The sequence below is a fragment of the Ruminococcus sp. SR1/5 genome, assembly GCF_000209835.1.
Taxonomy (GTDB): domain Bacteria; phylum Bacillota; class Clostridia; order Lachnospirales; family Lachnospiraceae; genus Blautia_A; species Blautia_A fusiformis.
This window is the reverse complement of the sequence record NC_021014.1, coordinates 3,337,911-3,395,581: the sequence shown is the minus strand read 5'-3', so window position 1 is coordinate 3,395,581 and position 57,671 is coordinate 3,337,911. Positions and strand designations below refer to the sequence as shown.

The 57,671-nt window shown below is 42.9% G+C and carries 53 protein-coding genes and 7 pseudogenes (1 of these 60 only partly in view); 56 read left to right on the top strand and 4 right to left on the bottom strand.

Features of this window, described 5'->3' with window-relative positions; all coding sequences use genetic code 11:
* From tig to galE, 30 genes and pseudogenes are all read left to right on the top strand, one after another.
* A protein-coding gene (gene tig / locus CK1_RS16980; RefSeq protein ID WP_015527366.1) for a trigger factor crosses the window boundary here: on the top strand, positions 1 to 820 show its 3' portion. The gene continues 467 nt to the left of window position 1, outside the view; only the last 820 of its 1,287 coding nucleotides appear in the window; its start codon lies beyond the left edge, outside the window; it ends in the stop codon at positions 818 to 820.
* Between the two features lie 24 nt (positions 821 to 844).
* Complete coding sequence (clpP, locus tag CK1_RS16975) at positions 845 to 1,426, top strand: ATP-dependent Clp endopeptidase proteolytic subunit ClpP (RefSeq protein WP_015527365.1); 582 nt, start codon at positions 845 to 847, stop codon at positions 1,424 to 1,426.
* Positions 1,427 to 1,537: 111 nt separating this feature from the next.
* Positions 1,538 to 2,851, top strand: coding sequence for an ATP-dependent Clp protease ATP-binding subunit ClpX (clpX, locus tag CK1_RS16970; RefSeq protein WP_015527364.1), 1,314 nt, complete (start codon positions 1,538 to 1,540; stop codon positions 2,849 to 2,851).
* Positions 2,852 to 2,868: 17 nt separating this feature from the next.
* Positions 2,869 to 5,181: an endopeptidase La gene (gene lon / locus CK1_RS16965; protein WP_015527363.1), complete on the top strand. Its 2,313-nt coding sequence runs from the start codon at positions 2,869 to 2,871 to the stop codon at positions 5,179 to 5,181.
* A gap of 69 nt (positions 5,182 to 5,250) precedes the next feature.
* Positions 5,251 to 5,862 carry a ribosome biogenesis GTP-binding protein YihA/YsxC gene (gene yihA, locus CK1_RS16960; RefSeq protein WP_015527362.1) on the top strand — a complete coding sequence of 204 codons (612 nt, stop codon included), beginning with the start codon at positions 5,251 to 5,253 and terminating at the stop codon, positions 5,860 to 5,862.
* Between the two features lie 14 nt (positions 5,863 to 5,876).
* On the top strand, positions 5,877 to 6,728 hold the full coding sequence (locus CK1_RS16955; RefSeq protein ID WP_015527361.1) for an energy-coupling factor transporter ATPase: 852 nt from the start codon (positions 5,877 to 5,879) through the stop codon (positions 6,726 to 6,728).
* The gene (locus CK1_RS16950) at positions 6,713 to 7,600 is read left to right on the top strand and encodes an energy-coupling factor transporter ATPase (protein WP_015527360.1); all 888 of its coding nucleotides are present in this window, start codon (positions 6,713 to 6,715) and stop codon (positions 7,598 to 7,600) included. The genes CK1_RS16955 and CK1_RS16950 overlap by 16 nt, the downstream gene beginning before the upstream one ends.
* On the top strand, positions 7,597 to 8,400 hold the full coding sequence (locus tag CK1_RS16945) for an energy-coupling factor transporter transmembrane component T family protein (RefSeq protein WP_015527359.1): 804 nt from the start codon (positions 7,597 to 7,599) through the stop codon (positions 8,398 to 8,400). The genes CK1_RS16950 and CK1_RS16945 overlap by 4 nt, the downstream gene beginning before the upstream one ends.
* A 157-nt stretch (positions 8,401 to 8,557) precedes the next feature.
* Positions 8,558 to 9,295, top strand: a complete 738-nt coding sequence (truA, locus tag CK1_RS16940) for a tRNA pseudouridine(38-40) synthase TruA (RefSeq protein WP_015527358.1) — start codon at positions 8,558 to 8,560, stop codon at positions 9,293 to 9,295.
* A 242-nt stretch (positions 9,296 to 9,537) separates the two neighbouring features.
* On the top strand, positions 9,538 to 9,966 hold the full coding sequence (gene rplM, locus CK1_RS16935; protein ID WP_015527357.1) for a 50S ribosomal protein L13: 429 nt from the start codon (positions 9,538 to 9,540) through the stop codon (positions 9,964 to 9,966).
* Positions 9,967 to 9,982: 16 nt separating this feature from the next.
* Positions 9,983 to 10,375 (top strand): 30S ribosomal protein S9, encoded by a 393-nt coding sequence (gene rpsI / locus CK1_RS16930; protein ID WP_110104046.1) that lies wholly within the window; start codon positions 9,983 to 9,985, stop codon positions 10,373 to 10,375.
* A gap of 610 nt (positions 10,376 to 10,985) precedes the next feature.
* Positions 10,986 to 12,002 (top strand): O-acetyl-ADP-ribose deacetylase, encoded by a 1,017-nt coding sequence (locus tag CK1_RS16925; protein WP_015527355.1) that lies wholly within the window; start codon positions 10,986 to 10,988, stop codon positions 12,000 to 12,002.
* A gap of 109 nt (positions 12,003 to 12,111) precedes the next feature.
* Positions 12,112 to 12,771, top strand: coding sequence for a vWA domain-containing protein (locus CK1_RS16920; protein ID WP_015527354.1), 660 nt, complete (start codon positions 12,112 to 12,114; stop codon positions 12,769 to 12,771).
* A 140-nt stretch (positions 12,772 to 12,911) separates the two neighbouring features.
* On the top strand, positions 12,912 to 13,457 hold the full coding sequence (locus CK1_RS16915) for a Zn-binding domain-containing protein (RefSeq protein ID WP_015527353.1): 546 nt from the start codon (positions 12,912 to 12,914) through the stop codon (positions 13,455 to 13,457).
* A 471-nt stretch (positions 13,458 to 13,928) separates the two neighbouring features.
* Positions 13,929 to 14,306: a helix-turn-helix domain-containing protein gene (locus CK1_RS16910; protein ID WP_015527351.1), complete on the top strand. Its 378-nt coding sequence runs from the start codon at positions 13,929 to 13,931 to the stop codon at positions 14,304 to 14,306.
* The gene (locus CK1_RS16905; RefSeq protein ID WP_015527350.1) at positions 14,306 to 15,124 is read left to right on the top strand and encodes an ImmA/IrrE family metallo-endopeptidase; all 819 of its coding nucleotides are present in this window, start codon (positions 14,306 to 14,308) and stop codon (positions 15,122 to 15,124) included. The genes CK1_RS16910 and CK1_RS16905 overlap by 1 nt, the downstream gene beginning before the upstream one ends.
* A gap of 16 nt (positions 15,125 to 15,140) precedes the next feature.
* On the top strand, positions 15,141 to 15,944 hold the full coding sequence (locus tag CK1_RS16900; protein ID WP_161208906.1) for a hypothetical protein: 804 nt from the start codon (positions 15,141 to 15,143) through the stop codon (positions 15,942 to 15,944).
* 397 nt (positions 15,945 to 16,341) lie between these two features.
* Positions 16,342 to 17,897 (top strand): annotated as a pseudogene (cls, locus tag CK1_RS16895) (cardiolipin synthase).
* Between the two features lie 17 nt (positions 17,898 to 17,914).
* Positions 17,915 to 18,904, top strand: a complete 990-nt coding sequence (gene bsh, locus CK1_RS16890; RefSeq protein WP_015527347.1) for a choloylglycine hydrolase — start codon at positions 17,915 to 17,917, stop codon at positions 18,902 to 18,904.
* A 222-nt stretch (positions 18,905 to 19,126) separates the two neighbouring features.
* Positions 19,127 to 20,683, top strand: coding sequence for an ABC-F family ATP-binding cassette domain-containing protein (locus tag CK1_RS16885; RefSeq protein ID WP_015527346.1), 1,557 nt, complete (start codon positions 19,127 to 19,129; stop codon positions 20,681 to 20,683).
* A gap of 121 nt (positions 20,684 to 20,804) precedes the next feature.
* On the top strand, positions 20,805 to 21,674 hold the full coding sequence (locus tag CK1_RS16880; RefSeq protein WP_015527344.1) for a patatin-like phospholipase family protein: 870 nt from the start codon (positions 20,805 to 20,807) through the stop codon (positions 21,672 to 21,674).
* Positions 21,675 to 21,758: 84 nt separating this feature from the next.
* Positions 21,759 to 24,773, top strand: coding sequence for a translation factor GTPase family protein (locus tag CK1_RS16875; protein WP_015527343.1), 3,015 nt, complete (start codon positions 21,759 to 21,761; stop codon positions 24,771 to 24,773).
* A 214-nt stretch (positions 24,774 to 24,987) separates the two neighbouring features.
* A complete protein-coding gene (locus CK1_RS16870; protein ID WP_110102861.1) occupies positions 24,988 to 25,521 on the top strand; it encodes a CarD family transcriptional regulator in 534 nt (177 codons plus the stop codon).
* A complete protein-coding gene (locus tag CK1_RS16865) occupies positions 25,509 to 25,661 on the top strand; it encodes a hypothetical protein (RefSeq protein WP_015527341.1) in 153 nt (50 codons plus the stop codon). Before CK1_RS16870 ends, CK1_RS16865 begins: the two co-directional genes overlap by 13 nt.
* Positions 25,658 to 26,158, top strand: a complete 501-nt coding sequence (gene greA / locus CK1_RS16860; RefSeq protein WP_015527340.1) for a transcription elongation factor GreA — start codon at positions 25,658 to 25,660, stop codon at positions 26,156 to 26,158. Before CK1_RS16865 ends, greA begins: the two co-directional genes overlap by 4 nt.
* Positions 26,159 to 26,442: 284 nt before the next feature.
* Positions 26,443 to 28,263, top strand: a complete 1,821-nt coding sequence (locus tag CK1_RS16855) for a Na/Pi cotransporter family protein (protein ID WP_015527339.1) — start codon at positions 26,443 to 26,445, stop codon at positions 28,261 to 28,263.
* Between the two features lie 157 nt (positions 28,264 to 28,420).
* Positions 28,421 to 29,095 (top strand): winged helix-turn-helix domain-containing protein, encoded by a 675-nt coding sequence (locus tag CK1_RS16850; protein ID WP_044961949.1) that lies wholly within the window; start codon positions 28,421 to 28,423, stop codon positions 29,093 to 29,095.
* Positions 29,092 to 30,447, top strand: a complete 1,356-nt coding sequence (locus tag CK1_RS16845; protein WP_015527337.1) for a sensor histidine kinase — start codon at positions 29,092 to 29,094, stop codon at positions 30,445 to 30,447. Before CK1_RS16850 ends, CK1_RS16845 begins: the two co-directional genes overlap by 4 nt.
* 143 nt (positions 30,448 to 30,590) lie before the next feature.
* A pseudogene (locus CK1_RS16840) lies at positions 30,591 to 31,512 on the top strand (sugar phosphate nucleotidyltransferase).
* A gap of 92 nt (positions 31,513 to 31,604) precedes the next feature.
* Positions 31,605 to 32,621 (top strand): UDP-glucose 4-epimerase GalE, encoded by a 1,017-nt coding sequence (gene galE / locus CK1_RS16835; RefSeq protein ID WP_015527335.1) that lies wholly within the window; start codon positions 31,605 to 31,607, stop codon positions 32,619 to 32,621.
* A gap of 187 nt (positions 32,622 to 32,808) precedes the next feature.
* Here galE and CK1_RS18675 read toward each other — a convergent pair whose 3' ends face one another.
* Genes CK1_RS18675 through CK1_RS16825 form a run of 3 tightly spaced genes read right to left on the bottom strand, consistent with a single transcriptional unit; the run spans position 32,809 to position 33,916 of the window.
* On the bottom strand, positions 32,809 to 33,045 hold the full coding sequence (locus CK1_RS18675; RefSeq protein ID WP_353611197.1) for a tyrosine-type recombinase/integrase: 237 nt from the start codon (positions 33,043 to 33,045) through the stop codon (positions 32,809 to 32,811).
* A gap of 56 nt (positions 33,046 to 33,101) precedes the next feature.
* Positions 33,102 to 33,776 carry a tyrosine-type recombinase/integrase gene (locus CK1_RS16830; RefSeq protein WP_306289129.1) on the bottom strand — a complete coding sequence of 225 codons (675 nt, stop codon included), beginning with the start codon at positions 33,774 to 33,776 and terminating at the stop codon, positions 33,102 to 33,104.
* 11 nt (positions 33,777 to 33,787) lie between these two features.
* On the bottom strand, positions 33,788 to 33,916 hold the full coding sequence (locus CK1_RS16825) for a hypothetical protein (protein WP_015527332.1): 129 nt from the start codon (positions 33,914 to 33,916) through the stop codon (positions 33,788 to 33,790).
* 310 nt (positions 33,917 to 34,226) lie between these two features.
* Between CK1_RS16825 and CK1_RS16820 the strand changes: the two genes are divergently transcribed.
* The 22 genes and pseudogenes from CK1_RS16820 (at position 34,227) to CK1_RS16730 (ending at position 51,378) form a co-directional block, all read left to right on the top strand.
* Positions 34,227 to 35,462: a zinc ribbon domain-containing protein gene (locus tag CK1_RS16820; protein WP_015527331.1), complete on the top strand. Its 1,236-nt coding sequence runs from the start codon at positions 34,227 to 34,229 to the stop codon at positions 35,460 to 35,462.
* Positions 35,463 to 35,854: 392 nt separating this feature from the next.
* Positions 35,855 to 36,148: pseudogene (locus tag CK1_RS16815) on the top strand (UDP-glucose 6-dehydrogenase); the annotation flags it as partial.
* A 750-nt stretch (positions 36,149 to 36,898) separates the two neighbouring features.
* Positions 36,899 to 38,026: a UDP-galactopyranose mutase gene (glf, locus tag CK1_RS16810; RefSeq protein ID WP_015527326.1), complete on the top strand. Its 1,128-nt coding sequence runs from the start codon at positions 36,899 to 36,901 to the stop codon at positions 38,024 to 38,026.
* On the top strand, positions 38,023 to 38,148 hold the full coding sequence (locus CK1_RS16805) for a DUF4422 domain-containing protein (RefSeq protein ID WP_015527325.1): 126 nt from the start codon (positions 38,023 to 38,025) through the stop codon (positions 38,146 to 38,148). The genes glf (CK1_RS16810) and CK1_RS16805 overlap by 4 nt, the downstream gene beginning before the upstream one ends.
* Positions 38,145 to 38,786, top strand: a complete 642-nt coding sequence (locus tag CK1_RS16800) for a DUF4422 domain-containing protein (protein ID WP_353611269.1) — start codon at positions 38,145 to 38,147, stop codon at positions 38,784 to 38,786. The genes CK1_RS16805 and CK1_RS16800 overlap by 4 nt, the downstream gene beginning before the upstream one ends.
* Before the next feature lie 162 nt (positions 38,787 to 38,948).
* A complete protein-coding gene (locus CK1_RS16795) occupies positions 38,949 to 39,374 on the top strand; it encodes a glycosyltransferase family 2 protein (RefSeq protein WP_306289021.1) in 426 nt (141 codons plus the stop codon).
* Positions 39,299 to 39,823, top strand: a complete 525-nt coding sequence (locus CK1_RS16790) for a hypothetical protein (protein WP_306289020.1) — start codon at positions 39,299 to 39,301, stop codon at positions 39,821 to 39,823. Before CK1_RS16795 ends, CK1_RS16790 begins: the two co-directional genes overlap by 76 nt.
* Positions 39,824 to 39,954: 131 nt before the next feature.
* Positions 39,955 to 40,334: pseudogene (locus CK1_RS18670) on the top strand (CDP-glycerol glycerophosphotransferase family protein).
* A 47-nt stretch (positions 40,335 to 40,381) separates the two neighbouring features.
* Positions 40,382 to 41,088 (top strand): annotated as a pseudogene (locus CK1_RS16785) (CDP-glycerol glycerophosphotransferase family protein).
* A gap of 351 nt (positions 41,089 to 41,439) precedes the next feature.
* A complete protein-coding gene (locus tag CK1_RS16780) occupies positions 41,440 to 41,622 on the top strand; it encodes a hypothetical protein (protein ID WP_015527323.1) in 183 nt (60 codons plus the stop codon).
* 4 nt (positions 41,623 to 41,626) lie between these two features.
* Positions 41,627 to 42,055: a hypothetical protein gene (locus CK1_RS18665; protein ID WP_353611196.1), complete on the top strand. Its 429-nt coding sequence runs from the start codon at positions 41,627 to 41,629 to the stop codon at positions 42,053 to 42,055.
* 856 nt (positions 42,056 to 42,911) lie between these two features.
* Positions 42,912 to 43,573 (top strand): annotated as a pseudogene (locus tag CK1_RS18660) (capsular polysaccharide synthesis protein).
* On the top strand, positions 43,570 to 44,526 hold the full coding sequence (locus CK1_RS16765; protein WP_015527320.1) for a glycosyltransferase: 957 nt from the start codon (positions 43,570 to 43,572) through the stop codon (positions 44,524 to 44,526). The pseudogene CK1_RS18660 and the gene CK1_RS16765 overlap by 4 nt, the downstream one beginning before the upstream one ends.
* A gap of 61 nt (positions 44,527 to 44,587) precedes the next feature.
* Positions 44,588 to 45,688 (top strand): O-antigen polymerase, encoded by a 1,101-nt coding sequence (locus tag CK1_RS16760; RefSeq protein WP_306289017.1) that lies wholly within the window; start codon positions 44,588 to 44,590, stop codon positions 45,686 to 45,688.
* Positions 45,689 to 45,868: 180 nt separating this feature from the next.
* Positions 45,869 to 46,198 carry an IspD/TarI family cytidylyltransferase gene (locus CK1_RS16755; RefSeq protein WP_015527319.1) on the top strand — a complete coding sequence of 110 codons (330 nt, stop codon included), beginning with the start codon at positions 45,869 to 45,871 and terminating at the stop codon, positions 46,196 to 46,198.
* Positions 46,102 to 46,605 carry an IspD/TarI family cytidylyltransferase gene (locus CK1_RS16750; protein WP_353611268.1) on the top strand — a complete coding sequence of 168 codons (504 nt, stop codon included), beginning with the start codon at positions 46,102 to 46,104 and terminating at the stop codon, positions 46,603 to 46,605. Before CK1_RS16755 ends, CK1_RS16750 begins: the two co-directional genes overlap by 97 nt.
* Before the next feature lie 18 nt (positions 46,606 to 46,623).
* Positions 46,624 to 47,700 carry a flippase gene (locus tag CK1_RS16745; RefSeq protein WP_015527318.1) on the top strand — a complete coding sequence of 359 codons (1,077 nt, stop codon included), beginning with the start codon at positions 46,624 to 46,626 and terminating at the stop codon, positions 47,698 to 47,700.
* A gap of 14 nt (positions 47,701 to 47,714) precedes the next feature.
* Positions 47,715 to 48,092: a polysaccharide biosynthesis C-terminal domain-containing protein gene (locus tag CK1_RS18655; protein WP_353611195.1), complete on the top strand. Its 378-nt coding sequence runs from the start codon at positions 47,715 to 47,717 to the stop codon at positions 48,090 to 48,092.
* A gap of 30 nt (positions 48,093 to 48,122) precedes the next feature.
* Entirely contained in the window at positions 48,123 to 48,602 is a 480-nt protein-coding gene (locus tag CK1_RS18650) for an acyltransferase family protein (protein ID WP_353611194.1), read from the top strand.
* Positions 48,603 to 49,206: 604 nt separating this feature from the next.
* Entirely contained in the window at positions 49,207 to 50,169 is a 963-nt protein-coding gene (locus CK1_RS16740; RefSeq protein ID WP_015527316.1) for an NAD-dependent epimerase/dehydratase family protein, read from the top strand.
* Between the two features lie 177 nt (positions 50,170 to 50,346).
* Positions 50,347 to 50,460, top strand: coding sequence for a 4Fe-4S binding protein (locus CK1_RS16735; protein ID WP_306289016.1), 114 nt, complete (start codon positions 50,347 to 50,349; stop codon positions 50,458 to 50,460).
* A gap of 12 nt (positions 50,461 to 50,472) precedes the next feature.
* Entirely contained in the window at positions 50,473 to 51,378 is a 906-nt protein-coding gene (locus CK1_RS16730; RefSeq protein WP_015527315.1) for a sugar phosphate nucleotidyltransferase, read from the top strand.
* Between the two features lie 67 nt (positions 51,379 to 51,445).
* On the opposite strand, the gene CK1_RS16725 is transcribed toward CK1_RS16730, so the two are convergent.
* Entirely contained in the window at positions 51,446 to 52,312 is an 867-nt protein-coding gene (locus tag CK1_RS16725) for an Rpn family recombination-promoting nuclease/putative transposase (RefSeq protein WP_306289015.1), read from the bottom strand.
* Positions 52,313 to 52,633: 321 nt separating this feature from the next.
* Between CK1_RS16725 and glf (CK1_RS16720) the strand changes: the two genes are divergently transcribed.
* The 4 genes and pseudogenes from glf (CK1_RS16720) to CK1_RS16705 form a co-directional block, all read left to right on the top strand.
* Complete coding sequence (gene glf / locus CK1_RS16720) at positions 52,634 to 53,749, top strand: UDP-galactopyranose mutase (RefSeq protein WP_015527313.1); 1,116 nt, start codon at positions 52,634 to 52,636, stop codon at positions 53,747 to 53,749.
* Positions 53,750 to 53,871: 122 nt separating this feature from the next.
* Positions 53,872 to 54,684: an ICP22 family protein gene (locus CK1_RS16715; protein WP_015527312.1), complete on the top strand. Its 813-nt coding sequence runs from the start codon at positions 53,872 to 53,874 to the stop codon at positions 54,682 to 54,684.
* A gap of 39 nt (positions 54,685 to 54,723) precedes the next feature.
* The gene (locus tag CK1_RS16710; RefSeq protein ID WP_306289014.1) at positions 54,724 to 56,952 is read left to right on the top strand and encodes a C1 family peptidase; all 2,229 of its coding nucleotides are present in this window, start codon (positions 54,724 to 54,726) and stop codon (positions 56,950 to 56,952) included.
* Positions 56,940 to 57,671: pseudogene (locus CK1_RS16705) on the top strand (hypothetical protein); the annotation flags it as partial. The gene CK1_RS16710 and the pseudogene CK1_RS16705, both read left to right, overlap by 13 nt.

The window sequence follows — 57,671 nt, the reverse complement described above, 5'->3', positions numbered from 1 at the left end:
GGATCGTGCAGCACAGAACGGCGATACAGCAACTATCGATTTCGAGGGCTTCGTAGACGGTGAGGCATTCGAGGGCGGTAAAGGAACAGACTATCCGCTGACACTTGGTTCCAACACCTTCATCCCGGGATTCGAGGAGCAGCTTGTTGGTGCTAACACAGGTGATCACGTAGAAGTTAAGGTTACATTCCCGGAGGAGTATCAGGCAAAAGAGCTGGCTGGCAAAGAAGCTGTATTCCAGTGCGACGTTAAGAAGATCGAAGCAAAAGAGCTTCCGGAGCTTGACGATGACTTCGCTAAGGATGTATCTGAGTTTGATACACTTGCTGAGTACAAGGAAGACGTTAAGAAGAACCTGACAGAGAAGAAAGCAGAAGATGCACGTCGTGCAAAAGAAGATGCAGCAGTAGATAAAGTGATCGAGAATGCACAGATGGATATTCCGGAGGCAATGATCGAGACACAGACACGTCAGATGCTTGACGATTTCGCAAGAAGAATGCAGTCCCAGGGTCTTTCCATGGAGCAGTACTTCCAGTTCACAGGCCAGAGCGTTGACAAGATGATGGAAGACATGAAGCCACAGGCTCTTAAGAGAATCCAGACAAGACTTGTTCTTGAGAAGATCGCTGAGGTAGAGAACATCCAGCCAACAGAGGAAGAGGTTAACGAAGAGATCTCCAAGATGGCAGAGATGTACAAGATGGAAGCAGACAAATTAAAAGATCTCATCGGTGAGAACGAGATGGAGCAGATGAAGAAAGATATGGCTGTTCAGAAAGCTGTTACATTAGTTGCCGATGCAGCTGTAGAGGCGTAATAAACCTCGGAAATGGAGGGCAAAATGAGTTTAGTACCTTACGTCATTGAGCAGACCAGCAGAGGAGAAAGAAGTTATGATATCTATTCAAGACTTCTTAAGGACCGAATCATTTTCCTTGGAGAAGAGGTAAACGATGTCAGTGCGAACCTGATCGTTGCGCAGCTTCTCTTCCTGGAAGCAGAAGATCCTTCCAAGGATATCCAGCTTTATATTAACAGCCCGGGTGGTTCTGTAACTGCCGGAATGGCAATTTATGATACAATGCAGTATATTAAGTGCGATGTATCTACGATCTGTCTTGGAATGGCAGCCAGCATGGGAGCTTTCCTCCTGTCCTCCGGTGCCAAAGGCAAGAGATATGCACTGCCGAATTCGACGATCATGATCCATCAGCCATCAGGCGGTGCACAGGGGCAGGCTACAGAGATCCAGATCGTAGCTGACCAGATCGCAAAAACCAAAAAGAAGCTGAACGAGATTCTTTCTGCGAATACCGGACAGCCTCTTGAGATTGTGGAAAAAGATACTGACCGTGACAACTATATGACAGCGGAAGAAGCTAAGGCATACGGCCTGATCGACGGTGTTGTGATCCACAAATAATGCGTAAGAAAAGACTCCTGTAAAGACACAGGAGTCTTATCTTGCTTTAAAAAGGAATTTTAAATGTCTGCGAGAGACGGACATTTACGCTTAGAAAGGAAACAAAAAGATATGGCAGATAAAGTAAAAGAAGGAAAGGTAAGATGCTCCTTTTGCCATAAGACTGAAGATCAGGTACGCAAGCTGATCGCAGGTCCGGATGGAGCATATATTTGTGATGAATGTATCGGGATTTGCTCCGAGATCATGGAAGAAGAATTCAGTATGTATGATCATGAGGCAGATTATGAAACAGGGATCAACCTTCTGAAACCGGAAGAGATCCACAGTATCCTGGATGAGTATGTGATCGGACAGGATGATGCCAAGAAGGCACTTTCCGTAGCTGTTTACAATCATTACAAGAGGATTCTTGCTTCAAGAAACCTGGACGTGGAGCTGCAGAAGAGTAATATCCTGATGCTTGGTCCGACCGGTTCCGGTAAGACACTTCTTGCACAGACACTGGCAAGACTGCTGAATGTTCCTTTTGCCATCGCAGATGCCACTACTCTCACAGAGGCAGGTTATGTTGGCGAGGATGTTGAGAACATTCTTCTGAAGATCATTCAGGCAGCCGATTACGATATTGAGCGTGCCCAGTACGGAATCATCTATATCGATGAGATCGATAAGATTACAAGAAAATCCGAGAATACCTCCATCACCAGAGATGTGTCCGGTGAGGGCGTACAGCAGGCACTTCTGAAAATTCTGGAAGGAACCGTTGCAAGCGTACCTCCTCAGGGAGGAAGAAAGCATCCTCATCAGGAATTTATCCAGATCGATACTACAAACATCCTGTTCATTTGCGGTGGTGCTTTTGACGGACTGGAGAAGATCATCGAGGCAAGACAGGATACCAAATCCATTGGTTTCGGAGCAGAGGTTTCCGAGAAGGAAGACCGCAATGTGGGCGAAGTTCTGAAGGAGGTTATGCCGGAGGACTTTATTAAATTCGGTCTGATCCCGGAGTTTATCGGACGAGTTCCGGTCGTGGTAACCTTGGATTCTCTGGATGAGGAAGCACTGATCCGTATTCTGAAGGAGCCTAAGAATTCCCTCACAAAACAGTACGACAAGCTTTTTGAGCTGGATGGCGTGCAGCTTGAGTTCCAGGATGAAGCACTTGAGACAGTTGCCCGGAAATCTCTTGAGAGAAAAACAGGTGCCAGAGGACTTCGTGCCATCATGGAGCATACCCTGATGGATCTGATGTACAAGACACCATCGGACGACACCATCCGTAAGTGTATCGTCACAAAAGAGGCAGTGGAGGGAACCGGAGAGCCGGAGATCATCCACGGGGAGGCCAAGGCTCCTGCAAAAAAAGCAGGACACAAAACATCCCGTTCGAGAAAGAAAGGCAAGCCGGAAACAGCTTGATGAAGGGAATGACATAAATGACAAATCAGGTCAATATATTGCCAATGATCGCTCTCCGTGGGACTACAGTCCTTCCGGATATGATCGTACACTTTGATGTGAGCAGGGAGAAATCCATCCGTGCCGTGGAAGCAGCCATGCTCCATGACCAGAAGATCTTTCTGCTGACACAGAAGGATCCTGAGGTGGAAATACCGGAACTTACGGATCTGTATCAGGTAGGAACCGTCGCTTATATCAAGCAGGTGGTGAAGCTTCCGCAGGATCTTTACCGGGTTCTGGTAGAGGGACTGGACAGGGCAGAGGTTCTGGGCCTGGAGCAGGAGGAACCATATCTGAAGGCGGAATGCGAGATCGTTACGGCACAGGAAGAGGATTACCCGGAACCGGTAAAGGACGCCATGCTTCGCAGCATCCGGGAGCTTTTTCAGAGATATTGCAGAGAAAGCGGAAAAGTAAGCAAGGATCTGGTAACCCAGATCATGAACATCGAAGATGTGCAGGAAACCATCGACCAGATCGCAGTAAATCTTCCGATGGCGTATCAGAACAAGCAGAAGCTTCTGGAAGCAGTGTCTTTGAATGACCGTTATGAGATCCTTGGAGCGCTTCTTGGCAGCGAGATCGAGGTGATCCATATCACTAAAGATCTTCAGCGCAAGGTGAAATCCCATATCGACAAGAATCAGAGAGAGTATATCCTCCGGGAACAGCTGAAAACCATCCGTGAGGAGCTGGGTGAGGAGAATACTGCTGATGATATCGATGAATTTAAAAAACAGCTGAAGGAGCTGGATGCATCTGATGAAGTAAAAGAGAAGATTTCCAAGGAGATCAGCCGTTTTAAAGGAATGGCAGCCAGTGCTGCAGAGGCAACGGTGCAGAGAGGCTATCTGGAAACCGTTCTTGCACTTCCGTGGAATAAGAAATCCGAGGATTCCGAGGATCTTGAGAACGCATGGAAGGTTTTGGAAGAGGGTCATTACGGACTGAAAGAGGTCAAAGAGCGTATCATGGAATTCCTTGCTGTACGTAAGCTGACCCACAAGGGAAAGAGTCCGATCCTCTGTCTGGTGGGACCTCCGGGAACCGGAAAAACTTCCATTGCACGTTCTGTGGCAGAGGCCATGAACAAGAAATACGTCCGTATCTGTCTTGGAGGTGTCCGTGATGAGGCAGAGATCCGTGGCCACAGAAAGACTTACGTCGGTGCCATGCCAGGAAGGATCACAGTCGCACTGAAGGAAGCCGGAGTCAGCAACCCGCTGATGCTTCTTGATGAGATCGACAAGACCAGCAGCGATTATAAAGGAGATACCTCCGCAGCACTTCTGGAGGTTCTGGATCCGGAGCAGAACAGTAAGTTCAATGATCACTATGTGGAGATTCCCCAGGATCTTTCCGAGGTACTGTTTATTGCCACTGCAAATGATGTTCAGGGAATCCCGAGACCTCTTCTTGACCGTATGGAGCTGATGGAAATTCCGGGATATACGGAAAATGAGAAGGAACATATCGCAAGGGAACATCTGATCCCGAAGCAGATGGAGATCAACGGTATTCCGGAAGGCAAGCTGGTAATCCAGCCGGCAGCTCTTGGCAAGCTGATCAACAACTATACCAAGGAAGCAGGAGTCCGTTCTCTGGAGAGAAGCATCGGACGTATCTGCAGAAAAACTGCACGTGCTATCATGGAAGAGGGTAAGGATAAGGTAGTTGTCACATCCAGAAATATTTCCAGATTCCTTGGCAAAGAACGATATAACTATCTGATGGCCAATGAGAAGGATGAGATCGGGATCGCCCGCGGTCTTGCATGGACACAGGTAGGCGGTGATACCCTGCAGATCGAAGTCAATATCATGCCCGGAAAAGGCGAGCTGCTTCTTACCGGACAGCTTGGAGATGTGATGAAGGAATCTGCACAGGCAGGTATCAGTTATATCCGTTCGGTTTCTGACCAATATGAGATCGATCCGGAATTTTTCCAGAAGCATGATATGCATGTACATATTCCGGAGGGTGCTGTTCCGAAGGATGGCCCGTCTGCCGGTATTACAATGGCAACTGCCATGCTGTCTGCAATTATCGAAAAACCGGTACGTGCGGATCTTGCCATGACCGGTGAGATCACCTTAAGAGGCCGTGTGCTTCCGATCGGCGGACTGAAAGAGAAGCTGCTTGCAGCTAAATATGCCAGGATCAAGGAAGTCCTTGTTCCGGAAAAAAATCGTCCGGACATCGAGGAGATGGACAGAGAGATCATCCAGGGACTGGATATCCGGTTTGTGGATAACATGAAAGAAGTTCTCGGTGAAGCTCTTGTATAAACAAAAAACAGAAAAACCCTGCCCTGACCTTCAGGACAGGGCTTTTAAAAGAAAAGGGAGGAATAACGAATGGTAATCAAAAACGTATCGCTGGATATCGTCTGCGGCATCACAAGCAAGATCCCGGACACAGGAAGGCCGGAGGTAGCTTTTGCGGGAAAATCAAATGTAGGGAAATCCTCCCTGATCAATGGTCTGATGAACCGCAAGGCCCTGGCAAGAACCAGCGCACAGCCGGGAAAAACACAGACGATCAATTTTTATAACATTAATGAGGCAATGTATCTCGTAGACCTGCCGGGCTACGGCTACGCCAAGGTTTCTGCAGCAGAGAAGGAAAAATGGGGAAAAATGATCGAGGGCTATCTTCATAATTCCAAAGAGCTCCGTGCGGTTTTTCTCCTGGTGGATATCCGCCACAAGCCTTCCGCCAATGACAAGCAGATGTATGACTGGATCTGTCACAACGGATATGAGCCGGTGATCATCGCGACCAAGCTTGACAAGCTGAAACGCAGCCAGGTGGCAAAAAGCTTGAAGGAGATCCGCATCGGACTGGGCCTTCCGAAAGAGGGAAAGATCCTTCCGTTTTCTGCGGAGACGAAGCAGGGAAGAGACGAGATATGGGCACTGATCGATGAGTTGACCGGCCTTGGTGAACCGGCAGCTACAGAGGATTAAGGAGAGCAGAAAAGATGGGAATTATCAAGGCGCTTAAGCTGGGATTTGACTATCAGAGATACGATGATGACGGCAATGTGGTAGACATGCAGCGTGCAGTCAATGATGTGAACCTGGACATTAAAGCAGGAGAATTTGTGGCAGTTCTGGGACATAACGGATCTGGAAAATCCACACTGGCGAAGCATATGAATGCGCTTCTGATCCCAACAGAGGGAACGATGCTGGTGGACGGGATCGATACCGCCAGAGAGACCAAACTCTGGAAGGTACGCCAGAAGGCAGGAATGGTATTTCAGAATCCGGATAACCAGATCATAGGAACCGTTGTGGAAGAGGATGTAGGCTTTGGTCCGGAAAATATGGGAGTTCCTACAGATGATATCTGGAAACGGGTGAATGACAGCCTGGAAAAAGTCGGTATGACAGCCTATCGTTATCAGTCCCCAAACAAGCTTTCCGGAGGGCAGAAGCAGAGAGTGGCTATTGCAGGCGTGATGGCTATGCGCCCGCGGTGCATCATTCTGGATGAGCCTACCGCCATGCTGGATCCTAACGGAAGAAAGGAAGTCCTGGAGGCAGTGCGGGAGCTGAACCGTAAGGAAAAGGTAACAGTCATTCTGATCACCCATTACATGGAGGAAGTGATCCATGCTGACCGTGTTTATGTCATGGACAGCGGAAATGTTGTGATGCAGGGAAATCCCAAAGAGATTTTTTCCCAGGTGGATACCCTTAAGGCGTATGGACTGGATGTACCACAGGTAACACTTCTTGCATATGAACTGAAGAAATCCGGCGTGGATGTTCCGGATGGAATACTGACTACAGAGGAGCTGGTGAGCGCATTATGTCAATCGAATTAAAAAATGTAACCTATACCTACAGCCCCGGGACAGCCTATGAGAGCCATGCGCTGAAGGATGTCAGCCTTGTGATCCCGGACGGCCAGTTTATCGGGATCATCGGACACACAGGAAGCGGAAAATCCACGCTGATCCAGCATCTGAATGCGCTGGTACAGCCAACATCCGGCCAGGTTCTGTATAACGGAGAAGATGTGTGGGCTGAGAAATATGACCGGAAACAGCTCCGCAGCGAGGTTGGTCTGGTGTTCCAGTACCCGGAGCATCAGCTGTTTGAAAATGATGTGATCTCGGATGTATGCTTCGGACCTATGAATCAGGGACTTTCCAGGGAAGAAGCAGAGAAAGAAGCGAAGCAGGCTCTGACTCAGGTTGGAGTAAAAGAGTCCAATTTCAAGAAATCACCCTTTGAGCTTTCCGGAGGCCAGAAAAAAAGGGTAGCTATTGCAGGGGTTCTTGCCATGAACCCGAAGATCCTGATCCTGGACGAGCCCACAGCAGGGCTTGACCCGAAGGGCAGGGATGATATCCTGGATCAGATCGCAGAGCTTCATAAGGTGCGAGGGATAACCATTGTTCTGGTTTCCCACAGCATGGAGGATATTGCGAAATATGTGGAGCGCCTCATTGTTATGAATCACGGAGAAGCTGTATTTGATGATGAGCCAAAGAAGGTTTTTTCCCATTATAAGGAACTGGAAACCATGGGACTTGCCGCACCGCAGATTACTTATATCATGCATGCGCTGAAGGAACATGGGCTGCATGTGGATGCAGATGCCACAACGGTGGAGGAAGCCAGAGATAGTATCCTTGCCGCACTTGCGCAGGCGAACTCTCCATTACTGAACAAAGGAGGGGCGGAAAAATGATCAGAGATATTACCATTGGCCAGTATTATCCGGCCAAATCCGTTCTTCACAGACTGGACCCACGGACCAAATTTCTGGGAACTCTGGGATTTCTGATCTCTGTGTTCCTGTTCCATACATTTCTCGGATATGCGGTGGCAACAGCATTTCTGGTAGCCATGATCGCAATATCCAAGGTTCCGGTGAAATTCATGTTCAAGGGTCTGAAAGCCATCGTTATGATCCTTCTGATCACGGTTGTGTTCAATATCATCCTGACGCCTGGCGAAGTGCTGTGGCGTTTCGGGATCATCAAGGTCACAAGGGAAGGCCTTGTTCTTGCAGGAAGAATGGCGATCCGTCTTGTTTACCTTGTGATCGGATCTTCCATCATGACATTGACTACCACGCCGAATCAGCTGACAGATGGTCTGGAGAGACTGCTCCGTCCGCTGAACAAGATCCGGGTGCCGGTACATGAGATCGCCATGATGATGTCCATTGCCCTTCGTTTTATCCCGATCCTTCTGGAGGAGACGGATAAGATCATGAAGGCACAGATCGCCAGAGGTGCAGATTTCGAAAACGGAAACCTGATCCAGAAGGCAAAAAATATGGTACCCCTTCTTGTGCCGCTGTTTATTTCGGCGTTCCGCCGCGCCAATGATCTGGCAATGGCCATGGAAGCAAGGTGTTACCATGGTGGAGAGCACAGAACTCAAATGAAGCCGCTGCATTATGAAAAAAGAGATTATGCGGCCTATGGGATCCTTGTGGCATATCTTGCGGTGGGTGTTGCATTCCGTGTGGCGGGACTGTAGCCAAATCCTGCCGGTACTCAGACATGGAACGGTCCGAAGCGTTGCATTTTGCACAGCGGAACTGTAACCGGATCAGGCAGGCATTTTGCAGGACGGTATGTCTGTTTTGGGATAGAAAGTACTGCAGGGATGTCTGTATCAGGAGGGAATATATTTTATGAAACGAGTAGGACTTGTTGTAGCTTATGATGGAACCAAGTACTCAGGCTGGCAGACACAGCCAAATGGAATCACCATTCAGGGCGTTTTAAACGATACCTTAAGTGAGCTGCTTGGGGAAAAAATCGAGACCATCGGTGCCAGCCGTACAGATGCAGGAGTGCACGCTCTTGGAAATGTGGCGGTGTTTGATACCGAATCCAGGATCCCCGGGGAAAAATTTTCCTATGCACTGAACCAGAGACTTCCGGAGGATATCCGTATCCAGCTTTCTGAAGAGGTGGAGCCGGATTTTCATCCCCGTTATTGTGACAGTGAAAAAACATATGAATATCGTATCCTGAACCGGAAGTTTCCGGTGCCAACGGAGCGTTTGTACTCTTATTTTTACCATTATAAACTGGATGTGGATAAGATGAAGGAAGCAACATCTTATCTGATCGGACGCCATGATTTTGCCAGCTTCTGCGGCTCCGGCGCACAGGTGAAGACCACCATCCGTACCGTGACCTCTATGGACGTGTGGAGAGATGGTGACATGGTGACCATTCGCATTTCAGGAACAGGTTTCCTTTACAATATGGTGCGTATCATTTCCGGAACCCTGATCGAGATCGGAAACGGGCAGTATCCGCCGGAACGCATGGACAAGATCCTGAAAGCCTGTGACCGCGGGGCAGCAGGCCCCACAGCTCCGGCTCAGGGGTTGACGCTGATGGGAATCGAGTTTTTCTGAAAACAGGAATTTTGTTGAAAATTACAAGAAAAAACAGTTGACAGGCAAGGTGCCTTATAATATAATAACTCAATGTGACGTAGTGCGAAGATGCTTGAGCCAATAGCCCCGGCGACGGCATTTTATCAGCGGTTTCGGACATTTCCGCGATTTATTTTGCACCCGCGTTTCCATTTACTTTTTTCGCGGAAGTACCGCGGTTTGAGAAACATTATCGTTGATAAATAACAGGAGGTAGGACCATGCAGACTTATATGGCTAATCCGGATAAAATCGAAAGAAAATGGTATGTAGTTGACGCAGAGGGTTGCACTCTGGGACGTCTGGCATCCGGTGTTGCAAGTGTTTTAAGAGGAAAGAACAAACCTCAGTTTACACCGCACGTTGACACAGGAGATTATGTAATCGTTGTAAACGCTGATAAGATCAAAGTTACAGGCAAGAAGCTTGAGCAGAAGATTTATTATAACCACTCCGACTATGTTGGTGGAATGAAAGAAACCACATTAAAAGAAATGTTAGTAAAGAAACCTGAGAAGGTTATCGAGCTCGCAGTTAAGGGAATGCTTCCGAAAGGACCTCTTGGAAGAGCTATGAACAAGAAACTTTTCGTATACGCAGGACCAGAGCACAAACATGAGGCTCAGAAGCCTGAAGTTTTAACATTTTAATAGGAGGTAGAAAACATTGGCTAGCGCAAAATTCTACGGAACAGGAAGAAGAAAGAAATCAATCGCAAGAGTTTACCTGGTACCTGGAACAGGTAAAGTCACTATCAATAAAAGAGACATCGATGAGTACTTCGGACTTGAGACTCTGAAGGTTATCGTTCGTCAGCCACTGGCTTTAACAGAGACAGAGGGTAAATTCGACGTGATCGTTAATGTTCACGGCGGTGGATACACAGGACAGGCTGGAGCAATCCGTCATGGTCTTTCCAGAGCACTCCTTGAGGCAGACAAAGACTACAGACCAGCTCTTAAAGCTGCTGGATTCCTTACACGTGATCCACGTATGAAAGAGCGTAAGAAATACGGTCTCAAAGCAGCTCGTCGCGCTCCGCAGTTCAGCAAGCGATAATTCCAATCGAATACAGAAAACTATTAAAACCTCGGAAAGCCTTGATTTTCCGGGGTTTTTATATCTGAAATTTCTAAAATTTTCTAAAAAAGGGGTCGTTTTTGAAGTGTAGCACACGTAGCGCACAAAACACCTTAAAAAATATATTGAGTATATTGCAAAGAAAAATTGCGTATGATATAATGCCAGTAGGCAAAAGAAATAATAAGTCCATGAGGACAAAAAGAATGAAGCCCCCAGTACCGCGAATACTGAGGGCTTCTTCTTATTTTTTATAGTGGACAAGAAACCACTAGGTCAGTGCTGTCCTTACTTGTCGCCGTCTAACCATTTGATGATGTAGTGGCAGGCTACACCAGCCATGCAGGAGACAAAGAAAGAAATAATAAATTCCATGAGGTTCACCTCCTCCCGTTGCCGGGTTTCGGTTGGACAACAATAGTATTATAGCATAGAACAATACGGACGGGAAGCAAATATATTTGCCCTTTATGGCAGTGTATTTGCAGGAACGGTGTAGCGCCGAAAAAATTGAAAGCAATGTATGAGACACTTTAATAGATATTTGATCAGACAAGGACTCTGATCGGACGAATGGGAGGTATGCTTCATGCCGTTACAGATTATCAGAAACGATATTACAAAAATGCGCGTTGACGCAATCGTCAATGCTGCCAACACTTCTCTTTTGGGCGGCGGTGGTGTGGACGGCTGCATTCATCGTGCCGCCGGACCGGAACTGCTTGCAGAATGCAGTACGCTGCATGGCTGCGAGACTGGCAGCGCAAAAATCACAAAGGGATATCGCCTGCCCTGCAAATATGTGATTCATGCAGTCGGCCCGCGCTGGCGAGATGGCAAGCATCAGGAACAACAGCTTCTGGAATCCTGTTATCGGACATCTTTGAACCTGGCAAAAGAAAATGGCTGTCAGTCGGTGGCCTTTCCGCTGATTTCCTCCGGCATCTACGGCTATCCAAAAGACCAGGCTCTGAAGGTTGCAGTCGATACCATCAGTGCATTCTTGCTGGAAAATGAGATGATGGTCTACATCGTTATCTTTGATAAGAAGGCATATCAGATTAGCGGAAAACTGTTTGTTGATATCGCGGCGTACATAGATGACCGATATGTGGAGGAACATACCGACAGTCGAGTAGAACAGAGACGGCGGCTTGAAGCGTTGTCAGAGGAATCCTGCTTTGAAGTTGCATCTGCCCCGCTGCCGTCCGAAGCAATCTGTAAATCTTGCAGCAGTCAATCTCTGGAGGAGGCACTGGGGCAGATTGATGAGAGTTTTTCAGAAATGCTGCTGCGGAAGATTGACGAAAGCGGCATGACGGATGTCCAGTGTTACAAGAAGGCAAACATTGACCGGAAGCTCTTTTCCAAAATTCGCTCTGATAAATTCTATAGGCCATCCAAACCAACAGTGCTGGCATTTGCTCTTGCTTTGGAACTGCCGCTTGCCCAGATGCAGGAGATGCTCGGTAAGGCAGGGTTTACCCTTTCCCATTCGAGCAAATTCGATATCATTGTAGAATATTTTGTCGAACGGGGAAACTACAATGTGTATGAAATTAACGAGGCATTGTTTGCTTTTGACCAGAGCCTGATCGGGGCATAAGGACAAAGAAATGTCGTTTTCTATGCGACCACTTCACAAAAGAAAATCGCTATATTATGGCTGTAAGGTACGAAACCGAGTAGCCATAATCTTTTGGGAGGACAAGCATATGAGAAAAAATTTAACAGAGATCGTTTTTATCTTAGACCGCAGCGGTTCCATGAGCGGATTGGAACGGGATACCATCGGCGGATTCAATTCCATGATTGAGCAGCAGAAAAAAGCAGAGGGCGAAGCACTGATCTCAACGGTTCTGTTTGACAATGTGAGCGAAGTCCTGCACGACCGTGTAAATGTAAAGGATATCCGACCGATGACTGACCGTGACTACATGGTTCGCGGATGCACAGCACTCTTAGATGCCATCGGCGGTGCGATTCATCACATTGGAAATGTTCATAAGTACGCACGACCGGAAGATGTCCCAGAGCACACCATGTTCGTAATCACTACGGACGGAATGGAAAATGCCAGCCGCCGGTACAACAGCGAAAAAGTGAAGCAGATGATCGAGCGGCAGAAAGCGAAATACGGTTGGGAGTTTTTGTTCCTTGGTGCCAATATTGACGCAGTAGAGACTGCAAGCCAGTTCGGAATCGGTGCAGATCGTGCAGTCAACTATCAGTGCGATAGTGAAGGAACCGCGTTGAATTATGAGGTGGTCAGCGAAGCAATCAGCTCTGTCCGGTGCAGTGCCCCGCTGAGCGCAGACTGGAAAAAGCGTATAGACGAGGACTACAAAAAGCGTGAAGGCCGCAAGCACAAGTAAATACTTTTTGAAGCCGGGGTGATGATTCACTCCGGCGTTTTCTTTGGCAGGAATGCCGTTAAAGCATCCGAAACGGCACAAGACGTCCGGTGGACGTCTGCTTTGCGCGGACCGGAGTGGAACGGAGACGCAGTAGCCCGATGCCGCAGACAGCGTTCACCCGTGTAGATGCTCCGGATCCGGATGCCGATGAGCAGACAAATATCGTTTATCTAAATAAGGGTAAGACTGAAAAATGGCTTCCTGCTGCAGAAGTGCACGGTGAAGGTGTCTTTATTGAGTTTAATAGGGATAGTATTGATGCGTGGTTGAGAGATCCAGAACTGGGAGCACTTTCTCAGAAATATGCGCAGTGTTATAAGGAATTCTGTGAATCTAAAGAATGGATTGTTACCACATTACGAGATGCAAGGTATGTTTTGATGCATACATTTGCACATTTGTTGATTAAGCAGATGTCAATGTCCTCGGGGTATTCTTCATCTGCTATTCGTGAGCGTATTTATTTTGGGGATGATATGTCTGGTGTGTTGCTCTATACCGGAAGTGCCGATAAAGAAGGCTCACTTGGTGGACTTATAGAATTGGGAAATATTGATCAGCTTATTGTTTTAATGAAAGACGCTTTCCAAGAAGCACTGGTTTGCACAAATGATCCGGAATGCTGTTCAGTAAAGATTCTCTGATTGCATCCTCTGGATAATCTCTTCTGTCAGTTCGATCCAGATTTGAAAAGGTTGCATTTCCTTTCTTTTTCTTTCTTTCTTTCTCATTATAAACAAGAAAGAAAGGTCAAGGGGTGTAGAAACAAGCATTTTGTCGACCTGCAACAATTACAAGCCTCGTTGGAAAAGCAATGGGGTGTTTTTAACCGGTTTTTGGTGGATTCGTTTTGAGAGCAACCTTGAAATCAAATTTTGTTGCTTCGGCAATGAGCTGTTCTATCATAGAAATCTCTCTGTTGAGGTTGTAGAAGGTCTTTTGAATGAGGAAAATACAGGTTTATAGCGTTAGTGTAAACCATTCTTCTGAAGGTTAGCGATGACTTGTAACTAAAATAGCGACAAAATAAATTAAAAACTAAGATCAGTCTCTAAATAATTGATATTCTATGTGAAAGAGCGTATAATATAAGTACAAGAACAGGAGGCGATTATATGCTGGATGTAAATATGATAATTGCAAACAACATTCAGGCTGAACTGAAAAAAGAAAACAAAAAGCAGGTTGATCTGGCAGAAGGAATTGGAGTCTCCAAACAGACAATGAGCAAAATTATGAATGGTGCAAGAGCAATCAATGCGATTGAACTTCATAAGATTTCTGAATATCTGCATGTGTCGATGGATTCTCTGATGAAGATGCCAGAAAAGCCGATGGATACGAATGTGATTCATGCGTTTATGGGGCGTGTTAAAACAGAAGAAGCAAGAAAGGGAATCCGGCTTGCGGATGAACTGTCCGACATGATTCTGTTCCACACTAGGGCATGCGAGAATGGCAAAAAGATGGAGCAGCTCTGGGAGGATAAGTGATGAACAATGTTCTGAAAGATAGCCTTTTTGTAAGCCAAAACAGGAAATTTGATGAAATTCAATCTGTTGTCAGGCAGTTTTCGGCAGAGTATGTCGGTAATTCTATTATCAAAGATAATATTTTTGCTGTTATACAGAACTATGCAAGAAAGAAAGAAATTGCACTGGAACTGCTTCGTTTTCCAATTCATGATGATGAATTATGGGCATTGACTTTTTTGAAGCAGGATACGATTTTTGTGTGCGTAAATACGGCACTTCCACTATGTAAGCAGTTTTTCGCTGCGTCGCATGAATTGTATCATATCTACTGTTATGTAGAAAATGCAGACCAGAGCTATATAAAAAATGGTTCTATGCTGGATTCGGCAACAGGTGATGAAACAGGAAGAACACAGGAGGACTTGGAAGCTAATGCCTTCGCAGGTCTGCTTTTGATGCCGGATCAACTTCTCCATGAGCAAATTCTACTGTATGGAATTGATAAAGATTTGGTTTCGGTAGATTCCGTTTTGATACTTATGGATATGTTTGCTATGCCCTACAAGGCAGTTGTACTGCGCTTGTTTGAAAGTGGAAACATATCCCACCAGCAGGCTGAAAAGCTGCTGGAGATAAGTTCTGTGAATGTAATGAAAAGGGCATCACTGATAGGTAAGGCAAAGCGCTGGCAGCTTGATGGCAGGGGAACAGAATCTTTTGGCACACTCCTTGAGAAAGTTGAGTATAATAGACAGCATGAGTATCTGACAGAATCCAGAGAAAATGACGATGTGGCTTACATTACTCAACTGAAAAAAGAGTACGGTTTGGATTGAGGGGTGTAAAAGCGAAGTGAAAAAATATGCACTGCTAGATACCGATTTCATTTCCAAAACGCACTCTGTTCAAGATGGCGTCGATAATCATTTGATTGACCGGGTCATGGAATTGCCGGAATATGTGTTCTTTTGTCATGCGCAAATCGTAACAGAACTTAATCGGTATAATGCTGATGCGCCAATCTGGTTGAGCGAAAAGATTGGCGCGCAAAAGATAAAAAGCTACACGGATCAAGAAATTCTTGAAAGCCTGTCACATGTACGAGGGCCGCTGGCGTGTGCGACTTATACACAGATGTTAAAATTGGCCTGTGATGTTTTTTCTAAAGATTACTTTTCGGAACATTATCGAGCATTGGAAGATGCTGATTACACGGCGATATCGAGAGAGGATTATTTGAAAGAGCTTGAACGACTCGATATCGAAGTGGGCAAGAAAAATAATCTTGGAGAAATCAAGTCTTTTGTGCTGTTGCAGGTCTTGTCGGTGATGCTTGGGGAGCAGATTTATGTGTTCTGCTCCGATGACCGAAATGCTCGGAATGGCGCTACAAATTTTGAAGATGTTCGATGTATTAGTCTGGTATCGGTATTCTCGCGTTTGAAGGAGGAAGCAAACTGGACGTTTGAAGATGCTGAGCCGTATATTGAATCGCTCATTGCATTTTATCAAGATCATCACCAAACTACTTTCCGAGTAATGGAAGCGTCTGAGGTTAGAAGATTGCAACGGATACCATGCAGACAGGTGTTGCAGGAAATCTTTAACGGAAAATTTATTGAATTGAAAAATGGTATGTTGCGGTACAAGCGGTAAGTGAAAACAGGTTAAAGAATACCAACAATCACATGTCTAGTTGGGAAACCAGCGGAGAAAGTTATTGCAATGATAGAAGCAAAGAGTTCAGTAAAAACAGAAACATCTTAAAAAGTATACAGAGTATATTGCGAAGAAAAATCGCATATGCTATAATGCTCGCAGGCAAAAAAGAATTAAATTGTTTATAACAAAAAAATCAAAAGCCCTCGAAGTTGCAGCTTCCAGGGCTTTCTTCTTATTTCATTTTTTATTACAGTGGACAAGGAATCATCAGGTCAGAGCTCCGCTGTTTGTAGTATAGACGATAATTGTTGATTTTATTACGCAACAGGAATATTCAGTTAGGCTTACGCACAACAGAAAATTCTCATTCAATGCAGAAAGGGGCGGTTTTATGAGGCAGGATACACTGGAGGGCAGAGCAAAAACGAAAAACGGTGTCATTCGATTATGCTTTTCGGTGCTTTGTATTTTATTGGAAGCAGCTTTTATCATTATCGTGATCACAAGGCTGAATGAATATGCGGAGATCGTTAATCTGCTGACTAGAGTCTTTGCAGGAATTCTGGTTCTGGCACTATATGCATCCGATCAGACCTCTTCCATGAAAATGCCGTGGATCATTCTGATACTTGTGTTTCCGATCATGGGTGTAGCACTGTATCTGTTGATCGGATTAAATGGCGGAACCCGTAAAATGCGAGAACGATATGCGGATATCGACAGAAAGCTTCTGCCGCTTCTGCCGGACAATCGGGAAAAACTGGAAAATATCAAAAATAAAATCCCCAAAGCAGGAAATATCAGTGAGTATATTTGGAAAAATGCAGGTTATCCCGTATACCAGAATACGGATATTGTTTATTATGATGAGGCGGTAAAGGGATTAGAAGCACAGTTATCAGCACTGTCAAAGGCTGAAAAGTTTATTTTTATGGAATACCATGCGATAGAAGATGCAGAGGCCTGGAAAAAGATCCAGAAAGTGCTGGAGGAGCGTGTACAGGCAGGCGTGGAAGTGCGAGTATTTTATGATGATATGGGCTCTATTGGCTTTATTAATACGGATTTTGTAAAAAAGATGGAGCAGATCGGAATCCACTGCCGGGTATTTAATCCGTTTATGCCGGGTCTGAATGTATTTCTGAACAACCGTGATCATCGAAAAATAACCGTGATCGATGGAAAAGTAGCTTTCACAGGCGGCTATAATCTGGCAAATGAATATTTTAATTACACCAATCCTTACGGACAATGGAAGGATACCGGGATCCGTCTTGAAGGCGATGCAGTTCAGTCGCTGACAGCAACATTCCTTGAAATGTGGAATGCAGCCAATGACAGGAATAATAATGAGGATTTCAGCAAATATTTTATAAGATCAGAATATAAGGCAGCTCAGAACGGATTTGTACAGCCTTATGCAGATAGTCCAATGGATGATGAACAGGTAGGAGAGGAAGTTTATATCAGCATGGTCAACAAAGCTGAAAAATACTGCTGGTTTATAACGCCATATCTGATCATTACGGATGAAATGACACATGCGCTGTGTCTTGCTGCAAAGCGTGGGATTGATGTCAGGATCATTACACCGGGAATCCCGGATAAAAAATGATTTACAGTGTTACACGTTCCTTTTATCATGGACTGGTTAAAAATGGAGTGCGGATCTACGAGTGGACACCTGGCTTCTGTCACGCCAAGATGAGCGTGGCAGATGACTGTATGGCAACATGCGGAACCATAAATCTGGATTACAGAAGTCTTTATCATCATTTTGAAAACGGATGCTTTATGGCAGACAGTCCGGCTGTGTTATCCATAAGAAATGACCTGGAAGAAACAATGAAGGAATGTCGGGAAGTAACAGAACAATACCGTACAGGACGCAGTGCATATCTTCGTCTGGGACAGCTTTTCATGAGATTGTTTGCAGGATTATTGTAAGGAAGAGGTGTAGATCTATGTGTACAGCAGCAACGTATCAGACAAAGGATTTTTATATGGGAAGAACTCTTGACTATGAGTTTTCCTATGGTGAAGAGGTGACCATAACCCCAAGAAATTATGAGTTCGATTTCCGATATGCAGGAAAAGCAAAAACACATTATGCTCTTATAGGAATGGCGTTTGTAGCAGGAGATTATCCGCTTTATTATGATGCGGCTAATGAAAAGGGACTGGGTATGGCAGGACTTAACTTTGTGGGGAATGCGGCATATGCAGATGAAGCGACAGAGGCAGATAAGGATCTTGTCCAGGTGGCGCAATATGAATTTATTCCATGGATCCTTACCCAGTGTGCTTCGGTGGCTGAAGCAAGGAGGATGCTTTCCAATATGAAGCTTATGGGAACACCCTTCAGTGAACAGCTTCCAACGGCACAGCTTCACTGGATGATCGCAGACAAGGAGGAATGCATCGTTGTAGAATCCATGAAAGACGGAATGCACATCTATGACAATCCTGTTGGCGTACTTACAAATAATCCTCCATTCCCCGGTCAGATGTTTGCACTTAACAATTATGCAGGTGTATCCAGAAAGCAGCCGGAAAGTACATTTGCAGGAGTGCTGGAGCTGGATCCATACAGCAGAGGAATGGGCGGAATGGGAATTCCGGGAGATCTTTCAAGCCAGTCAAGATTTGTAAAGGTTGCATTTACAAAATTAAACGCAATATCCGGAGATGGGGAAAACGAAAGTGTCAGCCAGTTTTTCCATATTTTAGGCTCTGTTGATCAGCAGCGGGGATGCTGTGAGGTATCAGAGGGCGCATATGAGATCACGATCTATACTTCATGCTGCAACACGACAAAGGGAATTTATTATTATACCACATATGATAATCAACAGATAACCGCAGTAGATATGTATGCGGAAAACCTTGATTCAGACAAGCTGATCCGTTATCCGATCATATTAAACGGTGAGATCCGATGGCATAATAAATAAGAACAGGATTTTTACAGAAGATAATGAGATAGGAAGATGGAAAATTATTCAATAGTATTCAGCAGCTTAACCGGTAATACAAAAAGCTGCCAGTCAGCCGATCGCAGTGTATACAGAGATTTGACTTTACAGCAGAGAAAAATATCAAGTATAATACTATAGCATTATTAAAAATCCCTTCCGGGAAAACAGAAAAACCACAATGATAAAGGAATATAACAAATGAGTATTTTAAATGTAGAACACCTGACTCACGGGTTTGGAGACAGAGCGATTTTCGAAGATGTATCTTTCCGGCTTCTTAAGGGAGAACACATCGGACTTGTAGGCGCTAATGGCGAAGGAAAGTCCACATTTATGAGTATCGTGACCGGAAAACTGATGCCGGATGAGGGCAAGGTAGAGTGGGCAAAAAATGTCCACGCAGGCTATCTGGATCAGCATGCAGTTCTGGAAAAGGGGATGACCATCGGCCAGGTGCTGAAATCCGCTTTTGATCCTCTTCTCAAAAAAGAAGAACGGATGAACGAGATCTGCGACAAGCTGGGAACTGCAGATCCTGACGAGATGGATGGTCTGATGGAAGAGCTTGGAACGATCCAGGACGAACTGACACTTCACGATTTTTATGCGATCGATGCCAAAGTGGAGGAGGTTGCCAGAGCTCTGGGCCTTCTGGATCTGGGGCTTGACCGTGATGTTACGGATCTAAGCGGCGGACAGAGAACTAAGGTACTTCTTGCGAAGCTTCTTCTTGAGAAGCCAGATATCCTGCTTCTGGATGAGCCTACCAACTATCTGGATGAGGAGCATATTGCATGGCTGAAAAGATATCTTCTGGATTATGAGAATGCATTTATCCTTATTTCCCACGATATTCCGTTCCTGAATTCTGTAGTTAACATTATCTATCATATGGAAAATCAGGAACTGAACCGTTATGTAGGAGATTACGATCATTTTCAGGAGGTCTATGCGGTCAAGAAGGCACAGCTGGAGGCTGCTTACCGCAAACAGCAGCAGGAGATCAGTGAGCTGAAGGATTTCGTAGCAAGGAATAAGGCACGTGTTTCCACAAGAAACATGGCTATGTCCCGCCAGAAAAAGCTGGACAAGATGGATGTGATCGAGCTGGCAGCAGAGAAGCCGAAGCCGGAGTTCAAATTCCGTTATGGCCGAACACCAGGAAAGATGCTTTTTGAGACACATGACCTTGTGATCGGTTATGATGAGCCGCTTTCCAAGCCACTGAATTTTACTATGGAGCGAGGACAGAAGATCGCACTGGTGGGAACCAATGGAATAGGAAAAACAACACTTCTTCGAAGCCTTCTTGGACTGATCAAGCCTCTTTCCGGAAGTGTGGAGCAGGGCGAGAACCTTGAGATCGGATATTTTGAGCAGGAAGTTAAAGGTGATAATCGAACTACCTGTATCGAAGAGCTCTGGCAGGAATTTCCGTCATTTTCCCAGTATGAAGTGCGTTCCGCGCTGGCGAAATGCGGGCTGACGACCAAGCATATTGAGAGCCAGGTACGAGTTTTAAGCGGTGGTGAGCAGGCAAAAGTGCGTCTTTGCAAGCTGGTGAACCGTGACACCAATATTCTTCTTCTGGACGAGCCTACTAATCATCTGGATGTGGATGCAAAAGACGAGCTGAAAAAAGCTCTCCGGGAATACCGCGGAAGTATCCTTCTCATCTGCCATGAACCGGAATTTTACCAGGATGTGGTAAATGAAGTCTGGGATATGAGCAAGTGGACAACCAAGATATTCTGATAATGGATATAGATATATGGCAGAAAAGACCGATATAATTCGAAAAGTACAATAAATGGGACATAAAGATGAAAGCATAAGGGCAGCAGAGTCTGCCAGACAGAATACAGAGGACAAATAAATGGAAGAAACACAATTGAAAAAATTCAGTATCGTTATGGAGGGCGGCGGTATGCGAGGCTTGTATACAGCCGGCGTGATCGATGTTCTGATGGAAAATAAGATTTACGCAGACAGTGCGGTGGGCGTATCGGCTGGAGCTGTTTTTGGATGCAATTATAAGTCCAGGCAGATCGGAAGAGTTCTTCGCTATAACAAAAAGTACTGCAAGGATAAAAGACTTGCAAGCATCCGGAACTGGATCACCACAGGAGATGTATACAGCCGGGAATTCGGATATTACGAACTGCCCTGGAAGCTGGATATTTTTGACCGTCAGACCTACGCAGAAAATCCCATGAAATTTACAGTGGTGTGTACGGACCTGGATACAGGAAAACCGGTGTATCATGAATGTCCCAACGGAGATGTGGAGGATATTGAATGGATGCGTGCGTCTGCATCGATCCCGATAGCCTCCCGACCGGTGAAGCTTGAGGGAAAGAGACTTCTGGACGGTGGTGTGTCTGATCCGATCCCGGTTAAGTGGATGCTTTCCCGGGGATACGAAAAAAACGTAGTGGTGCTTACCAGAGATGTGAAGTACCGAAAAAAAGCGAACCCGAAGATGCAGCTTTTTCTGAAAGCAGTATTACATAAATATCCGGCTTTTCTGAAGGATCTGGAGGAACGGCATATCCATTATAATGAAACACTGGAGGAATTGGCTTCTCTGGAAAAAGAGGGGCGCATTCATATCATCCGTCCGAGCAGTCCCATCCAGGCGGCGATGATCGAGCGTGATGAGAGCAATCTGGAGCGGATCTACCAGACAGGAAGAGCAGATATGAAAAAGGATCTGGAGAAGCTGAAAGCCTACCTGGATTCCTGAATCACAGACTGAAACAAAATTCGACTTATACCCCTTTCTATGTTATGATATTGGATATCATTACAACAGAAAGGGGTATTTTCAATGGGAGAAAAACCTCAGAATATAAAACACAGACATATAAGCCTGGGCGTGCTTGCCCATGTGGATGCAGGAAAGACGACATTATCGGAAGGCCTGCTTTTTAAATGCGGAAGGATCCGGAAAATCGGAAGAGTCGATCACAAGGATGCGTATCTGGATACCTATGAGCTTGAGAGGGAGAGAGGAATCACCATTTTTTCAAAGCAGGCAGTTTTTTCCATGGGGGATATGGAAGTGACACTTCTGGATACGCCGGGGCATGTGGATTTTTCTGCTGAGATGGAGCGTACCCTGCAGGTGCTGGATTATGCAATCCTGGTGATCAACGGAGCAGATGGTGTGCAAGGGCATACACAGACATTGTGGAGACTGCTGACACAGTATAAGATCCCAACATTTCTTTTTGTAAATAAAATGGATCAGGAAGGAACAGACAGGGAAAGACTTCTTGAGGAGCTGAAGAAGAAATTAAGCGGATGCTGTGTGGATTTTAGTGGAGAACTGGAATGCTCCGGTGCAGAAGCAGCAGGGAAAAAGGAGAATCCTGTGGATAACTCCGGGAAATCTCCGTCAGCTGAAGGAATGCAGCTGAAAGATAACGCCAGTGAAGCAGAAAAAGAGAATATATCCGGAACGCAGGGCGCTTCTGATAAAATAAATGGAACTGATGATTTTCTGGAAAATATCGCCATGTGTGAGGAGAACCTTCTGGAAAGCTTCCTGGAAACAGGAACGATCGCAAAAAAGGACGTGGCAGAGCTGATCCTGGAGCGAAAGCTTTTTCCATGCTTTTTTGGATCTGCCCTGAAGATGGAAGGCGTAGATGCTTTTATCCATGGAATGGAGACCTACATGGCAGTACCGTCCTATCCCGCAGAATTCGGAGCCAGGATCTTTAAGATCGCCAGAGATGAGCAGGGAAACCGTCTCACTTATATGAAGATCACCGGCGGCAGCCTGAAGGTTAAGGAGACGCTGACCAATGCAGGAAGAAATGGTATTCCGGCAGAGGAGATCTGGGAGGAAAAGGCAGATCAGATCCGTATCTATTCCGGTGCAAAATTTGAAATGCTCAAAGAGGCAGAGGCAGGAACCGTCTGTGCAGTTACAGGTCTTACCGAAACATATCCGGGAGAGGGACTTGGCATTGAGGCGGATTCTGCCATGCCGGTGCTGGAACCGGTACTGAATTATCAGATCATCCTTCCGGAGGGCTGTGACGCCCACAGGATGCTGAAAAGCCTGAAGGAGCTGGAGGAGGAAGAACCGCAGCTTCATATCATGTGGGATGAGCAGCTGGGAGAGATCCACGCCATGCTGATGGGCGAGGTACAGATCGAGATCCTGAAGCATCTGATCTGGGAGCGCTTTCATGTGGCAGTAGAATTTGGGACCGGTAATATCGTATACAAAGAAACCATTGTCGCACCGGTGGAAGGCGTGGGACATTTTGAACCGCTTCGTCATTATGCAGAGGTGCATCTTCTTCTGGAACCGGGAGAGAGAGGAAGCGGACTGCAGTTTTTTACTGCGGCAAATGAAGATCAGCTGGATCGGAACTGGCAGCGGCTGATCCTGACACATCTGGAGGAAAAAGAGCATCTGGGAGTCCTTACCGGATCACCCATCACCGATATGCAGATCACACTTCTCACCGGGCGGGCACATCAGAAGCATACGGAAGGTGGAGATTTCCGGCAGGCGACCTACCGTGCTGTGCGCCAGGGCCTCAAGAAAGCGGAGACAGTTCTTCTGGAACCCTATTACAGCTTCCGACTTGAGGTTCCGGCAGAAAATGTAGGACGTGCCATGACGGATATCCAGAGGATGCAGGGAACCTTTCAGGGGCCGGAAACCCAGGGAGAGCTGTCGGTGCTCACAGGAAGTGCGCCGGTGGCAAAAATGAGGGATTATCAGAGCCAGGTAGTTTCCTACACAAGAGGCAGAGGTCATATGACCTGTACTCTGAATGGCTATGAACCCTGTCAGGATCAGGAGCAGATCGCAGAGGAGATCGGATATGATTCCGAGAGAGATCTTGAGAATCCTACAGGCTCTGTATTCTGTGCCCATGGAGCAGGCTTCGTGGTTCCCTGGTATGAGGTAGAAGAATATATGCATCTGGAAGGAACTCAGCTTCCGGACAGTAATGATGCCTATGAGGATTCCGACAACAGCTCTGCAGGAGTGCGTTCAGTTCAGGGAACAGCCAAAAACAGTCCGGATCACAGAACAGCCAATGCCGGCCGTGGAAAATATACCTCCATGTATGGAAGCTACGAAGAGGAAAAAGAACTGAAGGCAATCTTTGAGAAAACCTTTGGTCCGGTGAGCTCAAAGAAATACAGCAGTAACAGCCGAAGCTTCGGAAATCCGGAAAGCGGAAGCAGCTTTTCCGGGAAGGGAGGCAAAGGTGCAGCAGATTCCGGACTTCCGGCAAAATCCGGTCACGGCGCCTGGAGAAACAGCAGTCCGGCCATCCACAGAGAGGACTATCTGCTGGTGGACGGCTGCAATATCATATTTGCCTGGGAGGATTTAAGAGATCTGGCACAGGCAGACTTTCATGCGGCACAGTCCAGGTTAATGGACATATTAAGCGATTATCAGGGGATCAAGGGCTGCATCCTGATCCTGGTATTTGATGCCTACCGTGTGGAGGGCCATCCGGAGGAAACCTTCCAGTATCATAACATTCATGTTGTCTATACAAAAGAAGCGGAAACTGCAGACCAGTATATTGAACGCACTGTCCATAAAATCGGACGGAAGCATAACGTGACAGTTGCCACATCAGACGGACTGGAGCAGATCATCATTATGGGACAGGGAGCCGCCAGGATCTCAGCGCGCGGATTCAAAGATGAGATCGCTTCCGCAAAACAGCAGATGAGAGAAGAATGGCAGGAGCGCAGAGACAACAGCAAAACCTATCTCTTTGACAGTATGACACCGGAACTGAAATCTCATATGGAAGACATCCGTCTGGGAAGAAAGAAAAAAGAAGAATTATAACAAAAAATATATGCCCTCATTGTGGGCGTATTTCACAAAAATAAAAAACTTTTTGAATTCTTTTGCAAATAAATGGGAAAAGTAGTAAAATAAGGATAGAATCCTCAGTGAGAAGCTCCTTGTCTGGATATATAACCTGGCAGGGAGCTTTCATTAGAGCACAATAAGCGCCAGGATAACAAAAGAAAAGTAAAAAATGAAAGGAAGTGGAAAAATGTTTGAAACAGGCGAATATGTTGTGTATGGTCGTACCGGCATCTGCCAGGTAACAGGAGTTACCACAATGAGGGTGGATGGTTCCTCCGGCGAGAAGCTTTATTATGTACTGAGGCCCGGAGGAGAAACAGATGGGAAGATATTTACACCGGTGGAAGGTGGAAAGCAGGTGCTTCGCGGAATCATTACGAGGGAAGAAGCGGAGAGGCTTATCGATGAGATCCCATCCATTGAGACACTGAGTATTGAGAATGAGAAATTCCGGGAGGATAGCTACAAGAAATGCATCCGTACCTGTGAATGCAGAGATCTTCTTCGGATCATCAAGACGATCTACGTCAGAAAACAGGCCAGATTATCTCATGGCAAAAAAACAACCGCTACAGACGAGCGGTATCTGAAGCTTGCAGAGGATCATCTCTATTCTGAATTTTCCATGTTACTGGATATCCCCAAAGAACATATGGCAGATTATATTGAACAGCGAGTACACCAGCAGGAGGAAGCCGAAGAACAGGTATGCGCTGTTTGACAAAGCAGAGCGTATCTGCTATGGTATTTCCGGTAACCTTCCAGAAATCCTGTATCTGTGACAGAAGCTTCACAGGAAGTGGAGAACAGATCCAGGATCAGTCTGAATGTTATAAAGAAAAGGAGATGCCAGAGAAATGAGAGAACAGCTTACCCGCAAGGATGTTGAAAAAATAGAGCAGGAGATCGAACACCGTAAACTGGTAGTACGTAAGGAAGCCATTGAGGCGGTCAAGGAGGCACGTGCCCAGGGAGACTTAAGTGAGAACTTTGAGTATTATGCAGCCAAGAAGCATAAGAATCAGAACGAGAGCCGCATCCGTTATCTGGAGAGGATGCTGAAGACGGCATCCATTGTATCCGATGCTTCCAGATCTGACGAAGTGGGAATGGACGATATCGTGGAAGTTCTTTTTGAAGAAGATAATGAGGTGGAGAAGTACAAGCTGGTTACTTCCATCCGCGGAAATTCCATGGAAAACCGTATCAGTATTGAATCGCCTATCGGCAAGGCACTGCGCGGTCATCGTGTAGGAGACCGGGTGGAAGTAAAGGTCAATGATGATTACAGCTATTACCTTGTAATAAAATCCATCGACAAGACCGGATCTGAGGATGAGGAGATCCGCGGATTCTGATCACAGATCGCAGGGCAGCTTTGCTCATGAGCATGCAGCTCAGCGGAATGAGAATATCCGCAGCACAAAACACATCATAAGGATAAAAACCACTGTACGATATATAGGACAGAGAGATCCTGACGGGAAATCGGTTTCCCGTAACAGGATCCTCTGTTTTATTTTTTACACAGATTTTACATTCCAGTGGGGAAAATTTTACAATAGGCCGCTATTATGAAAATCGTTGAAATGAGAAAAAAGGAAATCAAACATATCAAAAAGAGAAAGTGAAGGAGAGTATTATGGACTTTTTCAGCGTACTGGCATTGCTTGGCGGCCTTGCTATTTTCCTTTATGGAATGAACTTAATGGGAGACGGGCTTGCGAAGGTTGCAGGCGGAAAGCTTGAGCGGATCCTGGAGACACTTACCTCCAATCCCATCAGAGCCGTTCTTCTTGGAATGGGTGTGACTGCAGTGATCCAGTCATCCTCGGCAACTACCGTTATGGTCGTTGGTTTTGTAAACTCGGGAATCATGAAGCTGTCCCAGGTTGTGGGAATCATCATGGGTGCCAATATCGGTACTACCGTAACCTCATGGATCTTAAGTCTTACAGGTATCCAGAGTGATAACTTTATTATCCGGCTTTTTAAGCCGACGTCATTTTCACCGATCCTGGCACTGATCGGCGTGGTTCTGATCATGTTTACAAAAAGCCAGAAGAAAAAGGACGTGGGAGCGATCTTTGTAGGCTTTGCGATCCTGATGTATGGAATGAATGCCATGAGCGGAGCTGTGGAACCTCTTGCAGAGGTACCGGAGTTTACCGGAATGCTGGTGAAATTCTCCAATCCGATCCTTGGAGTTGTGGCCGGAGCAGTGCTGACAGCGATCATCCAGTCGTCCTCTGCATCGGTTGGTATCCTCCAGGCACTGTGCCTTACCGGAATGGTACCGTTCAGTGCAGCACTTCCTATTATCATGGGACAGAATATCGGTACCTGTATCACTGCGATCCTTTCAGCCATCGGAGCCAGCAAAAACGCAAAACGTGCGGCTATGGTCCATCTGTATTTCAATCTGATCGGAACCATGCTGTTCATGGCAGTATTTTATGCGATAAATGCAGCAGTACATTTTTCATTTATGGCACAGGCAGCGACTCCGGCCGGGATCGCGATCCTGCACAGTGCCTTCAATATCACGGCAACTCTTGTCCTTCTTCCGTTTGGAAAGGCTCTGGAGAAGCTTGCCTGTCTTACTATCCGCGACAGGAAGGAAGAGGAGGAGAAGGTGGCAGCAGATCCGGATTTCATGATCCTGGAAAGCCGTTTTCTGGAGAAACCTGCATTTGCAGTTGAGCAGAGCAGGAATGCAGCGAAAAAAATGGCAGAGGATTCTCACAGAACTCTGTTTACCGCCCTGGACCTTCTGAAGAATTTCAGCGCAGAAGGAAAGGCTCTGGTGGAAGAAGCAGAGAAAAAGGTAGACCGTTATGAGGATGAACTTGGAACCTATCTTGTAAAACTGAACCAGAAGGATCTTTCCGTTCATGACAGTCACAGTGTTTCCATCATGCTCCACTGTATCGGTGATTTCGAGAGGATTTCCGATCACGGTGTGAACATCATGGAATCCGCACAGGAGCTTTATGAAAAAGGCCTGAAGTTTTCGGATAAGGCGCTGGAAGAGTTACGTGTCATGGAGCATGCGGTGGAAGACATTGTAGATATTGCTTACAAGGTTTACGAAAATCAGGATGTGCAACTTGCGAGAGAGATCGAGCCACTGGAGGAAGTGATCGATGAACTCAGCAAGGAACTGAAGTACCGGCATATCCAGAGACTTCGCGCCGGAGAATGTACCATTGAAATGGGATTCATCCTGTCCGATGTGACTACCAGCCTGGAGCGTGTGGCAGATCACTGTTCCAATATCGGTGTTTGTGTGACACAGGTTCATGAAGATGCTTTTGATACACATCAGCACCTGAAGCAGATCAAACATGGGCCGGACGAAACCTTCTACCGTGCGCTGGAGGTGATCCGGAGTCAGTATCAGCTTCCGGAAATAAAGGATGAGCCGGCGGCAGCCCAGATGGCAGCGGCAGGCAGCCAATAAAAAGATATCGAAATAATGCTATGCCCTGGTTATCTGTATCAGCAGACGGCCAGGGCTTGTGCAGTAAAAAGAAAGCAGTTATACTGAAGGCATGGAACAAAAAAGACCAGACGATTATGAAGTGCCAACGGCAAAAAACGAACAGAGAGGATATAGAATGATCTACTGTGTGGAAGATGAGAGAAATATCAGAGAGCTTCTTGTCTATACCCTGGAGACAACAGGCTTTGAGGCAGAAGGTTTTGAAACCGGGGCAGAACTTGACACAGCCATGAAAAAAAATATGCCGGAACTGATCCTGCTGGATATCATGCTCCCGGGTGAAGATGGGTATAATATTTTGAAACGACTGAAAAGTGATACCAGGACCCGGGATATCCCGGTGATCATGGTCACAGCCAAAGAAGCGGAGTTTGACAAGGTAAAAGGTCTGGAGGGCGGCGCAGATGATTACATCACCAAGCCCTTCGGGATGATGGAATTTGTAGCCAGGGTTAAAGCGGTCCTTCGGCGCTGCGCAAGGCAGAGCGAAGAGAGGGAGCTGCACTGTAAGGGTCTTCGTGTCAATGTGTCCCGTCACGAAGTCAGCTATCAGGGTGAGGTGAAGGAGCTGACCAGAAAGGAATTCGAGCTTCTGGAATATCTTATGGAGAACAAAGGACTGGTCATGTCCAGAAACCAGATCCTGTGCCATGTGTGGGGCTATGATTTTGACGGAGAAACAAGGACTGTAGATGTTCATGTACGGACTCTCCGACAAAAGCTGGGGGAAGCCGGAAATCTGATCGAGACAGTGCGTGGCGTGGGATACCGGATCGGAGATCATGTATGAAAAAGAAAATTCTGCATCATACAAGCATTATGATCATTTTTGCTGTTCTTGTCACGTTTCTGGCAGCAAGTGTGGTCACCTACAATAAATTAAACACATACATGCAGCGGGGAGTCCGTGAGGAAGCGCAGTATATCTGCCTTGCCATGGATGAGTATGGAGATTCCTTTCTCACAAAAAAGCTTCAGACAGTATCATCAAGTCGTGTGACTCTCATCCGTAAAGACGGAACCGTTCTCTACGATTCTGAGGCCTCTCCGAAAAAACTGGCAAATCACAGTGATCGTCCGGAATTTATACAGGCAGAAAAAAATGGAAAAAGCGAAAGTATCCGTTATTCAGAAACCTTTGCAAAAAAGACCTTTTATTATGCGGTGAAGCTGGATGACGGAAACGTGCTCCGTGTAGGAAAAACCGTAGACTCCATATATTCCACATGGATCTCAAGTCTTGCTGTGCTGGGACTTCTGATGCTCCTGGTACTGATCCTGGAGTTTGTTTTTGCACAGAGACAGACCAGAGAGCTGATCCGTCCGGTCAACGATCTGGATTTGGAGCATCCGCTGAACAATGTGTGCTATGAGGAGCTGCGTCCCCTTCTTGTGCGGGTGGATGAACAGAACCGGCAGATCCGGCAGCAGGTAAAAGAACTGAAGGAGGCAGAGGAGATCCGGAAGGAATTTTCTGCAAATGTTTCCCATGAGCTGAAGACCCCGCTGATGTCCATTTCCGGTTATGCGGAGCTTATGATGAACGGCATGGTTCCGGCAGATCATATACGGGAATTTTCCGGAAGGATCTACCATGAATCAATAAGACTTTCCAATCTGGTAGCGGATATCATCCAGCTTTCCAGACTAGATGAAAGCAACAGTGAGGTTCCCTTTGAAGAGGTGGATCTTTATGAGCTTGCGGAAGACGTAAGAAATAATCTCAGACATCCTGCCGGAAAGAAAAATATTTTCCTTGAGCTTGCCGGAAGTGCAGAGAAGATCAAGGGTGTCCGCCATGTACTCTATGAGATGCTTTTTAATATTGCAGACAATGCAGTTCGCTATACAGAACAGAATGGTCATGTGCGGATCATGGTAGGCAACCGGAAAGGGCATCCGTTCTACTGTGTGGCAGATGACGGGATCGGAATCCCGAAAAGTGAACAGGGAAGGATCTTTGAGCGCTTTTACCGGGTAGACAAAAGCCATTCCAGACAGACCGGCGGAACCGGTCTGGGGCTTTCCATTGTGAAGCATGGAGCAACGCTTCATCATGCACAGATCAACGTGGAAAGTGAACAGGGAGTTGGAACCAGGATGGAGATCGTTTTCCCGGAGAATACTTCTGACCGAAAATAAACTGAAAATAATCAGTAGGATTTCACGGTGAAGTGTAGTATAATAAAAAAAGGTTCAAAGGCCGGTCGGATGAGAATCTGACCGGCTTAAACTATGTATGGGAAAAAATCCCTGTATTTCTAAAAATCAGGAGGAACAAAATTATGAAAGAGCCGGTTCTGGTAGTAATGGCAGCAGGAATGGGAAGCCGCTACGGCGGACTGAAACAGATCGATCCTGTAGATCAGGAAGGTCATATCATCATGGATTTTTCCATTTATGATGCCGTACGTGCAGGCTTTAAGAAAGTGATATTCATCATAAAAAAGAGAATGAACAGGATTTCCGCGATGCCATTGGCGACCGCTTAAGTGACAAGGTGGAGATCGTTTATGTGCATCAGGATCTTAACAACATCCCGGAAGGCTTCCAGGTTCCGGAAGGCCGTGTGAAGCCATGGGGAACCGGACATGCGGTATTAAGCTGTGCCGGAGAGATCGACGGACCATTTGTGGTGATCAATGCAGATGATTATTATGGAACCCATGCCTTTAAGATGGCGTATGATTTCCTGATCCAGGCCCAGGAGGACACTGTACCTGCCCAGTATATGATGGTAGGCTACCGTCTTGAGAATACCCTGACAGACAATGGCTACGTTTCCAGAGGTGTCTGTGAGACAGATGAAAATGGATATCTTGCAGATATCAATGAGCGAACACACATTGAGAAACGTGACGGCGGAGCAGCCTACACAGAGGACGATGGAAAAACCTGGACAAGTCTCCCGGGAGAGACTCCGGTATCCATGAATATGTGGGGCTTCACCGGTGGATTTATGAAAGAGCTGGTAAAACGCTTCCCGGTATTCCTTGAAAAGAGCATTCCGGAAAATCCTCTGAAATGCGAATATTTCCTTCCGTTTGTAGTTGACGAGCTCCTTCAGGAAAAAAGGCAGCAGTCAGGGTCCTTACCACACAGGATAAATGGTACGGAGTGACCTATAAAGAGGACAAACCGGTAGTGGTAGCCGCGATCCAGAATCTGAAGGATCAGGGACTTTATCCGCAGGGACTCTGGGATTAAGTAGTAAACCTGGTTTTCTGCTATTGTGGAAACAAAGGAACAGTGCTAAAATAAACAGGAACAGTTAGATCCAATAGAGGAGGAGAAAAACTATGGCAATTTTAGTAACAGGTGGAGCAGGATACATTGGAAGTCATACCGTTGTAGAGCTGCAGAGCGCAGGATATGATGTTGTAGTAGTTGACAATTTATGCAATTCCAGTGAGAAGGCTCTGGACAGAGTATCCAAGATCACAGGCAAACCGGTGAAATTCTATAAAGCAGATATCCTGGACCGCGAAGCATTAAATGAAGTTTTTGACAAAGAAGAGATCGACTCCTGTATTCATTTTGCAGGACTGAAAGCAGTTGGTGAATCTGTTGCCAAGCCGTGGGAGTATTATGAGAACAATATCGCAGGAACCCTTACTCTTGTAGACGTGATGAGAAAACATAATGTTAAAAATATTATTTTCTCTTCCTCAGCAACCGTATACGGAGATCCGGCAATGATCCCGATCACCGAGGAGTGCCCGAAGGGACAGTGTACCAACCCATATGGCTGGACCAAATCCATGCTGGAGCAGATCCTTACAGACATCCAGAAGGCAGACCCGGAGTGGAACGTAGTTCTTCTTCGTTACTTCAACCCGATCGGTGCTCATAAGAGCGGAACCATCGGTGAGAATCCAAATGGTATCCCGAACAACCTGATGCCATATATCACACAGGTAGCAGTAGGCAAGCTGAAAGAGCTTGGCGTATTCGGAAACGATTACGATACACCGGATGGAACAGGTGTCCGTGACTACATCCACGTAGTAGACCTTGCCAAGGGCCATGTAAAAGCCCTTAAGAAGCTGGAAGACAATTCCGGATTAAGCATCTACAACCTTGGAACCGGAAAAGGCTACAGTGTTCTTGATATTGTTAAGAACTTTGAGGCAGCTACCGGCGTTAAGATCCCATATGTGATCAAACCACGCCGCCCAGGCGACATCGCAACCTGCTACTCCGATGCAACCAAAGCTGAGAAAGAGCTTGGCTGGAAGGCAGAGAACGGAATCCGCGAGATGTGTGCAGACTCCTGGAGATGGCAGAGCCAGAACCCTAATGGATATGAGGCTTAAGGAACAGAAAGCTTAATTACATAAAAACATAAAAGCGATATAAAACACGGCAGACAGCCCCGAAGGGGTGTCTGCCGTGTTGCTTTTTTGAGGGTAAAAAGTCGCTTATCATTTCCATAAGCGACAAACAGGCCGGAAACCCGTATAAATGAGGACTTCCGGCCTGCTTTGACCATAATTCTGACTGCTAATAGTTCAGCTTTTCCATGCACTTCTGCTTTTGTTTTATGCTGCTGTGCACATAAATATCCATGGTGATCTTGACGGACGAATGTCCCAGAATTTCAGAAAGTGTCTTGCTGTCAAATCCCATTTCCGTACAACGGGTGGCAAAAGCATGCCGGAGAGAATGAATGTTGATACTGGGGATTTCACATTGCTGAAGGAGCTTCTGGAATTTACGCTGTATATTTCTGGGCTCCATACATTTACGATTCGTACCCGTCAGCAGGTATGAATCAGGTTCAGCAGCAATCCGCTTCATTTTTTCAATAAAAAATCAGGGATTGGAATATCCCTGATGGATGAGACTGATTTAGGAGGACCTATCATTAAAACGGTTTTGGGTTCGTCATCAGATTCACCAGAATAATCAAGATTTTTTATCCGTGAGATCGTTCGCCTTATATGAAGCAGTTTTTTATCAAAATCAATATCTTCCCACCGGATACCGCTGAGCTCGCCAACGCGGATCCCTGTATAAATACATAGCAGGATGCCGATGGGAAATTCTGAGTCCTCAGCAGAGAGAACTGTGATCAGCTTTGTGAGATGTTCATGAGAAATAAGCTGAAAAGGACTGGTATTTATTTTGGGATACCGAAATTCAAGCTGTGAAAGATTCAAATACCCCTGTTTTTCACCATAGCGTAAAATACTGTGGAACAGGATCAGAAGATTTTTGATGGTACGTGGCGAAAGCCCCTGCTGTTTCAGCTTTTCAGAGAAGGTATATACAGAAGCAGAAGAGATGTATCTCAGCGGCGTATCACCAAATTCCGGAAGGATATGTGTATCAAGAAGTGTTTCGTAGCAGGCATAGGTGCTGAGCTTTACAGCATAACGCATGGATAACATCCATTCTTCACTGAGGTTTCGAAATACATAACACTTTCCCGGAGAGTTTTGAAGATTATTCTGACATAAAACAGCCAGCTTTTTCTTTTTTACAGCCTCGTATGTACGACCATACAGATATCCGTACTGGATACGTCCATTCTGGTCACGACATTTTTCATAGCGTGCTTCCCATCGGCCATCTTTTCTTTTCTGATATTTTCCCCTTTTCTAGGCATAATCGTAGTCTCCTTTTCGCACTATTATAGCAAAAGTCTGACCATTTTTGTGACCACTAATAAGCGAAAAAAGGAAAATTTGTCGTATATAAAAAAAATCAACCGAAAAAACCTGCATTTTTGGTCGAAAGTGGTGCATTTTTCGTATCTTGACAGTGACAGTGTGCAATGCTATCATTGATTAAGATTCAAAAACTATGCAATTTGAGAGAAAATCACCTGTCGCTTATGGAAATGATAAGTGACAAAAATAATAATTTAGATAAGTTATATTATAATGATTTTTCTTTGCAAAAAACGGAGAACCAAAATGAAAGAACCGGAAACCGGCAAAAAAGAAAACACCGGAAAAAGCGGCTACAGCATCACAACCTGGCGACTGCATCTCTGGTGCAGACATCCGGAATGGCTGCGGACCACACAGGAATTTTATAACCGGATCGCTGAATTTTATTACAACCTGCTTCTGGATCATACGGATCTCTGGGAAATGGGAAGCCAGCAGACTTTACGCGAGCTGGAGATCATGAGCATTCCGGGACGAGGCGGACGCATACCATCAGATCCCCTCCCCTGGCAAAAGGTTCCACTGTATTTTCGAAGAGCAGCAGCCAATGAAGGAATTGCTTCAGCCAAAAGCTATATCAGCCATTTTGTCCAGGATGAGAAGATTGGCAGAGCAGAGAAACTAAATGCAGCAGTTACTTATTACAAAGGAATGTATCAGGATTTTTCCGCTAAAAAGATCACGTTGCGTGTCTGGACAGGAGACACATGGACCTGGATGCATTGCCGGCTGTCAGGCAGAGACTTTCCGGAAAACGCCAGACTCATGTCCCCATCCGTAGTTTTTGAATACAAATATGACATGCTGCATGTTCCAGTACGTCAGAACAATGAAAATACAGCAACCGTACGTCAGAGGATGCAGGCAGGATGCAGGATACTCTGTATTCAGTTTACAAACAGTGATGCCTTTGCGGTAGGCGTTGTTCTGGACGGAACCGGTCAGGAGATTGCAGTGAAGTTCTGGAAAGGCGGAAAGGAATACAGCCACCATTGCAGAAAGCTTCTGGAAAAGATCCAGAAGTCCCAGGAAGCAACCGGAGGCAGACAGACAGGCAGAGTTGATCAGAAATACTGGATGCATCTGAAACATCTTTCTGAACACTATGGACACCAGGTCACAAGCCAGATCTTACGTTTTGCCGTAGAGCAGGACGTTTCTGTGATCGTACTTCCACGTTATAACCAGGAATATTCCAGAAACGTCATGAAAGGCTCAGGAAACTGGGGCCCGCTCCACTTAAGCACCAGGATCCGCCAGTACCTGGACTACAAAGCCTGGAAAAACGGAATCATCGTTATCGAAGTCCACGCCACCGGCATCAGCACAATCTGTGCCAGATGCGGCGCAGAAATCATTCGGACTGACACCAGAACAGAACTATGCTGCTGCGCCAATGGACATCAGACGAACCGATATCTGAATGCTGTGAGAAATCTCGGGAAAAAGTGCCTGACACAGTTTGGACGTGGGGCATGAAGGGAAGAACAAAAGAAACAGAACAGAATATCAGTATGAAAAGCGAGCAGGTGGATTGACCTTATGGTATGTCAGAAAACAGATGTCATAAGGTCAGTGCATCGGCTTTGCCGTGCTGACAAAAAGAAAGCGAAAGCAAAACACGGTGTATATCAGTGATAAACACCGTAGGGTTGAATACCGCCTGTCGTGTGTGCGCCTGAAGAAGGTGCGGGCACGGCGAAGAATGTGCCGGCTTTTGAGTTGGGGAGTGTATTCGAAGTTATTTTAATAGAACTGTGAGATATGACACAGGAGATTATGAAAATGAAATACCATCCTGAAATACAGGATGTGTACATAGGTGCAAAAATTAGAGGATATGCCCGATGAGGGACGGAGGAGTAAATGACATGAAGAATTACAAAATCGCCGTTGCGGGCACTGGTTATGTTGGTTTGTCGATTGCCACATTGCTTTCCCAGCATCATCATGTGACCGCTGTGGATATCATTCCGGAGAAAGTCGAGATGATCCACAACCGGAAGTCTCCGATTCAGGATGATTATATTGAAAAGTATCTTGCAGAGAAGGAACTGAACTTGACTGTAACTCTGGATGCTAAGACCGCATACGCTGATGCTGACTTTGTAGTAATTGTTGCTCCTACAAATGTCTACTCAACAAACCGTATTGACGTAGCATCGTCGAAAAGAACCCGTTTTGCACACTATATGGGGTACTGAAATTGGTTATATTTCACAGCTGTATGAACTGAAAATGCCAATAACTCATACAAAACGCTGAACTTTTGCCCGCTGCGACACAAAATTGGCACAACTTTTTTGGAAGTTATGAGGAAATGGCGGAAAACAGGATAAAACAACAAAAATCCATGAGTTTATCATTAACGTCTGAAACTGCTGTTGAGTACACTATCTGACCCGCTAATGACACCTACATCATAACGGTTTGTTGAGTCATGAAAATTACGGAAAAACAGATGATTTCTACTTCATAAAACAGCTGTTGAGTAGAGCCTGGATGGTGATGATAAATACATGTTTTATCCGGGGAGAGTGAATGATTTGTTCATAGTGAACAACGAGCTGTAGAAATCAGACTGTGTGATATATACAGTTTTAACAAAACTCATGCACCGACAGGTTTTGATTCAACAATCCAACACTTAGAAAAAACGTCATTGCAGGGTATACGGGGTTCGACTGTATAAAGTAACACTTCAGTTATAGAGGAATAGAGACGAGTGTACTCAACGGATGTTTTATGGAGTAGAAAACATGATTGCTGGGGTAATTGGATACGACAGCATAAGAAAACACTTAGCCGAGTGTGGCTATCACACAGTGGAAATTAGAGAGAAATGCCATCCATATGGATGTGTAGATAGATAAAAAGAATGAGGAATGAACCCAGTAAGGGTGGAGGAGTACATTATGGAAAAATTTGATTATTTAGTAGTAGGTTCTGGCCTTTACGGGGCAATTTTTGCACATGAAGCCAAAGCACATGGTAAGTCTGTTTTGATAGTAGATAAGCGCCCGAACATCGCAGGTAATATTTATACAGAGAATGTTGAAGGCATCAACGTCCATAAATATGGTGCTCACATTTTCCATACTAACAATAAAAAGGTCTGGAACTACATTACACAGTTTGCTGAGTTCAATCGCTTTACGAACTCACCTGTAGCCAATTACAAGGGGGAGTTGTATTCGCTGCCGTTCAATATGTATACGTTCAATAAGATGTGGGGGGTTGTGACACCAGAGGAAGCTACCGCCAAGATCGAAGAACAGCGTAAGGAAATCACCCATGAGCCACAGAACCTTGAGGAACAGGCCATTTCTCTTGTCGGCCGTGATATCTATGGGAAGCTGATCAAGGGCTACACTGAGAAGCAGTGGGGGCGCGATTGTAAGGATCTGCCGCCCTTTATTATTAAAAGACTTCCTGTTCGCCTGACCTTTGATAACAATTACTTTAATGCACTTTATCAGGGGATTCCTGTTGGGGGTTATACCAAGATGATTGCTAATTTGCTGGATGGTATTGAGGTTCGTTTGAACACAGATTATCTGGAAAATAAGGCTGCGCTGGATGCGTTGGCTGATAAAGTTGTATACACTGGACCGATTGATGCTTACTTTGACTATAAGCTGGGTACGCTGGAATATCGTTCTGTCCGATTTGAAACGGAGACTTTGGACAAACCAAACTTCCAGGGTAACGCCGCGGTGAACTATACCGACCGTGAAACTCCGTGGACTCGCATCATTGAGCATAAATGGTTTGAGTTCGGTAAGGACGAGGACGGTAATGATTTGCCGAAGACTATCATCAGCCGCGAGTATAGCAGTGAGTGGAAGCCGGGAGATGAGCCGTATTATCCGGTTAATGATGCTAAGAATGGCTTGCTTTATTCTGAATATAAAAAGCTGGCAGGTGCAGAAGAACATGTGATCTTTGGTGGCCGTCTTGGCGAGTATAAGTACTATGACATGGATGCAGTTATCGCTTCGGCGCTTGAACGAGTTGCAAATGAGTTGGAGGAGAACAAATGAGTAATAGCACAGTGAAGATTGTTGTTGCAACTCACAAGAAATATATAATGCCGACTGATTCAATGTATGTGCCTATACATGTTGGAGCAGAAGGAAAAAAGATTCAAATGGAAATAAACTGAATCTCGGATATATCAAGGATAATACTGGTAATAACATCTCGAAAAAAAATGCTTCTTTTTGTGAACTAACTGGTCTTTATTGGGCATGGAAAAATCTAGATGCGGATTTTGTTGGTTTAGTTCATTATAGAAGGCACTTTTCGATGAATCATAAAAAAGGATTTGAGAATATTCTAACATATGAAGAGTTAAAACCATACCTAGATAAAGTAAAGGTATTTGTTCCCAAAAAACAAAAATATTATATTGAATCTCTTTATAGTCATTACGCTCATACCCACTATGCCAGTCATTTGGATGAGACCCGGATTATTATTGAGGAAAAATATCCAGAGTATCTTGAGGCTTTTGATCGAGTTATAAAGCATACATATGGTTTTATGTTTAATATGATGATAATGCGTAAAGAGCTGTTAGAAGATTATTGTTCATGGCTTTTTGATATTCTATTCGCATTGGAAAAGCGGATAGGTGTTTCTGAATTAAGCACTTTTCAAGGACGCTTTTATGGCAGGGTGAGTGAAATTATTTTTAATGTCTGGATTGATCAAAAACTTCAGATTGGTGAACTTAAGCAAAATGAAATTATGGAGATTCCGTATGTGTATATGGAAAAATTAATTGGAATAAAAAGCTGATTGCTTTTTAAAAGCTAAATTTTTTAAAGTGAAATACAATGGGAGCTTTTAAAGTCATATCAAATTAGATAAATTACTAAATCTTAGCTGTATGGCTTTAACTAATAAGAAGAAATACGTTTGCATAAGGAGCAAATAAATATAAGAATTAAGGAAAATACTATGGAAATAAGATACAGTGAACCATTAATATCGGTGATTGTTCCTGTTTATGGAGTAGAAAAATATGTAGCTAAATGTTTGGATACGATTATCAACCAGACTTATCGAAATTTAGAAATTATTTTAGTGGATGATGGGACAAAAGATCGTTCAGGCATTATTTGCGAAGAATATGCAAAGAGAGATGGCAGAATCAAAGTTTTTCACAAAGAGAATGGAGGATTATCGGATGCTAGAAACTACGGTATAGAGCATTCAACAGGTGAGTATTTAACATTTATCGATTCAGATGACTATCTTGATTTAGATTATGTTGAATTTTTATATAATTTAATAAAAAAGGATATAGAATGTCTCTTTGCTCATTGCATGTGGTTTACACAAGTAATGGACATATTGAAAATAAAGGCAATGGTAAGGAAGTGATTCTTTCCGGTAAACAGTGTATTGAAATGATGTGTTATCATGAAGAGGTTGATACGGCAGCTTATGCTAAATTAATGCATAGAGATCTTTTTGATAAGGTTCGATATCCAAAGGGTAAAATTTTTGAAGATATAGGAACTTCATATTTACTGTTTGATCAATGTGATGAGATTATATGCTCTTTTGTTCCGAAATACTATTATGTGATTCGTAATAATAGTATTGTAACATCAGAATTTAATTTAAGTAAATTAGATCTTATTGAGATGACAAACCAAATGGCAGATTATGTTAATGTAAAATATCCAGATCTAGAAAATGCAACGCTTCGTAGAAGAGGATATGCTTACTTTAGCACATTAAATCAAATGCTTGATGTCAAAGCTCCTGAATATATTCGAAAAAGGATTGAAATTATTAGATTTTTGAAAAAAACAGTTCAAAGATAATTAAAAATCCGAGAACGCCTAAGAGGGATAAAGTTGCTTACTTTTGCTTAAAATTAGGGTTTCCCATTTATAAATATGCTTGGAAACTCTATATAAAGCATCAACGAGGATAAGAGAAAGGAAAATATGAAATCATTTTTAGAACAAGTCAAACTTGTATACATTATTGCGTTAAGAAATATCCGAAAAGTTTTTTTGTTTTTCCAGTAAAAAAGAATCGTGTTATATTTGAATCTTTCTCAGGTGATGGATATAGTTGTAATCCTAAGTACATTTCAGAGTACTTAAAAAAGAGTATGGCAATTCTGTAGAAGTTGTGTGGGCAGTTAAAGACGGAGTGAAAACACCGGAAAATGTTGTTGCATGTAAGTATAGAAGTTTTCAGCATTTTCTATATCGAATTACATCCAAAGTCTATGTATGTAATTTTTTGCAAGCTATTGAGATTCCAAAAAGAAAAGCACAGATTGAAATTCAGACATGGCATGGTGGTGGATGCTATAAAAAATAGGAAATGAAGAAAAATTACGCAACAGTGCTTATGAAAAAAGACGCGATATGCATCTTAAAGAAATTGACTATTTTATTGTAAGTAGTTTGTATTGGGAACAAGAAGTATGCCGAAAGCAATTAGGCTATACGGGAAAAATTTTGGAAATTGGTATGCCTAGAAATGATTGCTTAGTAAAGCAGACTGTGCTAGACAAAAAAAATCCATTCGTAAAAAAATTGGAATTTCAGAAGATTGTTTTGCAGTTCTTTATGCACCGACATGGCGTGAAGGACTTGATCAGTTTGAATTAATCGATTATGAGCAGATAAAAGCGGCATTTGAAAAACGTTTTGATAAAAAATGTGAAATATTATTTCGAGCACACATTTATGGAAAAGAGAAGTTATCAAATGTGATTGACTTGACCCAATATCCTGATATGCAAGAATTGCTTTATACTAGTGATGCATTAATTACAGATTATTCGTCTTCAATGTGGGATTATTCTCTGACCGGCAGACCTTGTTTTTTATATGTTCCGGATCTTCAGCGATATATAAAGCAACGGAGCTTTGATATGGACATTCATACATGGGGATTCCCTGTGTGTTGTTCAAATAGAGAACTCAAACAGGAAATCGAAAATTTTAATGAAAACGAATTTCGTAAAAAGATGATTTGTCACCAAAATACATTGGGATCCTTTGAAAACGGAAAGGCAACTATTGAAGCTGTAAAATTAATTGCGCAATTGTGTGAATTAAAAAAGTAACCATTAATTAAAAAGTCTTATAGTTTAAGAAAAAATGTGTAGGAAGATTGACAAAATTAATCGTGTGTTTTTGTGATTGAGTGTAAGCAAATAATATAGGAATTCAAGAAAATAACGCAAGTAATCCAGCTTATCAGAAAATGAAACTCTACACCAGTTATCTTTGCTGTGCGACAGCATGTCTGCAGATGCTTTCCTTAATCTTTGTATTCTGATGAGCTGTTTTGAATGGATTATTGTATGAAATCTTTATATGGAACTGACTTTTGCTGTTAACTATAACACATATACATATTAGTTAAGGTGCTTGCTTCCTTAAAATATAATGTAGTACAGGAGAAACTTTTAAAAATGTATAGAGAGAAGCACTTTTTTGAAAATCTGCAAGAGCTAAGAGGAATGGCAGCTCTTCTAATTGTAATGAGTCACATTCCACTTTTTAAAAAGATGATAGGACCTTCATTTGGCGGATATGGAGTAGCAATTTTTCCTTTTAAGTGGCTTTTTAGTAGCGTATTCGACACAAAATGGTAATAAGTTGTTTTTGACCAAGCGATCTATAAGAATAATTCCAGTATATTATTTAATGACTGTTCTTACATATATTCTTGTGTCGATAAAACCTTCATTGTTTAATACCACAACGGCAAATCCGATCTACTTGGCCAAATCCTTATTGTTTATACCTTATGTGAATCCTAATGGAATCGTAAGACCAATTTTAGATGTTGCGTGGGCATTATTGCCTGAGGTTTGGCTTTATTTGTTATATTGGATTGTTATGAAGGTGAGCCATAAGTATAGAAATGAAATTGTCGCAATAATTTTATTCCTAATTTTCTTGTTGGGAGAAATTTTTTTAAAAAGCAACCCAATTTATAGCCAGTATAGGTTTTCGTGTTTAACATTCACAATTGGTATTTTGATTTATCTAGTATGGTTGTCGAGTAATAATGAAAAAAAGTAGTTGCGAAATCCAAATGGAAATGGATTTTATGTAGTCTGCTTTTTTGGTCAGCGGGGGTTGCATACAATTATTCTATACAGTTCGGATTAGATGCTATTTCATTACTTTTGCCAGTATTAGTTTTTGTCTGCTATTTGGTAAACGATAGTGCGATATACAATTCTAAAATGATTATGAGAGTAGCGACATTCAGTTATTCGTTGTATTTATCTCATGAGTTTGTGGTAAAGGGGTTTAGTAGATTATTATTTTCACTAAATGAAGTAACTGTGGAAAACGTTCTGTTGAGTGGTATTTGCATATTTATTGCCGTAATTGTAGGATTCGTTTTAAATTGTTTTTTGAAAAACCTGCAACAAATTTTCTGACTAATTTATTTATTAAGAATAGAAAAAATAAGGATTAAGAAGAGAATTAAAAATGATTTAGGCATATGAGGTTTTACTTTTATTTTGTAAAAAATAAAAGGTATAGCATTGTTGATGGCATGATTTTGAAAATGGGAATTGTTGAATATTAAGATCAACAGATATTTGTGTAATAGAGTGTTTTTATTACTCTTTATGCTATCGATGGAATGGAGGTTCAAATGAATATTGAAAAGGTGCGGACATGGCTAAAATTATACGGTATAAAAAATGTTTTTTTAGATTTATTAATGAAAAAAGTCCAATATTGTGCGTAGCCAATAATAATTTACTTAGACGAATGAATTGGCAATTAAAAGTAAAAAAAGAATAGCTAATTATATTGTTTATCCAGAATATAAAGAATTGAAGGATAATGACACTATTAAAAAATATGGTGGTTATGGTTTCAAGGATCTGAGAATGCTCCTTTAATAGTTCAAAGATGTTTGAGTACAGTTAAGTGCTATTCAGCAAAAATGAATTTTGAAGTTATCGAATTGAATGAAAATAACTTGTTTGAATATGTAAAACTGCCGGACAAAATCGTTAATATGTGGAAACAGAAAAAAATCACTAATGCAAATTTTTCAGACTTATGCAGGATTGCTCTTTTAGCTGATTATGGTGGGCTATGGATTGATGCTACTGTCTTTTTAACAGGTAAAATTGATGAAAAAATATTGCAAAGTGATATTTTTTCTATCAAGCATCTTTTTTGGATATGACAGTAACAAAGGTGTCGAATTGGTTTATGTATGCTAAAAATCCGGATAATTATTTCATGTGTTCACTAAAGGAATCGATGATTAATTATTGGCTAAACAATAAGCATATGGACGATTATTTTATTTTTCATATTATGATAGCGGCTATGTGTGAAAAGGACTGTTTTAGAGAAAATTTTGAAAATATGCTTTACTTTTCAAATACATACCCGCATCTCCTATCATTTGAACTCAATAATAAAGTGAATAAAGAGAAACTAAGACATATATTACAAATGAGTAATGTGCATAAATTAACATATAAAAATCTTCCATCTGCATCCGATAGTGAAACTGTTTATAAATATATTTTAAGCAAGAAAGAAGGAGAAAATTTATTATGAATTTAGGACAAAGAGTAACGGTTGTACTCGTTACATTTAACCGATTAGAAAAGTTGAAAATTGCTTTGTCATGTTATGAGAAGCAAACTTATAAGATAGAAAAAATAATAATTGTAGATAATTGTAGTACAGATGGAACAATAGATTTTTTGAAAAAGTGGCTTGATAGTAAAACAAATTTCGATAAAGAAGTTGTATATTTAAGTGAAAATACTGGAGGTGCAGGTGGCTTTGGAGCTGGTATGGAACATGCACTGAATTTAGTAAATTCAATGCAATTAAAAACGGATTGGATACTAGTTTCAGATGATGACGCATTTCCTAATGATGATGCAATTGAGAAAATGATTGCATATTATCAAAAGCAAGAAGTTGAAAAGCAAAATGAGATTGTAGCACTGTCTAGTGCAGTTGTAAATCATGGGCAAATTCATGAATCTCACAGAAGTAGAATTGAAAAAGATTTCTTTAGAATTAGATTCGTAGGTGTAGACAAAAAATATTATAATACAGACGGTTTTGAAATAGATTTATTCTCTTATGTTGGGACCATGATCAAGGTTTCAGCATTAAAGAATGTCGGTACAACTCTTAGAGATTTATTTATCTATGGAGATGATAATGAACACAGTCTTAGACTTGGAAAAATTGGTAAGTTGGTGTGTGTTCCAGCAAGTGTATTTGTTCATGACACGCCTGGCGTAGAAACAAGAAAAATTGGATGGCACAATTATTATAACCGAAGAAATCAGTTATACATTTTAAAAGAATACTTTCCGTTAAGATACTTTATTAATAGATTCTTTAAGAGGTATATCTTAGATATTAGTATATTGTCTAAAAATACGTCAGAAGAAAAGAAATTATTTAAAACAGCTCAAATGGATGCACTAAAAAACAAATTAGGAAAGCATCCTGTATATAAACCGGGTTTTGTTATTAAGGAGAAATAGTTTGCAAATATATATATTAATTTTTACTCTTTTATTAGTGTTATTTGTAGCATATAAGGCTATGGGCAAAGATTTAATGTCACCTGCCTTTTTGTACACAGCTCCTTTTTGCATAGCATTGCTGTGCGGAGCAGTATATGCAGATAAATGGAGTTTAGAGCTGCATTTTAATACATTTGTAACTATACTATGCGGTGCATTTTTGTTTGTTTTAATTTGTACCATTGTTCATTTCTCATATGGAAAGTGGCTATTAAAAACATCGAAAAAAAAGGACAATCGATGTACTGCAATAAATGTAGAAAGCTGGAAGATTGTATTGACAATTATAGTACAATGTATTTCGTTGTATGTAGTTGTTGGCTCTATGCGTGCATCTTTAGCTAAATATGGAATAAGCGGTAATCTTAGCTTACTAATGTATTATTTCAGAAGTTATTCTCTTTTTTCTGAATATAGTGTTGGTATTTCTGGATTGGCAATTAATTTAAGAATTTTTTCTATTGCGGCTTGCTATATTTGGATTTATGTATTCGTGAATAATCGGATTCTAAAGATAAAGGCTAAAAATGAGATTTTATTAATAATTAGTTTTGGACTTGGAATTGCAAACAGCGTGATACTGGGCGCTAGAGGCGAAGCCTTGCAGTTGATATTTGCTTTAGTAGTAATTTGGTTTTTTATCAAGCGAAAAAACAACAATTGGAAATCAAATATAAAATTTAAACAAATAATAGTACTGATGGTCGGTCTGCTTTTTGTATTAGTATTTTTTAAGAGTGCAGGTGATTTATTAGGCAGAAATAGCGTAATTGCCTCAACAACTTCTGCCACAGATGAGATAGCCAAATATTTAGGTGCAGAAATTAAGAATCTAGATTCTTTTTTGAATGAAGAATATTCTAAGCCTGTTGTGTTTGGAGAGCAAACATTTAGTGTTTTGCTAACCTGGATAGATGCAAAGTATGGTATGGGATGGAATATTGATTCTATTTTAGCATTTAGGCGAGTTAATGGTATAAGTCTGGGTAATGTCTATACCTTGTATGCGCCACTTGTTTATGACTTTGGTTATATAGGAGCAATGATAATGATAATGACGATGGCTGTTTTTAGTCAATGCTTGTATGAAAATGTACTAGTTGAAAAAAAGGGAAGATAATAAATGGAAAAATTATATTGAATAGTTATATTTTATTTTTGTTAACTTTCTCGTTTTTTGGTGAGAGAATTTTTTCGTCCATTCTCAATTTTTCATTTTATAAATATATTCTTATTTGGTTATTTATGATGTGGTTTGTTACGAAAGTACACTTTAAAATTAAGACTAATAGAAAGTGAGATGAGTGAATTGAATATTGGAGTTATTTTTGCAGGTGGTGTTGGGAGTCGAATGCATAGTAAAGAGAGGCCAAAACAGTTTCTAGAAATATATAATAAGCCGATTATAGTGCACACAATTGAATATTTTCAAAATTGCGATTTGATTGACTCCATTGTAGTTGTTTGTGTTGAGGATTGGATTGAGTATTTCAAATCTCTGGTTTATAAATATAGACTTGATAAAATAAAAAAATTGTTCCAGGAGGGAAAACTGGTCAATTATCAATTTATAATGGATTATGCGCCGCTGAAGAAATTTCTGATAACGCCGCTGAAGATATCGTGCTAATTCATGATGGCGTGAGGCCATTGATTAATGAAAAATTGCTTTATAGAAATATTGAGGATGTTAGGAAGTATCGCACTTCGATTACTAGTGGTATTGTTAAGGAAACTATAGTGGAAGTGGATGATGTTGGAAATATAAAATTTGTTCCAGATAGAGCGCATTCAAGAGTTGCAAAAGCTCCGCAATGCTTTGTGTTGTCAGATATTTTATATGCTCATGAAAAAGCGTTGAGTGAAGGAATTAATACATTTATTGATTGCTGCACAATGATGCAGCATTATGGATATGCTTTACATATGACTGACGGACCGTATGAAAACATTAAAATAACAACACCGGATGATTTTTATATGATGAGAGCTATTTTGCAAGCAAAAGAAGATGCGCAAATATATGGTATTGATTAATTGAGGAAGGAGCATTGAATGGAGAATAGGCGGAAATCAATAAAACTAAATTTTGTTATGAACGCTGCTTTGACAATGTCATCTATTATTTTTCCTATAATCACATTTCCATATGTGTCTCGAATTCTTATGCCTTCTGGAACAGGGCGTGTGACATTTGCTACATCCTTGATATCTTACTTTAGTATGTTTGCCCAATTGGGAATTCCTACATACGGCATTCGAGCCTGTGCGCAAGTAAGAGATGATAAGGGAAAATTAAGTAAAACGGTGCAAGAACTTTTGATCATTAATTTAATTATGAGTTTTTTTGCGTACGTTTTTCTTGCGATTGCTTTGATTACGGTTCCAAGACTATTTGAAGATAGAATTCTCTATATTATAATTAGTTCTACAATATTGCTCAATGTAGTTGGAATGGAATGGCTATATAAAGGTTTAGAAAAATATAGTTATATTACTATTCGTTCTGTAATCTTCAAGTTTATAGCCTTAATTGCTATGTTTGTTTTTGTACATAAAAAAGAGGATTATGTCATTTATGGCGCAATTAGTATATTTGCAGCGTCAGCTTCTAACATACTGAATATAATTCATGCACGTAGATACATTGATTTTTCATTTGAAGGTCATTATGATTTACGAAAACATTTGAAAGCTGTACTTATATTCTTTGCAATGTCGTGTGCTACAATTATATACACGAATTTAGACACGGTTATGCTTGGATTTATGAAATCAGACATTGATGTTGGTTATTATAACGCAGCAGTAAAGATTAAAGTAATTTTGGTACAAGTTGTGGCTTCGCTTGGTGGGGTACTGCTTCCAAGATGCTCATACTATGTTGAAAAAGGAATGTGGGCTGATTTTAAGCGCATTTGTTCTAAAGCTCTCAATTTCGTTGTTGTAATAGCACTTCCGTTAAGTGTTTATTTTATTATTTACGCACAAGATGCAATCATGTTTTTGTCAGGATCGGAGTACTTAGGTGCTATTTTGCCAATGAAAATAATTATGCCTACTCTTTTGTTTATTGGCATGACGAACATATTGGGATTACAAATATTAGTTCCATTAGGAAAAGAAAAATAGTTTTATATTCAGAAGTGGCTGGTGCTATAACAGACTTGTTGTTGAATGTCGTGTTAATTCCTAGGTTTGGGGCATCAGGTGCGGCTATGGGTACTTTGGTGGCTGAATTTGTAGTTTTGGTTGTGCAATGTGCAGCATTACGAAAATACTTATTTGATATTATTATAAAAATAAAATATTGGAAAATAATTATTGCTACAGTTGTAAGTGCAATTGCCTCGCTACTTGTATTATATTTGAAATTGGATTGCTTTTTTAATCTTATAATTTCTGCGACTATTTTTGGCACATTGTATTTATGCATTTTATTATTGTTTAAAGAAAAAATGGCTAAAGAAATTGTTGTGTCGTTATATGAAATATTCGAGAGGATTCTAAAGAAAAATGACTGAATTAAATAATAAAAAATAATCGAGTATGATATGTTACGTGTCGTAGTGACTATTTTGGTTCTTATCAGTCATTGCATGTACTATCGAATTGTCACAGCTTATGGTGGTATAGATTATTCTGGTTTGTTTTCAAAAAAGACAACAGTTTTCATAATATTAGAACAGATAAAAGAAATGATTTATTCATTTCACATGCCATTATACATGGCATTAAGCGGGGCATTGTTTAGAGTGACTATTTCTAAAAGGAAAATTTGTTTTACAAAATTGATAAAAAATAAAACTACTAGATTGTTAATTCCTTTTTTGTTAGTTTCTATATTTTACAGTTTTCCACTCAAATACATATCAGGTTATTGGAGAGGAACTGAGAGTGTCATAAAAGATTTTTTGTTGGGCAAATATTATTGCAAGGAAACACTTATCTCTGGTTTTTGCCAGCATTATTTATCTTGTTTCTGTTGTTTTATGTCATTATTAAGGCAAATATGTTATCGTCGATTGTTCTAGTTGAAGGAGTTTTTTAAATTTTATATGTGATAATATAACAATATTAATATTAAAAGATGTTTGTATGTACTTTATATGGTTTTATACTGGATATTTGTTTGAAAACTACAGAAATAGAATTAAAGATAAATATATTGTAGTAGGTGGGTTATCGGCGATGATATGTTTTTTACTATCTTTCATAATGAAGAAACATTGTGATGTAAAGATAGTGAATTATATCATAGGACTTCTTTTAACTGTATGTGGAATGTTTACTACATACGCTATCTCCTTTATTTTGGCAAAGTATACCTGTTTTTCAAAAAGTAAGCTATATAATACGGTACTTGAAAATTCCTTTGGATTGTACCTATATTCGGATCCTGTAAATTATGTGGTTATTTTTATCCTGACGGCTATAACGGGAGAATTTGCTTTATCAACGAATTTGGGAGTGGCATTGCTTTTTACTTTGAGATTGTTTCTTTCTTTTGGATTTTCTTTAACAATTTCAAAAGTACTTAAAAAGCATAGAGTCAAATATTTGGCGTAGAGATTCCTTCCCACGCTCAAAAAATAATTAGCGAAACTGGATTTATCCATAAATGAAAAGAGGAAAATAATGAAAAGAGTATTAGTAAGTGGTGCAACAGGGCTTATAGGACAAGCGATAGTTAAATTTTTGTTGAGAGAAAATGAGTATGTAATTGCTTTAGCAAGAAGTATAGAGCGTGCTGAAAGCATATTTGGAAAATCAAATAAAAATTTAGAATATATTATTAGTGATGTATGTGATATAGAGCCCAAGAATATCAATGTGGACTATATAATTCACGGAGCAAGCCAAACATCTAGCAGAGCATTTATTGAAGAACCAATCGAAACAATTACTACAGCTCTGACCGGAACAAAAAATATGTTAGAATTTGCGAGAGTAAATAATGTAAAAGGTTTTGTTTATCTATCTAGTATGGAAGTATATGGATCACCACTAAATGATTTAAAGATAGATGAAAAACATGGAACAAATTTGGATACAATGAAAGTAAGATCGTGCTATCCAGAAAGTAAAAGGATGTGCGAAAGCTTATGTGCATCTTATTCTTCAGAATTTGGTGTTCCAGCCAAGGTTGTTAGACTCACTCAAACCTTTGGACCGGGAGTAAAATATGATGATGGGCGGGTATTTGCAGAATTTGCTAGATGTGCTATAGAGAGAAGAAATATAGTGCTTAAAACTAAGGGTGAAACAAGAAGAAGTTATCTTTATACTGAAGATGCTGTTAACGCTATACTAACTGTATTGTATAATGGAATACCAGGACAGGCATATAATGCAGCAAATGAAGAAACATATTGCTCCATATATGAAATGGCAAAAATGGTAGCAGGTAGATTTGGTGACAATTCGGTAAAGGTTCTGGTAGAAGAAACAAATCCTGAAAAGCTCGGCTATGCGCCAGTACTTTATATGAATCTTGATACAACAAAATTACATAATCTTGGATGGAAAGCTAAATTCAATCTGGAAAGTATGTATCAAAATATGATAGAAGATATGAAAATAAATCAGAAAAGATACTGATTACATATGTTTCGCTAAAATTTTGGATTTTTCATAAAATTCACACTAAATAGCCGGAAAGCATGAAAATAAGCCCATATCACCATTTCTGTATTTAGTGTAACTTTTTTGCAGAGTTCACAAAAGTTATAATATGATTAGAATCGCTTTTGAAAAAATCAGTATAGGTTTGAGCGCATGACAGCAGAGGGAAAAGAAGGCTTTGAATATCCGCAGATAGATGAAAGCAAGTGTGTGCGGTGCTATCAGTGCATTAGAGTATGCCCGATTAAAGCAGCACGGGCACAGTAAGGAGAACATAAAATGAACACAACATTACTTATTATGGCAGCCGGAATCGGCAGCCGATTTGGAACAGGAATAAAACAGTTGGAGCCGGTCGATGATGCTAACCATATCATCATGGACTACTCAATCCATGATGCAATCGAAGCGGGCTTCAATCATGTAGTATTTATTATCCGCAAGGATATCGAGAAGGAGTTCAAAGAGGTCATTGGTGATCGCATTGCTTCAATCTGCAAGTCCCACAATGTAACTGTGGACTACGCATTTCAGGATATCAACGATATTCCGGGAGAACTTCCGGAAGGTCGGACAAAGCCGTGGGGAACCGGTCAGGCTGTACTTGCAGCGAAGAGCGTAATAAAGACCCCATTCATCGTCATCAATGCAGATGATTACTATGGCAAGGAAGGCTTCAAGGCTGTCCATAAGTATCTGGTGAATGGCGGAAAGTCTTGTATGGCGGGCTTTGTGTTGAAGAACACACTGTCTGATAACGGTGGCGTGACTCGCGGTATCTGCAAGATGGACGAGAATGGAAACTTGACCGAGGTTGTAGAAACCAAGAATATTGTAAAGACTGCAACCGGAGCAGAGGTAGACGGAGTGGCCGTTGATGTAAATTCTCTGGTTTCCATGAATATGTGGGGATTGACTCCGGAATTTTTAGATGTACTGGAAGAGGGCTTCAAAGAGTTCTTCGAGAAAGAAGTACCGGGTAATCCTCAGAAAGCCGAGTATCTGATTCCAATCTTTATCGGTGAACTTCTGGCAGAGGATAAGATGTCTGTTAAGGTGCTGCGGACTAATGATACATGGTATGGCATGACCTATAAAGAGGATGTTGCGGTTGTAAAAGAGAGTTTTCGTGGTATGCTGGAGCGTGGTGTTTATAAAGAAGAACTGTTCTGTGATATAAAGTAATATTGGTATTGTAAAATAGCAAAATGCTCAGATCCCCCACAAAGGATCTGAGCATTTCCAATACGAACTATTTCTTCTGTAATTTCAGCACGTCCTCAAGAGAAAGTCCTGAAAATCTGGAGATGTCTTCAGGGGAGAATCTTGGATCCTGAAGCATACGTTGTGCTGTCAGCATAGCTTGTTCCTGATGGCCTTCGGCACGCGCATCATCGCACATTTCCTGAACAGCCTGACACATATTAACCCTCCCTTCTGTTTCTGTGAAACGTAAGTTGATACCGGTTATGGAGTCGATGCCCCGGGCTGCTTTGAGCTCGAGTGACCGGAAGCCGGGACTCTGTGAGGTAAGCTCCTGAAGCTTCTGTTTATCTTTGGAATATTTGATGAAGAGCATGACTTCTTTGAGATTGCTCTGGAGTTTGTCAAGTTCTTCATCCTTTATCTCGGCAGGTGAGAAGAGATTGATCCGGTAATCCGGGACCATGGAAAGAATTTCGGGGTCCTGGACAGAGAGCATTTCGTGGAGGCTTCTTGGAGCGTTCCAGGTGTCGGAACCGAAGTACACGACTGTGGTTATGACCGGGATCAGCCGGTCATCCTTGTAGAAGCCGGTGAGATATTCTCCGGATGTGGAAGGCCATTGCTTTGCTTCTCTGTGGGATCTGGCGGAATTTTCTACCTGCCCTGCGTATTCTAATGCATCATAGACCATGTTTTTGACCGGCATTGCGTAGTGTGTTTCCGATTGATTTTCAATCCCCAGGAGAAGATAGATTCTTGAATCATCATGCATAACATTAAGAGATTTGAATTCGTCCCGGAATTTCTGGACAGGAACTTCTGAAGTGCCGGATCCGTAGGGGACAGCGAGAGCTGTGGTATCCAGTGGATGAAGCGTGTCAGGGTCTATGACGTTTTTTCCTTTGTACAGCATATGGTTGAACACATCCGCAAAAACGCGGTTGTCAGCCATGTAATCTTTGGTGATGGTATCCTTTGTACCCATAGGTTTCACCACATTCGATCTGTTTATGTGATCAGAGTAGTTTATTATCTGATCCAGTTACAGGGTATCATACATTTTGGTGTTTGAGAAGCGGATATCTGATATTTTATCATTTTTGCAGCTTGCGGATATCTGTTTGACAACATTCTTATATAAGATTTACCGGGATTTTACAGTGGCTTCTTGCCAGCTACCCTTTTTCGGTGTTAAAATAACAGTATCAATGAAAGAACAGGGAGAATGAAATCAATGTACGATTATCTTATCGTAGGTGCCGGTCTTTACGGTGCGGTTTTTGCACAGGAGGCGAAGCGTGCCGGGAAGTTAGTGCTTGTGATCGACAAGCGTCCGCATATTGCGGGAAATGTATATACAGAGAAGGTGGAAGGAATCAACGTGCATAAATACGGTGCACATATTTTCCATACCAATAATAAGAAGGTCTGGGATTATATCACCCGGTTTGCCACCTTCAATCGTTTTACCAACAGTCCGGTTGCCAATTATCATGGGGAGCTGTACAGTCTTCCGTTTAATATGTATACCTTTAACAGGATGTGGGGCGTGGTGACTCCGGAGGAGGCTGCGGCAAAGATCGAGGAGCAGCGGCAGGCAGCAGAGATCACGGAACCTTCGAATTTGGAGGAACAGGCTATCAGCCTTGTAGGTACGGATATTTATGAGAAGCTGATCAAGGGCTATACGGAGAAGCAGTGGGGACGTCCATGTACGGAGCTTCCTGCTTTTATCATCAAGAGGCTTCCGGTGCGTCTGACCTTTGACAATAACTATTTCAATGCGTTGTACCAGGGAATCCCGGTGGGTGGTTATACGAAGATGGTTGCCAATCTGCTGGACGGTATCGAGGTACGGCTGAATGAGGATTATCTGGAGAAAAAAGAGCAGTACGATGCAATGGCGGAGAAGGTAATCTACACAGGTGCCATCGACGCGTATTTTGACTATAAGCTGGGAACTCTGGAGTATCGTTCCGTGCGTTTTGAGAATGAAACACTGGATAAACCTAATTTCCAGGGAAATGCAGCAGTGAATTATACGGATGTGGAGACTCCATGGACCCGTATCATCGAGCATAAATGGTTTGAGTTCGGAAAGGATGAGGAGGGGAATGATCTTCCGAAAACGGTGATCAGCCGGGAATACAGTTCCGAGTGGAAGCCTGGAGATGAGCCGTATTATCCGGTCAATGATGAGAAGAACGGAGCGCTTTACGGACAGTATAAGGAGCTTGCAGAGAAGGAACCGAAGGTGATCTTCGGCGGCCGTCTTGGCGAATATAAATATTATGACATGGATGCGGTGATCGCTTCTGCGCTGGATATGTGTGAGCGGGAGCTTGCATAAAAAAGATACTGGATATGACAAATGATAAGATCCTCTTATATTTCGGAGCCAAGGCAAAAGAGAAATATAAGGGGATTTTATGCATAGAATGGCAGTGAGATTTTTGGAGGGAGGAAAGAGCAATGAGAAGGTGCAAAGGTGTGCTTCTGGCAGGAATGCTGGTGCTGAGTATGAGTGTTCCGGTGTATGCGGACAAGTCGGTTGTGGTGAAGGTGGAGGCTCCGGCGGATACCACAGATTATTATATGACTGTGGATTCTGGTGGAGTTGGTGTGGATATCTATCCGTCCACCGACGGAAAAGGTGAAAAGCTCAATGATAAGACGGTAAGGGATGGTACTGTCCTGCATATCGAAGGGGAGACAGAGAAGAATGGTGAGACCTGGGGATATACAGAGTATAATGGCAGATACGGTTATGTGCCGCTGGAGGAGCTGCGGCCCTCAAAGGATGCGGAGCTGGCGAAGGCCGGAATCGCAGGGAGCACGGAGAAAGAGACTTCTGCAGTGAATCAGGGAGACGCATCCGATACGCAGGATTCCGCAGCCGGCGAAGGACAGGGAACGTCTGCAGGGACGGACAATACAGGCAGCTCTCAGGCTCAGAATGGCGAAGGACAGGGAACGTCTGCAGGGATGGCCAGCACAGATGAATCTCAGGCTCAGAGAGGTGAGGTTCAGGGGCCACCTGCGGCGTCGGCCAGCACAGGTAGTTCTCAGGCTCAGAGAGGCGAGGTCCAGGGACCGCCTGCAGCGGATGGAACAACAGAAGGTGGGGAATCTGCGGATGAAGTTGTCACCAAGCCGGTCAATGGCACAGCTGCGACATCCTTTAAAGAAGAAAATTCCTGGTATAAAAGTCCGTTTATCTGGATCGGGATCGCAACAGTACTTGCAGTAATCGGAATTCTGGGTTATCATTTGAAGAAACGTTAACAGATAAACCAGATCAATATAAGAAAAGTGGAGAATTTTGTGAAGAGATTACAGCTTGTCAGGAAGAAATTACTGCCGCTTCTTTTGTGTGTGGCAGTTGCGGGCAGCCAGGTTCCGGTCATGGCAGCCGATGTGGAAGGTTTCAGTAATTCTGCGGAAGGCTTCAATGAAGAATGGTCAGAAGATACACAGACGCAGTCGGCGGAAGCAGAGGATACGACGGAGACCGCAGAAGGGAATACCACGGAGAACACCGGTATCCCGGATGAACAGACAGAGGATATTGCAGAGGCAGCCGATGGGGATACCGAGGATATAGCCTTGCAGAGTTCCGAGGAGGATACAGAGACTCCCGAAACATCAGAAGGATTGTCTTCTGATTCCCAGGAGGATACCTTTGGCGACGGCGAGGAGAGCTTTGGGGATGCCTCAGACAGTGGTGAGTCCGGCATCGAATATATCAAGGGCCGTCCGCTTACGGAGGAAGAGGAGCAGGAACAGTTGGCACCCTTTGATAATCTGACCTCTTATTCCACCGCCGTGGAGATCGGAAATGATGTGGATGAGGTACCGATGGGAAGAGCTGCGGCCTATCCGTCCTATTATAATGCAGCGGATCAGGGATATGTTACTTCCGTAAAGAATCAGGAGCCCTACGGTATGTGCTGGGCATTTGGAATGGCCTCTCTTCTGGAAACTTCGTTTCTGACCCAGGACCTTGGAACTTATGATCTGTCGGAAGAGCATCTGGCGTATTTTTTTGCAAACAGAAAGAATGACCCGCTTGGAAATACCTACGAGGATGTCAATAAGCATATGGGGACAGATGATAAAGGAAACGCAGATTATCATGAGGGCGGAAATGATCTTCTGGCTTCCATGTTTCTGAGCACCTGGTCCGGAATGACAACAGAAGGGGATGTGCCGCTGGCAACAGATTCCACGCATACACAGAAAATCGGTGTGACTCCGGCGGCATCCAAGGCGTACAATGCAGCTGCTTATCTGAAAAATGCCTATTTTTCCGATTATTCCGTAAATGCCATGAAGAAGCTTCTGGTTGCAAATAATTCGGTCACTGTGATGTATAATGCGCAGAATGCCTATTACAATGCAAGTACAGCGGCCTATTCCTATCCTACCAGCACCAAGAACGTGAATCATGTAGTTACAGTGGTGGGTTGGGATGACAATTATTCTGCGAAGAATTTCCGGGCATCTTCCAAGGTAAAGGGAGACGGAGCCTGGATCGTCAAGAACAGCTGGGGTACAGGCTGGGGAAAATCCGGATATTTTTATATGTCCTATGAGGATAAGTCTGTCAGTGAGCTGGTTGCGGCTACGGCTGTCAATACACCGAAATATAGAAACAATTATTTTTATGACGGAACGTCGGGCCTTGGTTCTATCCGCATGTATGCAGGGGAACAGCTGTCTACGGTTTTTCGTGCCAGTGCAGGAAACGGAAAAGCGGAATCGCTTGGCGAGGTGACTCTTAGCTCCATGTCTGCCAATAATTCCTATACTGTGCAGGTATACACAAATCTGAAGGATGCCAGTGATCCTACCAGTGGAACACCGGCATATTCTACACCGGTTTCCTGCAGTCAGCCGATGGCTGGGGTTATGACTTTTCAGATCCCGGAGGTTCTGCTCAGCCAGAACAGTCTGTATTCTATTGTGGTGACAAATGCAGGAAGCACATATATAAAATACTGTGTGGAGGCAGAGGTCAGTTATGGCTGGTGCAGCTTTTCTCCGTCTATCGTATCCGGTCAGAGCTTTCTGCGATATAACGCGGAGGATACCTGGATGGATGCGGTTGAATTTAATCCATCGGTAACTCCGAGGATCAAGGCGCATACCAGGACTCTGAGCAGTGCGGCCAAGATGCAGCTTTCTTCCTCTGAGATAGATCTGTATTCCGGAGATCAGAAAACACTGAATGCCTCGGCTACCAGATCCGAGATGGCTGCTTCCGGCATTGTCTGGGAAAGCTCAGATACCAGTGTGGCTGCTGTAAATGGAAGCGGCGTTGTTACTGCAAAAAATCCGGGAACAGCAACCATAACCTGTTACGGAAAAAATGCCAGGGGAATCCGAGCTACCTGTAAGGTTACGGTGAAGCTTCGTCAGACCACAGGTGTAAAACTGGTTTCCAAGGCATTTAACAGGATACGGATCTCCTGGAAAGCAGTTCCCGGCTGCAATCGTTATGCTATCTATCGCTGGGATGAAAGCGGAAATTCAAAAAAATGGCAACCGTGACAGCAGATGTAGTGACCTGGCAGGATACTGCAGTGAAAACAGGAAGCACTTATACGTATCGGATCCGGGCTTCTTATGTACTTTCCGGAAAGAAGACTGTTTATGGAGCCGCATCTTCGCCGTTATCAGCAAAAGCGGAGCTGGGGAAGGCCCGTGCAGTGGCTGAAGCTGTCAGCGGACCATGTAACAGGGTATCCTGGAAGAAGGTTTCCGGAGCCAGTGGCTATCATATCTACCGGAAGCTCCAGGGGAAAAGCTGGGTTCGGATCGGAACCGTTAACAACAAAGTATTGTCTTGGCAGGACACGAAGATTGAGGGAATCACCTCCTACGCTTATGCTGTAAGGCCTTATAAGAATGTAGACGGGAAAAAAGTTTTCGGAGGATATCAGGCAAGCAGCTATATCCTGTCCTATCCGGAACTTCAGAAGATATCCAGTGTCAGGAAGACCTCCAGGGGGCTGAAGATCTGCTGGAAAGCGCAGAAGAAAGCAGATTGCTATCAGATCTACCGTAAGACCGGAAAGGGTTCATGGAAAAAGATCAGTACAGTTTCCGGAGGCAGCAGCTCCTCCTTTGAGGATAAGACCGCAAAAAAGGGAACAACGTATTACTATGCGGTGCGTGCAGGGATAAAAAACCTCCGGTGGAAAAGTACTCTGCGGAGGATATGCCGCAAAAGCAGCAAAGAGATAAAAGTGTTAAAATATAAAACGCCG

Excerpts from the sequence above, each read along its gene's own strand:
- CK1_RS16920 (WP_015527354.1), top strand. The coding sequence starts at position 12,112 with ATGAGAAAAAATTTAACAGAGATCGTTTTTATCTTAGACCGCAGCGGT.
- clpP (WP_015527365.1), top strand. The coding sequence starts at position 845 with ATGAGTTTAGTACCTTACGTCATTGAGCAGACCAGCAGAGGAGAAAGA.
- CK1_RS16730 (WP_015527315.1), top strand. The coding sequence starts at position 50,473 with ATGAACACAACATTACTTATTATGGCAGCCGGAATCGGCAGCCGATTT.
- CK1_RS16745 (WP_015527318.1), top strand. The coding sequence starts at position 46,624 with ATGGAGAATAGGCGGAAATCAATAAAACTAAATTTTGTTATGAACGCT.
- CK1_RS16855 (WP_015527339.1), top strand. The coding sequence starts at position 26,443 with ATGGACTTTTTCAGCGTACTGGCATTGCTTGGCGGCCTTGCTATTTTC.
- CK1_RS16875 (WP_015527343.1), top strand. The coding sequence starts at position 21,759 with ATGGGAGAAAAACCTCAGAATATAAAACACAGACATATAAGCCTGGGC.
- CK1_RS16760 (WP_306289017.1), top strand. The coding sequence starts at position 44,588 with ATGGGCAAAGATTTAATGTCACCTGCCTTTTTGTACACAGCTCCTTTT.
- greA (WP_015527340.1), top strand. The coding sequence starts at position 25,658 with ATGAGAGAACAGCTTACCCGCAAGGATGTTGAAAAAATAGAGCAGGAG.
- rplM (WP_015527357.1), top strand. The coding sequence starts at position 9,538 with ATGCAGACTTATATGGCTAATCCGGATAAAATCGAAAGAAAATGGTAT.
- CK1_RS16925 (WP_015527355.1), top strand. The coding sequence starts at position 10,986 with ATGCCGTTACAGATTATCAGAAACGATATTACAAAAATGCGCGTTGAC.
- CK1_RS16735 (WP_306289016.1), top strand. The coding sequence starts at position 50,347 with ATGACAGCAGAGGGAAAAGAAGGCTTTGAATATCCGCAGATAGATGAA.
- CK1_RS16945 (WP_015527359.1), top strand. The coding sequence starts at position 7,597 with ATGATCAGAGATATTACCATTGGCCAGTATTATCCGGCCAAATCCGTT.
- CK1_RS16880 (WP_015527344.1), top strand. The coding sequence starts at position 20,805 with ATGGAAGAAACACAATTGAAAAAATTCAGTATCGTTATGGAGGGCGGC.
- galE (WP_015527335.1), top strand. The coding sequence starts at position 31,605 with ATGGCAATTTTAGTAACAGGTGGAGCAGGATACATTGGAAGTCATACC.
- CK1_RS16765 (WP_015527320.1), top strand. The coding sequence starts at position 43,570 with ATGAATTTAGGACAAAGAGTAACGGTTGTACTCGTTACATTTAACCGA.
- CK1_RS16845 (WP_015527337.1), top strand. The coding sequence starts at position 29,092 with ATGAAAAAGAAAATTCTGCATCATACAAGCATTATGATCATTTTTGCT.
- CK1_RS16780 (WP_015527323.1), top strand. The coding sequence starts at position 41,440 with ATGTATAGAGAGAAGCACTTTTTTGAAAATCTGCAAGAGCTAAGAGGA.
- CK1_RS16910 (WP_015527351.1), top strand. The coding sequence starts at position 13,929 with ATGCTGGATGTAAATATGATAATTGCAAACAACATTCAGGCTGAACTG.
- CK1_RS16885 (WP_015527346.1), top strand. The coding sequence starts at position 19,127 with ATGAGTATTTTAAATGTAGAACACCTGACTCACGGGTTTGGAGACAGA.
- CK1_RS16795 (WP_306289021.1), top strand. The coding sequence starts at position 38,949 with ATGGAAATAAGATACAGTGAACCATTAATATCGGTGATTGTTCCTGTT.
- CK1_RS16820 (WP_015527331.1), top strand. The coding sequence starts at position 34,227 with ATGAAAGAACCGGAAACCGGCAAAAAAGAAAACACCGGAAAAAGCGGC.
- yihA (WP_015527362.1), top strand. The coding sequence starts at position 5,251 with ATGGTAATCAAAAACGTATCGCTGGATATCGTCTGCGGCATCACAAGC.
- bsh (WP_015527347.1), top strand. The coding sequence starts at position 17,915 with ATGTGTACAGCAGCAACGTATCAGACAAAGGATTTTTATATGGGAAGA.
- CK1_RS16725 (WP_306289015.1), bottom strand. The coding sequence starts at position 52,312 with ATGCTGTACAAAGGAAAAAACGTCATAGACCCTGACACGCTTCATCCA.
- CK1_RS16805 (WP_015527325.1), top strand. The coding sequence starts at position 38,023 with ATGAGTAATAGCACAGTGAAGATTGTTGTTGCAACTCACAAGAAATAT.
- CK1_RS16915 (WP_015527353.1), top strand. The coding sequence starts at position 12,912 with ATGCCGCAGACAGCGTTCACCCGTGTAGATGCTCCGGATCCGGATGCC.
- CK1_RS16850 (WP_044961949.1), top strand. The coding sequence starts at position 28,421 with ATGATCTACTGTGTGGAAGATGAGAGAAATATCAGAGAGCTTCTTGTC.
- CK1_RS16955 (WP_015527361.1), top strand. The coding sequence starts at position 5,877 with ATGGGAATTATCAAGGCGCTTAAGCTGGGATTTGACTATCAGAGATAC.
- CK1_RS18650 (WP_353611194.1), top strand. The coding sequence starts at position 48,123 with ATGTTACGTGTCGTAGTGACTATTTTGGTTCTTATCAGTCATTGCATG.
- CK1_RS16790 (WP_306289020.1), top strand. The coding sequence starts at position 39,299 with ATGTCTCTTTGCTCATTGCATGTGGTTTACACAAGTAATGGACATATT.
- CK1_RS16950 (WP_015527360.1), top strand. The coding sequence starts at position 6,713 with ATGTCAATCGAATTAAAAAATGTAACCTATACCTACAGCCCCGGGACA.
- lon (WP_015527363.1), top strand. The coding sequence starts at position 2,869 with ATGACAAATCAGGTCAATATATTGCCAATGATCGCTCTCCGTGGGACT.
- truA (WP_015527358.1), top strand. The coding sequence starts at position 8,558 with ATGAAACGAGTAGGACTTGTTGTAGCTTATGATGGAACCAAGTACTCA.
- CK1_RS16755 (WP_015527319.1), top strand. The coding sequence starts at position 45,869 with ATGAGTGAATTGAATATTGGAGTTATTTTTGCAGGTGGTGTTGGGAGT.
- glf (WP_015527313.1), top strand. The coding sequence starts at position 52,634 with ATGTACGATTATCTTATCGTAGGTGCCGGTCTTTACGGTGCGGTTTTT.
- CK1_RS16740 (WP_015527316.1), top strand. The coding sequence starts at position 49,207 with ATGAAAAGAGTATTAGTAAGTGGTGCAACAGGGCTTATAGGACAAGCG.
- clpX (WP_015527364.1), top strand. The coding sequence starts at position 1,538 with ATGGCAGATAAAGTAAAAGAAGGAAAGGTAAGATGCTCCTTTTGCCAT.
- CK1_RS16825 (WP_015527332.1), bottom strand. The coding sequence starts at position 33,916 with ATGCCTAGAAAAGGGGAAAATATCAGAAAAGAAAAGATGGCCGATGGG.
- CK1_RS16870 (WP_110102861.1), top strand. The coding sequence starts at position 24,988 with ATGTTTGAAACAGGCGAATATGTTGTGTATGGTCGTACCGGCATCTGC.
- CK1_RS16715 (WP_015527312.1), top strand. The coding sequence starts at position 53,872 with ATGAGAAGGTGCAAAGGTGTGCTTCTGGCAGGAATGCTGGTGCTGAGT.
- glf (WP_015527326.1), top strand. The coding sequence starts at position 36,899 with ATGGAAAAATTTGATTATTTAGTAGTAGGTTCTGGCCTTTACGGGGCA.
- CK1_RS16905 (WP_015527350.1), top strand. The coding sequence starts at position 14,306 with ATGAACAATGTTCTGAAAGATAGCCTTTTTGTAAGCCAAAACAGGAAA.
- CK1_RS16865 (WP_015527341.1), top strand. The coding sequence starts at position 25,509 with ATGCGCTGTTTGACAAAGCAGAGCGTATCTGCTATGGTATTTCCGGTA.
- CK1_RS18675 (WP_353611197.1), bottom strand. The coding sequence starts at position 33,045 with ATGGAGCCCAGAAATATACAGCGTAAATTCCAGAAGCTCCTTCAGCAA.